The organism is Streptococcus parasanguinis (assembly GCF_009717775.1).
Lineage (GTDB): Bacteria > Bacillota > Bacilli > Lactobacillales > Streptococcaceae > Streptococcus > Streptococcus parasanguinis_AG.
This window is the reverse complement of the sequence record NZ_WMZF01000003.1, coordinates 1-55,963: the sequence shown is the minus strand read 5'-3', so window position 1 is coordinate 55,963 and position 55,963 is coordinate 1. Positions and strand designations below refer to the sequence as shown.

Annotated in this window: 66 protein-coding genes and 1 pseudogene (1 of these 67 cut by a window edge); 55 read left to right on the top strand and 12 right to left on the bottom strand. The window is 40.4% G+C overall.

The features are described 5' to 3' along the window. The 3 genes in view from GMC92_RS06325 to GMC92_RS06315 are tightly spaced (at most 1 nt apart) and all read left to right on the top strand, a layout consistent with a single transcriptional unit that may run on beyond the window. Positions 1-852, top strand: the 3' portion of a protein-coding gene (locus GMC92_RS06325; RefSeq protein ID WP_003010129.1) for an ABC transporter ATP-binding protein. 135 nt of this gene lie to the left of the window's left edge; the window shows 852 of its 987 coding nt (coding positions 136-987); the start codon falls outside the window, past its left edge; the stop codon is at positions 850-852. Continuing rightward, positions 849-1,643 carry an ABC transporter permease gene (locus GMC92_RS06320; protein ID WP_003010132.1) on the top strand — a complete coding sequence of 265 codons (795 nt, stop codon included), beginning with the start codon at positions 849-851 and terminating at the stop codon, positions 1,641-1,643. The genes GMC92_RS06325 and GMC92_RS06320 overlap by 4 nt, the downstream gene beginning before the upstream one ends. Position 1,644: 1 nt before the next feature. Next, the gene (locus GMC92_RS06315; protein WP_003013947.1) at positions 1,645-2,430 is read left to right on the top strand and encodes an ABC transporter permease; all 786 of its coding nucleotides are present in this window, start codon (positions 1,645-1,647) and stop codon (positions 2,428-2,430) included. A gap of 592 nt (positions 2,431-3,022) precedes the next feature. Here GMC92_RS06315 and GMC92_RS06310 read toward each other — a convergent pair. From GMC92_RS06310 to GMC92_RS06280, 7 genes are all read right to left on the bottom strand, one after another. Beyond that, entirely contained in the window at positions 3,023-4,288 is a 1,266-nt protein-coding gene (locus GMC92_RS06310; protein WP_155200011.1) for a tyrosine-type recombinase/integrase, read from the bottom strand. 88 nt (positions 4,289-4,376) lie between these two features. After that, positions 4,377-4,637 carry a MerR family transcriptional regulator gene (locus tag GMC92_RS06305; protein WP_155200010.1) on the bottom strand — a complete coding sequence of 87 codons (261 nt, stop codon included), beginning with the start codon at positions 4,635-4,637 and terminating at the stop codon, positions 4,377-4,379. After that, positions 4,627-5,214 (bottom strand): replication protein, encoded by a 588-nt coding sequence (locus GMC92_RS06300; protein ID WP_155200009.1) that lies wholly within the window; start codon positions 5,212-5,214, stop codon positions 4,627-4,629. The genes GMC92_RS06305 and GMC92_RS06300 overlap by 11 nt, the downstream gene beginning before the upstream one ends. 192 nt (positions 5,215-5,406) lie before the next feature. Then, positions 5,407-6,024 carry a hypothetical protein gene (locus tag GMC92_RS06295; protein WP_155200008.1) on the bottom strand — a complete coding sequence of 206 codons (618 nt, stop codon included), beginning with the start codon at positions 6,022-6,024 and terminating at the stop codon, positions 5,407-5,409. Positions 6,025-6,026: 2 nt separating this feature from the next. Continuing rightward, positions 6,027-7,103, bottom strand: coding sequence for an ATP-binding cassette domain-containing protein (locus GMC92_RS06290; RefSeq protein WP_155200007.1), 1,077 nt, complete (start codon positions 7,101-7,103; stop codon positions 6,027-6,029). Continuing rightward, positions 7,103-7,417 (bottom strand): hypothetical protein, encoded by a 315-nt coding sequence (locus tag GMC92_RS06285; protein ID WP_155200006.1) that lies wholly within the window; start codon positions 7,415-7,417, stop codon positions 7,103-7,105. The genes GMC92_RS06290 and GMC92_RS06285 overlap by 1 nt, the downstream gene beginning before the upstream one ends. A 198-nt stretch (positions 7,418-7,615) precedes the next feature. Then, a complete protein-coding gene (locus GMC92_RS06280) occupies positions 7,616-10,168 on the bottom strand; it encodes an SEC10/PgrA surface exclusion domain-containing protein (protein WP_155200005.1) in 2,553 nt (850 codons plus the stop codon). A 183-nt stretch (positions 10,169-10,351) separates the two neighbouring features. Here GMC92_RS06280 and GMC92_RS06275 point away from each other — a divergent pair, with 183 nt between their 5' ends. Continuing rightward, positions 10,352-10,663, top strand: a complete 312-nt coding sequence (locus GMC92_RS06275; RefSeq protein ID WP_155200004.1) for a helix-turn-helix domain-containing protein — start codon at positions 10,352-10,354, stop codon at positions 10,661-10,663. Between the two features lie 692 nt (positions 10,664-11,355). On the opposite strand, the gene GMC92_RS06270 is transcribed toward GMC92_RS06275, so the two are convergent. Further along, positions 11,356-13,035 carry a helix-turn-helix domain-containing protein gene (locus tag GMC92_RS06270; protein ID WP_155200003.1) on the bottom strand — a complete coding sequence of 560 codons (1,680 nt, stop codon included), beginning with the start codon at positions 13,033-13,035 and terminating at the stop codon, positions 11,356-11,358. 308 nt (positions 13,036-13,343) lie between these two features. On the opposite strand from GMC92_RS06270, the gene GMC92_RS06265 reads away from it, so the two are divergent. Beyond that, positions 13,344-13,778 carry an RNA polymerase sigma factor gene (locus GMC92_RS06265; protein ID WP_155200002.1) on the top strand — a complete coding sequence of 145 codons (435 nt, stop codon included), beginning with the start codon at positions 13,344-13,346 and terminating at the stop codon, positions 13,776-13,778. Between the two features lie 228 nt (positions 13,779-14,006). Here the strand turns inward: GMC92_RS06265 and rpmG are convergent, their stop codons facing one another. Next, positions 14,007-14,156: a 50S ribosomal protein L33 gene (rpmG, locus tag GMC92_RS06260; RefSeq protein WP_001265622.1), complete on the bottom strand. Its 150-nt coding sequence runs from the start codon at positions 14,154-14,156 to the stop codon at positions 14,007-14,009. Between the two features lie 15 nt (positions 14,157-14,171). Continuing rightward, positions 14,172-14,354 carry a 50S ribosomal protein L32 gene (gene rpmF, locus GMC92_RS06255; RefSeq protein WP_003009516.1) on the bottom strand — a complete coding sequence of 61 codons (183 nt, stop codon included), beginning with the start codon at positions 14,352-14,354 and terminating at the stop codon, positions 14,172-14,174. A 214-nt stretch (positions 14,355-14,568) separates the two neighbouring features. Here rpmF and ilvD point away from each other — a divergent pair, with 214 nt between their 5' ends. After that, positions 14,569-16,272 carry a dihydroxy-acid dehydratase gene (gene ilvD, locus GMC92_RS06250; RefSeq protein WP_155200001.1) on the top strand — a complete coding sequence of 568 codons (1,704 nt, stop codon included), beginning with the start codon at positions 14,569-14,571 and terminating at the stop codon, positions 16,270-16,272. Positions 16,273-16,860: 588 nt separating this feature from the next. Beyond that, complete coding sequence (locus GMC92_RS06240; protein WP_338324042.1) at positions 16,861-18,135, top strand: uracil-xanthine permease family protein; 1,275 nt, start codon at positions 16,861-16,863, stop codon at positions 18,133-18,135. A 160-nt stretch (positions 18,136-18,295) separates the two neighbouring features. On the opposite strand, the gene GMC92_RS06235 is transcribed toward GMC92_RS06240, so the two are convergent. Then, a complete protein-coding gene (locus tag GMC92_RS06235) occupies positions 18,296-18,637 on the bottom strand; it encodes a metal-sulfur cluster assembly factor (protein ID WP_049472501.1) in 342 nt (113 codons plus the stop codon). Positions 18,638-18,807: 170 nt separating this feature from the next. Here GMC92_RS06235 and hisS point away from each other — a divergent pair, with 170 nt between their 5' ends. From hisS to GMC92_RS06160, 16 genes and pseudogenes are all read left to right on the top strand, one after another. After that, positions 18,808-20,091, top strand: a complete 1,284-nt coding sequence (gene hisS, locus GMC92_RS06230) for a histidine--tRNA ligase (protein WP_155200000.1) — start codon at positions 18,808-18,810, stop codon at positions 20,089-20,091. Positions 20,092-20,271: 180 nt separating this feature from the next. Next, complete coding sequence (thrC, locus tag GMC92_RS06225) at positions 20,272-21,756, top strand: threonine synthase (RefSeq protein ID WP_155199999.1); 1,485 nt, start codon at positions 20,272-20,274, stop codon at positions 21,754-21,756. 50 nt (positions 21,757-21,806) lie between these two features. After that, complete coding sequence (locus GMC92_RS06220) at positions 21,807-23,087, top strand: MATE family efflux transporter (protein ID WP_155199998.1); 1,281 nt, start codon at positions 21,807-21,809, stop codon at positions 23,085-23,087. Next, the gene (locus GMC92_RS06215) at positions 23,084-23,713 is read left to right on the top strand and encodes an HAD-IA family hydrolase (protein ID WP_155199997.1); all 630 of its coding nucleotides are present in this window, start codon (positions 23,084-23,086) and stop codon (positions 23,711-23,713) included. The genes GMC92_RS06220 and GMC92_RS06215 overlap by 4 nt, the downstream gene beginning before the upstream one ends. 268 nt (positions 23,714-23,981) lie before the next feature. Continuing rightward, positions 23,982-24,410: a MarR family winged helix-turn-helix transcriptional regulator gene (locus tag GMC92_RS06210; RefSeq protein WP_023920160.1), complete on the top strand. Its 429-nt coding sequence runs from the start codon at positions 23,982-23,984 to the stop codon at positions 24,408-24,410. Positions 24,411-24,425: 15 nt separating this feature from the next. Further along, a complete protein-coding gene (locus GMC92_RS06205) occupies positions 24,426-24,788 on the top strand; it encodes a DUF1304 domain-containing protein (protein WP_155199996.1) in 363 nt (120 codons plus the stop codon). Between the two features lie 503 nt (positions 24,789-25,291). Beyond that, the gene (gene trpE / locus GMC92_RS06200) at positions 25,292-26,650 is read left to right on the top strand and encodes an anthranilate synthase component I (protein WP_155199995.1); all 1,359 of its coding nucleotides are present in this window, start codon (positions 25,292-25,294) and stop codon (positions 26,648-26,650) included. Next, a pseudogene (locus tag GMC92_RS10855) lies at positions 26,647-27,207 on the top strand (aminodeoxychorismate/anthranilate synthase component II); the annotation flags it as partial. The gene trpE and the pseudogene GMC92_RS10855, both read left to right, overlap by 4 nt. A gap of 9 nt (positions 27,208-27,216) precedes the next feature. Beyond that, on the top strand, positions 27,217-28,221 hold the full coding sequence (gene trpD / locus GMC92_RS10850; RefSeq protein WP_241672893.1) for an anthranilate phosphoribosyltransferase: 1,005 nt from the start codon (positions 27,217-27,219) through the stop codon (positions 28,219-28,221). After that, entirely contained in the window at positions 28,218-28,985 is a 768-nt protein-coding gene (gene trpC / locus GMC92_RS06190; protein ID WP_155199993.1) for an indole-3-glycerol phosphate synthase TrpC, read from the top strand. The genes trpD and trpC overlap by 4 nt, the downstream gene beginning before the upstream one ends. Beyond that, complete coding sequence (locus GMC92_RS06185) at positions 28,972-29,559, top strand: phosphoribosylanthranilate isomerase (protein WP_070594343.1); 588 nt, start codon at positions 28,972-28,974, stop codon at positions 29,557-29,559. The genes trpC and GMC92_RS06185 overlap by 14 nt, the downstream gene beginning before the upstream one ends. Next, on the top strand, positions 29,549-30,754 hold the full coding sequence (gene trpB / locus GMC92_RS06180) for a tryptophan synthase subunit beta (RefSeq protein ID WP_155199992.1): 1,206 nt from the start codon (positions 29,549-29,551) through the stop codon (positions 30,752-30,754). Before GMC92_RS06185 ends, trpB begins: the two co-directional genes overlap by 11 nt. 1 nt (position 30,755) lies before the next feature. Beyond that, a complete protein-coding gene (trpA, locus tag GMC92_RS06175; protein ID WP_155199991.1) occupies positions 30,756-31,532 on the top strand; it encodes a tryptophan synthase subunit alpha in 777 nt (258 codons plus the stop codon). A 141-nt stretch (positions 31,533-31,673) separates the two neighbouring features. Beyond that, positions 31,674-33,137: an alpha-L-fucosidase gene (locus tag GMC92_RS06170; protein ID WP_155199990.1), complete on the top strand. Its 1,464-nt coding sequence runs from the start codon at positions 31,674-31,676 to the stop codon at positions 33,135-33,137. A gap of 257 nt (positions 33,138-33,394) precedes the next feature. Continuing rightward, positions 33,395-36,040 (top strand): DNA polymerase I, encoded by a 2,646-nt coding sequence (gene polA, locus GMC92_RS06165; protein ID WP_155199989.1) that lies wholly within the window; start codon positions 33,395-33,397, stop codon positions 36,038-36,040. A 135-nt stretch (positions 36,041-36,175) separates the two neighbouring features. After that, positions 36,176-36,628: a CoA-binding protein gene (locus GMC92_RS06160; RefSeq protein WP_021154247.1), complete on the top strand. Its 453-nt coding sequence runs from the start codon at positions 36,176-36,178 to the stop codon at positions 36,626-36,628. Positions 36,629-36,686: 58 nt separating this feature from the next. Here GMC92_RS06160 and GMC92_RS06155 read toward each other — a convergent pair whose 3' ends face one another. Then, positions 36,687-37,556: a DUF975 family protein gene (locus tag GMC92_RS06155; RefSeq protein ID WP_155199988.1), complete on the bottom strand. Its 870-nt coding sequence runs from the start codon at positions 37,554-37,556 to the stop codon at positions 36,687-36,689. Between the two features lie 150 nt (positions 37,557-37,706). On the opposite strand from GMC92_RS06155, the gene tgt reads away from it, so the two are divergent. The 32 genes from tgt (at position 37,707) to GMC92_RS05995 (ending at position 55,793) form a co-directional block, all read left to right on the top strand. Next, positions 37,707-38,849, top strand: a complete 1,143-nt coding sequence (gene tgt / locus GMC92_RS06150) for a tRNA guanosine(34) transglycosylase Tgt (protein ID WP_155199987.1) — start codon at positions 37,707-37,709, stop codon at positions 38,847-38,849. A gap of 1 nt (position 38,850) precedes the next feature. Next, positions 38,851-39,471 (top strand): uridine kinase family protein, encoded by a 621-nt coding sequence (locus GMC92_RS06145; RefSeq protein WP_155199986.1) that lies wholly within the window; start codon positions 38,851-38,853, stop codon positions 39,469-39,471. 277 nt (positions 39,472-39,748) lie between these two features. Next, a complete protein-coding gene (rpsJ, locus tag GMC92_RS06140) occupies positions 39,749-40,057 on the top strand; it encodes a 30S ribosomal protein S10 (protein ID WP_003009585.1) in 309 nt (102 codons plus the stop codon). An 81-nt stretch (positions 40,058-40,138) separates the two neighbouring features. Next, positions 40,139-40,765 carry a 50S ribosomal protein L3 gene (gene rplC / locus GMC92_RS06135; protein WP_003010846.1) on the top strand — a complete coding sequence of 209 codons (627 nt, stop codon included), beginning with the start codon at positions 40,139-40,141 and terminating at the stop codon, positions 40,763-40,765. A gap of 24 nt (positions 40,766-40,789) precedes the next feature. After that, entirely contained in the window at positions 40,790-41,413 is a 624-nt protein-coding gene (rplD, locus tag GMC92_RS06130) for a 50S ribosomal protein L4 (protein ID WP_003009591.1), read from the top strand. Continuing rightward, entirely contained in the window at positions 41,413-41,709 is a 297-nt protein-coding gene (locus GMC92_RS06125; protein ID WP_003009593.1) for a 50S ribosomal protein L23, read from the top strand. Before rplD ends, GMC92_RS06125 begins: the two co-directional genes overlap by 1 nt. Before the next feature lie 17 nt (positions 41,710-41,726). Then, on the top strand, positions 41,727-42,560 hold the full coding sequence (gene rplB / locus GMC92_RS06120) for a 50S ribosomal protein L2 (protein WP_000512900.1): 834 nt from the start codon (positions 41,727-41,729) through the stop codon (positions 42,558-42,560). Between the two features lie 96 nt (positions 42,561-42,656). After that, positions 42,657-42,938: a 30S ribosomal protein S19 gene (rpsS, locus tag GMC92_RS06115; RefSeq protein ID WP_000533766.1), complete on the top strand. Its 282-nt coding sequence runs from the start codon at positions 42,657-42,659 to the stop codon at positions 42,936-42,938. A gap of 11 nt (positions 42,939-42,949) precedes the next feature. After that, positions 42,950-43,294: a 50S ribosomal protein L22 gene (rplV, locus tag GMC92_RS06110; protein WP_000818139.1), complete on the top strand. Its 345-nt coding sequence runs from the start codon at positions 42,950-42,952 to the stop codon at positions 43,292-43,294. A gap of 12 nt (positions 43,295-43,306) precedes the next feature. Then, complete coding sequence (gene rpsC / locus GMC92_RS06105) at positions 43,307-43,960, top strand: 30S ribosomal protein S3 (protein WP_003002336.1); 654 nt, start codon at positions 43,307-43,309, stop codon at positions 43,958-43,960. A 3-nt stretch (positions 43,961-43,963) separates the two neighbouring features. Further along, on the top strand, positions 43,964-44,377 hold the full coding sequence (gene rplP, locus GMC92_RS06100; RefSeq protein WP_000960947.1) for a 50S ribosomal protein L16: 414 nt from the start codon (positions 43,964-43,966) through the stop codon (positions 44,375-44,377). A gap of 9 nt (positions 44,378-44,386) precedes the next feature. Continuing rightward, positions 44,387-44,593: a 50S ribosomal protein L29 gene (rpmC, locus tag GMC92_RS06095; protein ID WP_003002350.1), complete on the top strand. Its 207-nt coding sequence runs from the start codon at positions 44,387-44,389 to the stop codon at positions 44,591-44,593. A 23-nt stretch (positions 44,594-44,616) separates the two neighbouring features. Next, positions 44,617-44,877 (top strand): 30S ribosomal protein S17, encoded by a 261-nt coding sequence (gene rpsQ, locus GMC92_RS06090; protein WP_000440801.1) that lies wholly within the window; start codon positions 44,617-44,619, stop codon positions 44,875-44,877. Between the two features lie 25 nt (positions 44,878-44,902). Then, complete coding sequence (gene rplN, locus GMC92_RS06085) at positions 44,903-45,271, top strand: 50S ribosomal protein L14 (RefSeq protein ID WP_003002384.1); 369 nt, start codon at positions 44,903-44,905, stop codon at positions 45,269-45,271. A 74-nt stretch (positions 45,272-45,345) separates the two neighbouring features. After that, entirely contained in the window at positions 45,346-45,651 is a 306-nt protein-coding gene (rplX, locus tag GMC92_RS06080) for a 50S ribosomal protein L24 (protein WP_003002315.1), read from the top strand. 23 nt (positions 45,652-45,674) lie between these two features. Further along, positions 45,675-46,217 (top strand): 50S ribosomal protein L5, encoded by a 543-nt coding sequence (gene rplE / locus GMC92_RS06075; RefSeq protein WP_003009606.1) that lies wholly within the window; start codon positions 45,675-45,677, stop codon positions 46,215-46,217. 17 nt (positions 46,218-46,234) lie between these two features. Next, positions 46,235-46,420, top strand: a complete 186-nt coding sequence (locus GMC92_RS06070) for a type Z 30S ribosomal protein S14 (RefSeq protein WP_001085699.1) — start codon at positions 46,235-46,237, stop codon at positions 46,418-46,420. Positions 46,421-46,703: 283 nt separating this feature from the next. Then, on the top strand, positions 46,704-47,102 hold the full coding sequence (rpsH, locus tag GMC92_RS06065) for a 30S ribosomal protein S8 (protein ID WP_003010897.1): 399 nt from the start codon (positions 46,704-46,706) through the stop codon (positions 47,100-47,102). Positions 47,103-47,291: 189 nt separating this feature from the next. Next, positions 47,292-47,828 (top strand): 50S ribosomal protein L6, encoded by a 537-nt coding sequence (rplF, locus tag GMC92_RS06060; protein ID WP_003010839.1) that lies wholly within the window; start codon positions 47,292-47,294, stop codon positions 47,826-47,828. Positions 47,829-47,911: 83 nt separating this feature from the next. Then, the gene (gene rplR / locus GMC92_RS06055) at positions 47,912-48,268 is read left to right on the top strand and encodes a 50S ribosomal protein L18 (RefSeq protein WP_003010871.1); all 357 of its coding nucleotides are present in this window, start codon (positions 47,912-47,914) and stop codon (positions 48,266-48,268) included. 17 nt (positions 48,269-48,285) lie between these two features. Further along, the gene (rpsE, locus tag GMC92_RS06050; protein ID WP_003009617.1) at positions 48,286-48,780 is read left to right on the top strand and encodes a 30S ribosomal protein S5; all 495 of its coding nucleotides are present in this window, start codon (positions 48,286-48,288) and stop codon (positions 48,778-48,780) included. 14 nt (positions 48,781-48,794) lie between these two features. After that, entirely contained in the window at positions 48,795-48,977 is a 183-nt protein-coding gene (gene rpmD / locus GMC92_RS06045; RefSeq protein ID WP_002894509.1) for a 50S ribosomal protein L30, read from the top strand. A gap of 146 nt (positions 48,978-49,123) precedes the next feature. Further along, entirely contained in the window at positions 49,124-49,564 is a 441-nt protein-coding gene (gene rplO, locus GMC92_RS06040; protein ID WP_003002405.1) for a 50S ribosomal protein L15, read from the top strand. Between the two features lie 12 nt (positions 49,565-49,576). Then, positions 49,577-50,887, top strand: a complete 1,311-nt coding sequence (gene secY, locus GMC92_RS06035) for a preprotein translocase subunit SecY (protein ID WP_023920186.1) — start codon at positions 49,577-49,579, stop codon at positions 50,885-50,887. Between the two features lie 96 nt (positions 50,888-50,983). After that, positions 50,984-51,622: an adenylate kinase gene (locus GMC92_RS06030; RefSeq protein ID WP_021154254.1), complete on the top strand. Its 639-nt coding sequence runs from the start codon at positions 50,984-50,986 to the stop codon at positions 51,620-51,622. Between the two features lie 116 nt (positions 51,623-51,738). Then, entirely contained in the window at positions 51,739-51,957 is a 219-nt protein-coding gene (gene infA, locus GMC92_RS06025; protein ID WP_001029883.1) for a translation initiation factor IF-1, read from the top strand. A gap of 23 nt (positions 51,958-51,980) precedes the next feature. Continuing rightward, a complete protein-coding gene (rpmJ, locus tag GMC92_RS06020) occupies positions 51,981-52,097 on the top strand; it encodes a 50S ribosomal protein L36 (RefSeq protein WP_001808836.1) in 117 nt (38 codons plus the stop codon). A gap of 17 nt (positions 52,098-52,114) precedes the next feature. Beyond that, positions 52,115-52,480, top strand: a complete 366-nt coding sequence (gene rpsM, locus GMC92_RS06015; protein ID WP_003009631.1) for a 30S ribosomal protein S13 — start codon at positions 52,115-52,117, stop codon at positions 52,478-52,480. Positions 52,481-52,503: 23 nt separating this feature from the next. Next, positions 52,504-52,887: a 30S ribosomal protein S11 gene (gene rpsK / locus GMC92_RS06010; protein ID WP_003002390.1), complete on the top strand. Its 384-nt coding sequence runs from the start codon at positions 52,504-52,506 to the stop codon at positions 52,885-52,887. Positions 52,888-52,932: 45 nt separating this feature from the next. After that, entirely contained in the window at positions 52,933-53,871 is a 939-nt protein-coding gene (locus GMC92_RS06005) for a DNA-directed RNA polymerase subunit alpha (RefSeq protein ID WP_003009635.1), read from the top strand. A gap of 11 nt (positions 53,872-53,882) precedes the next feature. Then, positions 53,883-54,269 (top strand): 50S ribosomal protein L17, encoded by a 387-nt coding sequence (rplQ, locus tag GMC92_RS06000; protein ID WP_003002399.1) that lies wholly within the window; start codon positions 53,883-53,885, stop codon positions 54,267-54,269. A 252-nt stretch (positions 54,270-54,521) separates the two neighbouring features. Continuing rightward, positions 54,522-55,793 (top strand): glutamate-cysteine ligase family protein, encoded by a 1,272-nt coding sequence (locus GMC92_RS05995; protein WP_155199985.1) that lies wholly within the window; start codon positions 54,522-54,524, stop codon positions 55,791-55,793. Positions 55,794-55,963 lie beyond the last annotated feature (170 nt).

Below are 55,963 nucleotides of genomic sequence, written 5' to 3'. Positions count from 1 at the left end.
ATTAAGAGAGGGAGTATAGTTGGCTTTATTGGGAGTAATGGAGCTGGTAAATCCACAACGATTAAAATGTTGACTGGGACTCTTTATCCTAGTTCCGGAAAATTAGAAGTGAATGGAGAAATTCCATTTAAAAGAAGTATAAATTTTAGAAAAAAAATTTCAATAGTAGTAGGAAATAAATTACAGTTATTTCAAGATGTTTCGGCTATGGATTATTTTCAATTGATTGGTACTTTATATGAGGTAGAACCGGCGATTTTACAAGAACGAATTCAGGAATTAAGCAATTTGTTGAATGTAAAAGATCAGCTTTACCAGCAGGTCCGGACCCTCTCTCTTGGACAAAAAATGAAAATGGAGTTTATCGCGGCATCTTTAACAAGTCCGGAAATATTATTTTTAGACGAGCCTACTATAGGGTTAGATATACAGTCTAAAAAAGATATCAGAACATTTTTAAAGAAAATGAATGAAGAATGTCATACTACTATTATTTTAACGAGTCATGATATGGATGATATTTCGTCTGTTTGTGACGAATTAATCGTCATTGACAAAGGAAAAATTATTTTGCAGGAGTCAATGGATGTTATTTTATCTAAATTTTCTGATTTTAAATATTTAAAGATAAAAATGACATTAGATTTGGTACCAGAGTTATGCTCTGTTAAAGGAGTAGTAGTCATTTCTCAAACAAAATCGGAATGTATACTAAAAATACCTAGAGATTTTGTCTTTGAGACATTAGAATCAATCAATAAGCTTGTAGATATAGAAGATTTTGAAATATCAAATCTTTCTTTAGAAGAAATTATTTTACAAAACTATTTTACAAAAAAGGAGCACAATTGAAAAAAGAAATGTCTATTATTCTGATATCATTTCGATCTATTTTGAACTATAAATCAAGTGTACTATTGTTAATGTTACAGGCAAGTATACAAATTATGATATCAGTATTTTTATGGACGTATATATATCAGAGTAACCAGATAAATATAGCAGGATATGATTTTACCTCAATGGTTCAATACTATTTGGGGACTATAATTTTTTCATATTTTGTTTTTTATCCAGTTGATTGGGAAATCAATGACGATGTTCATTCAGGAAATTTTTTTAGCATATTAATAAAACCTGTTACTTTTTATAAGTATTATTTTTGTAAAATGCTTGGAGATAGGCTTGCTCATTTATTATTTATCATCATTCCTGTCATTTTATTCTCCAGTGTTTATTACAAGAATAAGTTATTAACCATTGAAATTCTTATTTTAGGAAGTATTGCAATTATTCTATCTATGGTTCTATGGTTTTTAATATCATGTTGTGTAGGTATGCTTTCTTTTTGGTTAGAAAATATATTTTTTGTCCTTACTGTTAAAGAAATAGTAATTCAGTTTTTATCAGGAATATTATTGCCTTTAAGTTTTTTTTCAAATAATTTTCGTCTGTTTTTAGATGTATTACCTTTTAAATACTTAGTATATGAACCGCTTCAGATGTTTAGTAATGATACATATAAATTAATAGACTATTTGAGAATTATTTGTATTCAATTGATTTGGTGCATCATTTTTTATATTATATCAAGATTCATATTGAGAAAAGGAGTGGAGCACTTCTCAAATGTGGGAGGATAAAATGTTTAGAATAAAAGTAATTTTTAGGCTACTTCATTTTGGTTTTAAATCTGATATGAATTTTCATTTTGACTTCTTTTGTGGTCTATTTTCGTCGATACTGTGGATTGGTTTACCTATTGTATTTTTTAGATTGATTTTCTTAAACATAGACTCTTTTAATGGTTGGGACTATTATCAAATTTTATTTTTGGTAGGTTCCTACACTATTGTAGATGGAGTTATGATGGGATTGTTAATTAGAAGTATGGGAATTTTAGAATCAGATATTTTGAGTGGTAACTTGGATCAAATTTTATTGAGGCCGTTTGATACTCAGTTGTTCTATATTTTTAGATCATTTAATTTAGTTCAATTCGTGAATACTTTTTTTGGTCTTGCGATCATTTTTATAAGTTATGGAAATTTAAATGTACATTTAAATTCATTAAAAATATTATTTTATATCCTTTCTTTAATGTGTGGTTGTATTATATATTATTCAATTTGGTTTCTAATAACGATTAGTTCATTTTGGTTCCCAACTAAATTTTCAAAAGTAGATGTATTTTTGAATTATATTGGAATTTCTAAGTATCCATATAATATTTTTACAGGTATTAACAGATTGATCACTATGTTATTTGTTCCCAATTTATTAATTGCCAATCCTGCAGTATTAATATTTTTAGGGAAAGATACATTGAACCTATTTTTCTATCAAATAGTTTTTACAGTTTTTTTGATTATTATCAGTCGTACAATTTTTAGAAAAGGATTGAAAAAATATGAAAGTGCAGGAAGATAAACAATGTTGTTCAGTTATATGTTTGACTAAAGGAAGTGATTCGCTGTACTTTGTTTTGTGGTCATTGAAACATCAGATAATTATAAACTATAATTTAAAGAATAGTATTATTAACTTATAGGTGCTAAGAAAAAATTTAAAGAAATTCCCTCATTCAATCAAACTTATTCATATTTTTTAAAATAAGAAAATAGTTGGATTTTGATGATGGTTGATATAAAGCTAAACTGAAAGTACCTGAAATCCAACTGTGTCAAACCAGGTCATACGATCTGTGAGAAAAAGAACACATAACAAAAAGAGGAGCTTCACAATAAAGTTCCTCTTCTTTTATATATCCGAATCATTATTCTTATTTCAAAAAAGGTAGTGAAAAAGGTAGTGATTCGGTTGATTTATATTGCAATGTAGTGAAATTTAGAATTTCAAGAATCGCTTAAAATCAAGGTTTCTAACATCTATTGACGTGTAGTGAACCCCTATTTCACCTCTGTAAAGGTTGTTAATGTTATTTTAGCATCCTTTAAACGCTGTCATATCAACGTTTTTAGATTGTTCTATAAAAAATGTAGTCATAAATGTAGTCATTTTGCTATGCTGTCAACTTTGCAATTTCTTTGAGATAGATTGCAACTGCTTCTGCCTTCTTTTTTGGTGCCAATTCAGCATAAGTGTCCATTGTCGTTTTAATCGATTTATGCCCCATCCTTATCTGGAGCTCTTTCCAGTTAGCACCGGCATTCAGCATCAAAGAAGCATGTGTATGACGGAAAAGGTGGAAACCATAATTTGGTAATCCCAACTCAGTCAAACGCTTTTTAAGCGTTGCACGTTCATTTCTGTCACACATATAGTTCCCGTAAATTGTCGGGAAAATTAAGTCCACAGTTGGTAAATTGTGACTCACAAAGTAATCACTCATCTCAGCATGAAAAGCTCTCAAGTTATCTAAGACTTGTCTAGGGACTGCAACTCTTCTGTTGCCAGCATCAGTCTTGGCACTGTTCTTACAAACAATCTTGCCCTTAATCCCCAGTTTCTTATTTCCAACTTTCCACATCAGCGTCTTGTTAACGATGATTTCATTAGAATTAAAATCGAGATCATGGATTGATAAAGCAAGAAGTTCATTGATTCGAAGCGCAGAAGCTAATAGTGTATCACAGATAACTTTGAATCTTCGATTTGCTCGAGTATCAGGAAGAGTATCAAGATAGTTCAGCCAAGTAGCTAAGTCCTCTCCATGTAATACCATAATTCTCTCCTTTACCATCTTTGGTTTTGGAGGGATTTTTACTGTCCGAGCTGGATTATGAGAAAGTTCGAAATTCGTAATCCCATAATCGAAAATATCACTAAGCTTATAGATAACTGCACCGAAATCTTTTGCGTGTCCCTTTTTGGATTTTTTAACACCTGATTCAACAGACTTTTTAGATTGTTGGGCTAACTTATTAACCCAAATCTGAATATCTGCAGATTTTATCTCTTCAGGTCTATATTCTCCAAACTTCGGGATGATATAGGTATCAAGATAACTTCGAACTCGATTGATCGTATTCTGAGAAGTCACCCAAGTTACAAAACTAATAAACCAGGCTTCAGCTAACTCCTCGAAGTTATTAATCAACAAAGTCTCTTTTAAAGTTGAACCCTTCGCTTCAAATCCAAGTCGAGCTTGAATGATTTTCCTATCAAGACTTTTTAGAGTTTTAGCAGTTATAGATGATGTAACTTTTTTACCAGTTTTAACATCTACACCAATATATACACCACGTTGCGTATAGCTAATAGTTCCGTTACTCTTGGTAGTTTTAATGACTTTTCGATTGTTGTGAATGATAGTTTCTTTCTGCATAGTAGCCTTTCACGTTCGGATATAAAAGGCTAAAATAACAACCTCACATTATTCTATGTGATACTACTATTTTAGCACATTTTTAAAATTAAGGAGTTAAATAGTTCAGCACATCCTCCATTTTGTAGTAAACAGTTCTCGTCCCCTCAATCGGTGGTTCTAGACGCTTTAGTCCTGTCTTCTCCCACGATTTTAAGGTGTTAGGAGAAATCTGAAGAATTGACAACAATTCTTTTTGAGTGACGATGTTAGAGTTTTTCTGTTTTTCTTGTTGATGTTGAATGATGGTTAATAAGGTATTTAACAATTGCTCAATTTGGGTTAATTTGGCATATTCATTATTGGTCATTATCGTTGTCCTTTCCATAGCCTGAGTGACGACGTGAGTCAAGATATTTCGCAAAGAAGTAGGTTTTATCAACTATAACACTCAGTAGTAATGGGTTTTCCTCACGAGCATATGTGACAAGATTATTAAACTCTGTAAAATTATGCTCCTCAATAGTATCAATCATAGTCGAAAGAAATTCATCGTTGTTATTGCTAATAAGAAATTTATCAAGTTCAAAGCCACACCCTGATTCAATATCCTCGATATCGTAAGGTGTCTTTTCAGGATTTTCAGCATGGATAAAGTAATCATACATACCTTTAGGGGACATGACGATTTCAACGTGACTAGGTGTGTTTAGTTTCTCTGTCAAAAGTTCTGAGACTTGCGAATAGCTTTTAAGTGAGTCAAAGAACAAAGCGCCATGTTTATGCGACTTCTTAAACTCACCTGTTTGTCTATTGACATCTTTATCATGCCATGGACTGAGCACAAAGGGGACGTGCATTTCTTCAAGGATTTCCAAATAGTTTTCAGGAGCACTCTCTTGATAGAGAAGGAAAGCCCATTTGTTAGAACGTTTTTCTTTTGCCATAGGCAGGTACCTCGTTTCTAGTTCTTATCTGTTAGGAGAATTTTAGGGTGATTTTGGTAGTCTTGTTCAAAACTGTGATTATTGATTATTGGTGTAATGGGGGTCGTAGTGGGCCCCATTAGATATCTTGATTAAAAATAACAAAAGGCAGTGCTCTTGGCTATCATTATATGAGCCAAGCACTGCCTTTTGTTATACTTTTGTTGCTTTAAACCAGAATTTATCCCCTTCCCTAGTAGGAGATGAGAAAATATAACGTGGGTTATAATTAGAAATCTCTTCCTTAATTTGTTCGGTCATTTCTCGTAGAATTTTTTGTGCTTGCTGAGTCTTTGGATATTGCATTACGACACTTACACTTGAATTCCTGACGTCTATCGTACATTTAGATATAGAATTGTTAAAACTTTGTACGACAGGATCAAAGCCTGTTTTGGTTGTTTGATTATCCTTATCACTGATTGCTTCGTTTCTTTCATCTTGTTTCAAAAAATGTCTAAATCTAATTGTTTGAAAAATCGATTTGAAATAATTTAAGACAGAATCATTTCTAAATCTTTGAAGTAGTTCAATCCCAATAAGAAAAATAAGCAAAGTTATTAAGATAATCGATAACAATTTACTAAAGTATTCGATTATTCCTAATTTTTCTTGAATAAGAGAGAATATATTTTTAAGTTGTGGAATTTGAATATTTTTAGATAATTCCCCAAGTTGACGTAAAGCCAGATTTAAAATAATGCTTAGAAATCCAAAATAAATCAGCCAAACATTAACATTATATGTTTTCTGGAAAAAACTCTTTCTCATTGCTATAAGATACCTTTCTTAGTGAAATAAGTTGGGCAAAGTAGAGGAAAAACTTGATAAGGATGTTCATTATCGATAATTTGAATTAGTCCAGTCCCTTTTCCCGTAGGAATAACAATTCCTTCAGGATTCAAATCTGGAAAAAGAAATTGAGTTGTCTTCTGATTAATGTTCCCTATCTGAATCAGAACACTAAGTTGCTCTCTAACTGATACCGGTATTGTATTGTGATCGAATCGCTGGCTCACTAACAGAAGGTGAACCTTAGTTGCTCTCCCAAGCAAAGCGATTTGTGATAACAGAGAAAAAAATGATTCCTTAATACTTTTATTAACTCCTTCAGATAGAGCAAGCACTTCATCTATTACCACAGTTAAATGTTTAAAATGATATTCATGATTATCATATAGCAGTTCTTGACGCTCCTGGATAAGGTTTAAGCAAGAGCTTAAATTTTCATTTACTTCTGAGACAAAATCGGATTTTGAGCGATTTCTCTCAGGATGAATGACAGGAATTCTATTTTCTCTTGCCCATCTTGATGGTGTGTCAAACTTTGGGTCAACAATGATCAGTTCTGAAAAACGCTTGAGCAGACTAAGAAGATATGTTAAAGTATATGATTTTCCTGATCCAGAATTTCCAGCTATAGCTATCGAGGTGACTTTATTATAATCAAGCGACAAATTTTTCATAATTGGTAGGTAACTTTCTTCTTGCTCAATAGCAAATTCTTCTAAATCTGAAATAATCAGTCTCTCAGATACTCCTTCTTGCCAAGGGAAAAATAATCCTCTTTGAACGTGAATATCATCTGTATCAAGAGATATAAAATAAGCTGAATTTTGTTTAAGAAGAGTGTATCTGGGATAGAGAGAGGCATTAGCAATTAAAAAAATTTTTTGGTATAGTTCATCGTCAATTATATAGCTGGCGGGAAGGCGTGGGATAAAAATAAAGCCTTCCGAAGTAATCTCTAGTGTATAACTGCTCGTAAAACTGGTCTCTCCTTGCATCAAGGCTCCTAGCCCCATGTTAAGACTTTGTAACAGATACTGATTCAATTCTTTCTGATCCATTATCTAACCTCTTTAACATTTTTTGCACGGAAATAAACATTATAACCAACTTCACATGCTTCAAGGTTATCGAAATCAACTATTGCTAGATAAGAGGGCAGAGGCACTTCTGATTCAAATTTCACCTGAAAAGGAGGTAGTCCCTGCTGTGAAAACCACGCTTTATAAGCAATGACTTCTCCAGTAGGTTGATTGTCTTCAAATTTAATTTGTGGTTCTAATTCATTACTAAGACAGTAAATTGCTTGCTTAGCATTGATGTATTGTTTTGCGGTGTTAATTGAATATCCCGCTGTGCGATTATGTGTTTTCATAATATTTTCCTTTCTTTGTTAGTGTAGAGTTGATCTGATATGCTCGGTTTAAGTCAGAGCTAGACTTTCTGACACTATATAATTTCACCTCCTATCTTTAAGGAGAAAAAAAGCAGGGAATTGGTAATCCCTGCTAAAAAAGATTGAAAAAATTGTCTAAAATGGACCTTTTCTTCAATCTGATTTTATTAGTTTTAATTAATTTTCTTTTCTTTTAGTTATTAACCCCAAACCAAAAGTGCCGATTAATAATGCACCAATCATACTGAACACACTATCAAATTGTCCAGTTGAAGGCAATTGTCGTTCTGAGTTTTGATTTGTTTTTTCAAAATTATTTTTGGAATTGTATGGAACAATTTGTGGTGAAACAACAGCACCATATTTATACCGATTTTTTGATTGTACAAAGCCGATTACTTTTCCAGTTTGAGAAACGACTGGAACGTTTTGGATACCTTGCTTAGCTAATTCTTCACGTTTACGTTCCAATTCAGCTTGTTTCTTAGCTTCTTCTTGCTTATCGAATTGTGCTTTAATCACTTCGTAAGCTTTTTTAGCCTCATCACGTTTAACAATTAATTCATTCAATTTAATTTGTTCAGCTTCAAGGTTCTTTTGTGCTTCTACAAGTGCATTTTGCGCTTTTGCATGTGCATTTTGTGCTTCTACCAATTTAGCAGGAGCATTTTCTAAGTTTTGGACTTTTTCTTGTGCTTCTACAAGTGTTTTCTCAGAACCTTTCAATTCTGCTTTAGCAGTTTTAAGGTCTGCTTTAGCAGTTTCAAGATCTGCTTTCGTTTGTGCCAATTTAGCTTGTTCAGCTTTCAAAGTTGTTTGTTTAGCGTTCAGAATTTCTTGTTTTGCAGATAATACAGCTTTTGCTTGTGTTAGTTTAGCTTGTTTAGCTTGAATGTCAGCGTTGAGGTCGGCTACAGCTTTTTGTGCTTTTTCATTGTCAGCAGTAGATTTTACCAAGTTTTCTTGTGCTTTGTCAAGAGTTGATTGTGCTTCTGGTGTTTGTACTTTTACAGCTTCTCTTTCAGCCAAGACTTTTTTAGCTACTGAAAGTGCGGTGTCTGCTTGTTTTTTGCTGTTTTGGGCATTAACAAGATCCGTTTGGGCATTGTTGTAAGCTGTTGTAGCATTTTCTAACGCAGTTTTAGCATTGTTATAACGTGTTTCAATAACTTCTTTTGTATTAGGGTTAACGATAGCTGTTGTATCAAATGATGAACCCTCACGAACAAGACGTTCTGCAACGTTAATAAAATGAACGCCTGTCACATCTTTTCGTGAAGATAGCGCAATACCCATAAATTGGTTTTTATCTTCTGTTGAAGTTACGCCTGAAACCGAACCTGCGTGTTCCCACTCTTGACCGTTGTAAAGGAAACTTACAAAGGCTTCAAACACTAGCTCTTTAGCACGGTTCATAGTCATTGTAGAACGACTACCGTATTCTGTATACATATTTTCATAGAATTGCCCTTCAAATAGTCCGTTCTTACCTGCAAGCTCTTCAATACCTGCCTCGTCATGACCTTCTGAAATAACTTTATCCCAATCCCAATTATCAGCTACATATCGGTCAGCTACTTCATCAGCAAACTTCATAGCTCCTTTTGAGACAACTACTTTATTGGTTCCAAAGGCTTCACGAATTTGGTTCAAGAGATCATTTGCAAAGAAAGTCAATTCCATTTTTTGTTCATCTGTCAATGAACCAAGTGTCAATGTAATCCCATTATCGTTAGAATTTGAATTAAACTTATTCAAAGAAGCCATTTCGCTATTCATAGCTTTAAGTTGTTGTTTAGCTTCTGCACGTTTCTTATCACCTGCTTCGGTCAAATCATCAAAATTTTTATAGGCTTTAAGAGCCTCAATATACTTAGCAGGTACAACAATAGTGTTTGTTGCTTTAAAGTCTGCTTCTGCTTTAGAAAAATCTACTTTTTTATCTGCTAAAATGTTTTTTGTTTGTTCAGCAACTTTGGTAGCTTCTGCTAAATTTTTGCCTGTTTGGTTAGCTGTCGCTTCTTTAGTTGCAAGATCTTTATTAGCTTCTGTAATAGCTTTCGATCGTGCTTCGTCAGCTTTTTTAGCTTCATCAAGTTGGGTTTGAGCTGTAGCAACTGCTTTTTTATCAGCTTTTACTTGAGCTTGTGTTTGTTCTGCTTTTGCAATAACTTCTTTAGCACCTGTTCCATCAAGGTTTGATTGTGCTTTTTCTACATCTGTTTTAGCATTATCGACTTCTTTTTGGACGTTGTCGACTTCTTTTTGAGCTGTGACAACTTTATCGTTTTGGTTTGTAACTTTTGTTGTGGCTTCGTTTACATTAGCTTGTTTTTCTACCACTTTAGTCTCATTTGCTTTGATTTCAGCTTTAACAGCCTCAACTTTTTCTTTTGCAGACTGAATATTTTTTGGAGTTGCTTCATTAGCATAGGCAGTCGCTATATCCAGGTTAGCTTTGGCTTCTTTCTCAGCATTTGATGTTTTTTCGACATTTCTAGTAGCTTCATTTACAACCGTTTGTTGGGCATCTACATCCCTTTGTGCTTGATTAGCATATGTTTCGGTAGTTGTGACCTCTGCTTGTGTTACTTCACTTGTTTTTGAAGCAACGGTTGTTGCTTTTGTTTCTGCGGGTGTAACAACTTCATCAGCATTAGCTGTAACAGCAGTAAAACCTGTTAACGCCATTCCAGTTGCAATAGCAATTGTGACATTTTTCTTTTTCATTTATTTTCCTATCTATTAAAAGTAATTTGTGTAAGAAACCTAAAATTAATTGGTTCTAAACAATTCGTAACAGTGATATTATATCACTAACTGCAACTATTGTAAATGTTTATTAAAATAAAGATACAATTGTTTATATAAAAATGGGTCCATAATTTATACAATATATAAAAGGAGTTTTTTATGATAATTGGTAAATTGGTTAGAGAATATAGATTAAAAAAGAAATTGACCCAACAAGAATTGGCGGAATTAAGCGATTTAAGTTTACCTTTTATCAATTTAGTAGAAAATAACAGAAGAAATCTATCAGTAGATACACTGCTTAGGATTTTACAAGCGATGGAAATTGAACCAAGTGATTTTTTTAAACCACTTTCTTATTCTTCAAATCAAGACCTCCAACTTCTTATTGAGAAACTTCAAGTGAAAGAAGATAGTAGTGAATACATAAAAGTATTCTTGAACATTTTAAGGTTGAGTGAAGATAGATAAGCATTTTAGTTTAATCGGAATTTATGATATATAGAAGTTGCGACTGATATTGTTTAATGAATTAATCATTATAATCTACACCGTCAATGATTTCTTGAATGAATCGAATGAATTTAATTACATATTTTCCAATGAAACCATAAGCGATGCCACCTATCCACAGAGCAAATGAACAAAATACACATAACATTGTGAATTGGAACCAAAACCATGTAGTTCGCCATGTAAACAAGAACATGAGAAAACCGATTATTACTCCACTTCCAAAGATACCAACTAACATTTGTGAGGTTACAAAAGCAAAAAACCAATAGATTGGCAAAGTGCTATAGTACCAAGCTTTTGATAATAATTCTCTCAATTTATTTACTCCAATCTTTTTTGATTGGTTTATTAGCTTTAATTGTATTATGAGATCTCTTTATATAATTATCACCGGATTGTTTGACCCTAACTGTAAAAAGACCTGCTATTACACCGTTAATGAATTTGTTTAATGACATCATGTCCCCCAATGTAACAATTTTATATTAGTAGTGTTAGTAAGTGACTTTTTGATGATATTCTATTCAAAAATAATCATGTATGACTTCTAACTATAATCAGCATATTATCACAATTTGTAAATATAATCAACGTATTATATACAATTATTAAATAAAAGTGGGTGTGTTTTAGCAGTTTTATTGAGACTAAATACATTTTTTTATGTCCCACAAACCATTCATAATAAAGGAATTCAAAGCAGGATGATTTTTAAAGAGTTCGTTAATTTTTTGCTCATCTCTACGTACAGATTCTAAAAAAGGAATTTCTTCGCTATTTCTTTTATAAATATTGTTTTTTTTCAAAATGTATTCAAAAACATATTCTGCCTCAATAAAATCATTTAGAGAAAAACCATATTTATTTTTAAATTCAGGGTTAAGTTCATCAATTAAATTATCCAGATCAAGCACATCAACCAAGTGGAATAAGTAGTTGTCTATATCTTTATCTATCTCATAGGAAGTATCCTTAATGGATATGCCCTTTTGCTTATCCAATATTAATTGTCTAAACTGTTCAAAGAATTCTTTCAGTGGCTCTTCTTTAGTTTTATTAAATAGGTCAACTAGATTAATACTTTTAACGGCATAATTTTCAATAACTTCAAATTTATCTGAATTTTCGTGGAACCATTCTATAAACGATTCTCTATCCTTCATAAGGAGATCTTCTATTATAAATTCTCTAGCCAAAACAAGTAGCACACAGTTGTTTAATACTGTTGTGTCTAATGAATCTCCTGAATTTAATTTATTTTGGAAATTCCTAATATCTTTAAAAGAATCATATATTTCCCTTGAAAAATACTCGTAATTTTTACAAGAACTTATAGGAAGTTCCATAGTTCCAACATGTATTATAAGTAGCTTTTCATCTGCTATCTTGTTATAAAGCCATTCTGGAAATTTATCATCTGTTTTTTTAATGATCTTATATGCAGTCCTTAACAACATTATATTTTCATTGTATAGCGTTTCTATTGCTTTTTGGCGACGTTCGAAAATTGTTGGTCGGAGAAATTGCCAATTTGGAAACTCGTTTAGAAAGTTATCTTTCAATCTTTTAGTACTTGAAATAATATCTTCTAATCGCCTGATATAATTGATCTCAAAATTATTAATAAACATTAACTTATTTGAACTCTCATAGTTATTACGAAAGTCTTCTTTTGTCAGTACCCGATAAGTGGGATCCTTTGCCATTAGTTTTTTGATTCTATCTAAGTTTAGTTTCGAAGGGTAATCTTCCCCTTTTTTCCAGCGACTAATTTGAGCACAGCTCACACCTAATCTCTGAGACAAAATTTTTTGAACTCCTGTTTTCCTATCTGAATTAATTAGTCCTTCGGTAATTAACATTTCATGGATTTCGTATTTTAACTGGTCATCAACATTATCATTAGGTAGTTTCTTACATTCTTTTTTATAGCTTAAATTAATTTCATTTAAAAATAGAATATAATTATTAAAACTCTGTTTAAAATTTTCTTTTCTCTCTTTTTGAAGCCATTTTTTTCGCTTCTCTTCATTATTTGTTTCTGGATAAATGTCAACTTCAGTATACAACATGTTTAAAAGTGCTTTGATTAGAGAACTAATATTAGGATCCTTAACAATAATTTCGTTTTGTTCCATATTAAATTTATTTAAATATGTTAAAAGTTTTTTAATTGATTTAATATTTGGAGAGTAAGTTCCTTTTTTCCAATTATTTAGCATGTTTTTTGATATTCCTAGCTCAACAGTAAGAAGTTTAGTAGATATACCAAACTTCTTTTTTATTTCTCTTAAAAATTCATCAAGTAAATAGTTAAATAAAAACAAATTATCTCTCATAATATTAGATTATATCAAAAATCCCAGTTTTTTTATAAATCGCTTAATTTTTCTTGGAGGGAGTTTGTTAACATAATGAAGTAAAGAAATTTCTTTACAAAAAACATGTATAGTCTTTGATGATGCGCATCAAGAAGACGGATTGAAACTAATATAAACAATATAACGATAAAGGTTGTGTTGTGTAAAAATTGTTTCGCCGATTTTTAGTGTGCATTTGACAACAAGGCTTTCAATTTTTGAATATTAGAGTTTCTATTCGTCTTTGCAAAAGAGACTGTTAGAAAAGAGAAAATATGTCAAAAATTGAAGAACGCAGAGAACGTAGAATTAATCGAGCAATACGTGAAAATGATTGGAATGAAGTGAGTAGATTACTAGACCAACAATTTGATAATATTAAGCGACAAGACCGCAAGTATCATCTTTCAAGCTTGAATGCACTAGTAAAAAAAGGAGGAGGTATAACCGAGTTAATTGACTTATATAACGATAATGGTTTGGATCCGCTTGAGCAGGTACTTATCAATGAAGTTCGTGAATATCTTTGTAGAGCTTTAAGTAAACTATCAGAAGATGACAGACATATATTTTTAGGGATAGTAATTTACGGAAAATCATTACTAGAACTAACAAAAGAGACTCGGTACAAGAGTCATAAAACTGTTAAAAGTCATTTTGAAATGTCTAAAAAATTGCTAAGAGAAGAATTAAAAAGCTACTTTGATTAGTAGTGAATATAAGCTGTATTAGAGAGATTTGTAGTATTCTGAAAAAACACCCTAGTTCATTTGAACTAGGGTGTCTCTTATATATCCGAACATCTAATTTATTTCACAAAAAATGTAGTCAAAAATGTAGTCATTCGGTTGATTTTTATTGCAATACATTGAAGTTTAAAAATTCAAGAATCGCATTAAATCAAGGCTTTCACGTCTCTGTTGAAACGTAATGACCTATTATTTAACTTCTGTAAACACAACGTGTTTGCGAAGTTTTGGTGAGTATTTCTTCAATTGAAGACGGTCTGGAGTGTTACGTTTGTTTTTAGAAGTAAGGTACAAGCGTTCACCAGATTCTTTGTGTTCAAGTGTAATATTTACGCGCATGGTATCTCCCTTCTATTATTCAGCTGATGCAGCTTTAGCGATCTTACGTCCTTTGTAGTATCCTTTAAGTGATACACGGTGTGAACGTGAGTAATCTCCAGTTGCTTCGTCAAAGTTTACAGATGGAGCTGTTACTTTGTAGTGCGTACGACGTTTGTTTTTCTTCGCTTTTGATGTGCGACGTGCAGGTACTGCCATTTCGTTTTTCTCCTTTTAAGATATAAATTCAATTAGGTTTGATTTTCATCAACTGTAACAGTATAACAAAACTTTTTTGTAAAGTAAAGTTACTTGACAAAAAAATTGAAATTTTTGAAAGAAACTTTTCTGTTGTCTGTTTCTCCAAAGTCCATGCCTATCTTTGGGCCTTTTTTTATGCTATAATGGTAAAAAATGAAACGAGAGGAATGACATGACAGAATTAGACAAACGCCATCGTAGTAGTGTCTACGATAGCATGGTAAAATCTCCCAACCGTGCCATGCTTCGCGCGACGGGAATGACCGATGAAAGTTTTGAGAAACCGATTGTTGGAGTGATTTCGACATGGGCGGAAAATACTCCATGTAACATCCACCTCCATGATTTTGGGAAATTGGCCAAAGAAGGTGTAAAAGATGCGGGAGCTTGGCCGGTCCAATTCGGAACCATTACGGTTGCCGATGGGATTGCTATGGGGACGCCTGGGATGCGCTTCTCCTTAACTTCTCGTGATATCATTGCAGACTCTATCGAAGCGGCTATGGGCGGTCACAACGTCGATGCCTTTGTAGCCATCGGTGGTTGTGATAAGAACATGCCAGGTTCGATGATTGCCATTGCCAATATGGATATCCCTGCGATCTTTGCCTACGGTGGGACCATTGCCCCAGGAAACCTTGATGGAAAAGATATCGACTTGGTTTCTGTTTTCGAAGGAATCGGGAAATGGAACCATGGTGACATGACGGCTGAAGAAGTGAAGCAACTGGAATGTAATGCTTGCCCTGGCCCTGGTGGCTGTGGTGGGATGTATACGGCCAACACCATGGCGACAGCGATCGAGGTTCTTGGGATGAGTCTTCCTGGTTCCTCTTCTCACCCTGCTGAATCAGCAGATAAAAAAGCGGATATCGAAGAAGCGGGTCGTGCAGTTGTGAAAATGCTTGAAATGGGACTCAAGCCATCTGACATCTTGACCCGTGAAGCCTTTGAAGATGCTATTACCGTGACCCTGGCCCTGGGTGGCTCCACCAATGCGACCCTTCACTTGCTCGCGATCGCTCATGCGGCTAACGTTGACTTGACCCTTGAAGACTTCAATGATTTCCAAGAGCGCGTGCCTCACTTGGCAGACTTAAAACCTTCTGGTCAATACGTCTTCCAAGACCTTTACAATGTCGGTGGTGTGCCTGCCGTCATGAAATATCTTCTTAAGAATGGGTTCCTTCATGGAGATCGCATCACATGTACTGGTAAAACAGTAGCTGAGAACTTGGAAGCCTTCGCTGATTTGACACCGGGTCAAAAAGTCATCATGCCACTTGAAAATCCGAAACGTGCGGATGGTCCATTGATCATCTTGAAAGGGAACTTGGCTCCAGAAGGGGCGGTTGCCAAAGTATCAGGTGTGAAGGTCCGTAACATCACGGGTCCTGCTAAGGTCTTTGACTCTGAAGAAGCTGCCATTGAAGCCGTTCTTTCAGACGAGATCGTGGATGGCGACGTTGTTGTTGTTCGTTTCGTAGGTCCTAAGGGTGGTCCTGGTATGCCGGAAATGCTGTCCTTGTCATCTATGATCGTTGGGAAAGGCCAAGGAGACAAGGTGGCCCTCTTGACAGACGGCCGCTTCTCAGGTGGTACTTATGGTCTCGTTGTCGGTCACATTGCGCCTGAAGCTCAGGTCGGTGGCCCAATCGCCTACCTCCACACAGGGGACATGGTAACGGTTGACCAAGATACCAAAGAAATCACCATGCACGTTTCAGACGAAGAGTTAGCGAAACGGAAGGCTGAAACAACCTTGCCACCACTGTATAGCCGTGGGGTTCTGGGTAAATATGCCCACATCGTTTCTTCAGCATCACGTGGTGCTGTAACCGACTTCTGGAATATGGAACAGTCTGGTAAACAGTAATTACAAGGACGACTTTGTCCAAAGAGAGAGTGGGACAGAAATCGGTAATTCGTTAGAATTCGATTTCGTCGTCCCACCTCCGCACAGTTGAGTAGGGCTGTAAAAGCTGATGAAATCAGTGTAGTAGAGCCCACTCAACCACTGCGTCTTGCTCGACAATCCAAAAACAATTGAGAGGCTAGGACTTTTGTCCCAGCCTCTTTTTTGGCTCAAAGTCGCTATTTTTAACCCTGTCGCTGAAGCGTATGAATATTACTTTTTGGGAGATTTGAGTGTATTATCTGTCATTTTTCTTGTAAATCCGTCTATAATTTGCTATAATTGTGACTAATCGAATCAATCCTTTAATACTGTCCAGAGAGGCAGGCAAGGAGCTATGGAAATGAAAGGCCTGGGAAGACCAGCCTATATTTTGTGTATCTCCTTGTTGTGGGGGATTTTTTTGTATAGTTGAAAAGTGGTTTGATGAAAAAGAGAAATCGTCGATGATGGAGCATGAAGTACTCCTTTACGATTTGGTCATCGAAGGTAGACGTTTTTGTTCAGCCATAGCTTGCTGCATCTTAATTTTAGGAGGTTTTTACGATCGTGAATGACGTTAAATATGATGTGAATGATATGCCAAAACCTGGTTTATTGATTGGTTTATCTTTCCAGCATTTGTTTGCCATGTTTGGGGCGACGGTGCTGGTGCCGATTTTGGTTGGGATTGATCCTGCCATTGCTTTGTTCTCATCTGGTTTGGGGACCTTGGCTCACTTGTCAGTGACCAAGTATAAGATTCCTGCCTACATGGGGTCTAGTTTTGCTTATATTGCTGCTATGCAGATGTTGATGAAGTCAGATGGGATCGCGGCAGTTGCGCAAGGTGCTATGGCGGGTGGCTTGGTCTACTTGTTTGTAGCTCTGATTGTTAAGCATGCGGGTAAAGATTGGATTAATAAGGTCCTTCCACCAATCGTGGTTGGTCCCATTATCATGGTAATTGGTTTGAGTCTTGCAGCGAATGCAGTCACTGATGCGACAACCTTAAATAAAAGCTATAGCGGTTATGCTCTATTGATTTCGATGGTGACCCTCTTTGCGGTTATCCTCTTTAACATGTATGGCAAGAAGATTGTCGGTGTCGTCCCAATTTTACTTGGATTAATTGTGGGCTATATTTTCTCATTGGCTCTTGGTTTGCTGACAGGACATAGTTTTGTCAATTTCTCAGAGGTAAGTGCGGCGCATTGGATTCAAGTTCCAAACTTTGACATTCCATTTGTGGATTATAGCTTTAAGCTCTATCCAAGTGCGATTTTGACCATGGCTCCAATTGCCTTTGTGACCATGACGGAACATTTTGGCCACCTCATGGTTTTAAATAGTTTGACTGAGCGTGATTACTTCAAGGATCCAGGGCTTGACCATACGCTTACTGGTGATGGATTGGCACAGATTATTGCTGGATTCTTTGGAGCTCCTCCGGTAACTTCTTATGGGGAAAACATTGGGGTGATGGCCCTTAGTAAGGTCTACTCAGTTTACGTTATTTCAGGCGCAGCAGTGATTGCGGTTGTCATGAGCTTTATTGGGAAGCTATCAGCACTCTTGCACTCTATTCCAACTCCTGTATTGGGAGGTTTGTCTATTGCCCTCTTTGGGGTTATCGCTGCTAGCGGTTTGAAAATTTTAGTTGAACATAAGATTGATTTTGATAATAAAAAGAATCTCTTGATTGCAAGTGTGATCCTAGTATCAGGGATCGGTGGTTTGATGATTGACCTCGGTGGTCTTCAAATCACGGGTGTGGCAACGTCAACCATTCTTGGAATTGTGTTGTATCAAATCCTTCCAGAACCAAAAGCTGATGAGGCTTAGTCCATTCTGGTAATGAAAAAGTTTGAATGGATTCAAACATTATAAAAAACGAGGAACAAACTCTGATGGCAGAGTTTGTTCCTCGTTTTTTTATTATGGATCGATTTCCAAAGAGGCCTTCCTTTATTAGTTGACTGCGTTTATTAAATGGTAATGATTGTTATCGTGGTGGAAGACCAAGGGCGATGCGCCCGTATCGGCTGATTCGTGTAATTTTCCAAGCGGGTGACCAAGTCACTTCAACCTTGACATCTTCGATCCCATCGATTTCCTTGAGGCGCGAAACGATTTCGATCGGAAGGCTCTCAGCACAGCTACAAGCCGTATCGGTAAAGGTCATAACCACCTTGCAAGTGCCGGCTTCATCTAGATGGATCTCGTAGATCAGTCCTAGGTTATAGACATCTAACTCAACATCGGTATCAAATACAAGCTCCAATTTTTCGATTAACGACTTCTCTAGTGCCAGGGCGCGGTCATTGATTTTGATATCCTCTCTCATCGCAAGATCCTTTCAGTGTAGTATGGCTTCCATTTTCTCATAATTCGGCTGATAAGGCAAGAAGAGAAAGAGTTTTTGAACGTGTCGAACGAAGGAAATTCGGTCCAGTCTCCATTTCTCTTCGAATTTGTGGTAAAATAGAGGCAAAAGTAAGACAAAGGATGAAGGCTATGAAATTACAAAAACCAAAAGGGACCCAGGATATCCTTCCTGGCGATTCAGCGAAATGGCAATATGTAGAAGGCTTTGCACGCAAGGTCTTTGCGCGATACAATTATGATGAAATCCGCACACCGATCTTCGAACATTATGAAGTCATCAGCCGTTCAGTAGGGGATACGACGGATATCGTTACCAAAGAAATGTATGACTTCTATGATAAGGGAGACCGTCATATCACGCTTCGTCCAGAAGGAACAGCTCCTGTTGTCCGCTCGTATGTAGAAAATAAACTCTTTGCGCCTGAGGTACAAAAACCAAGTAAGTTCTATTACATAGGCCCAATGTTCCGCTACGAACGTCCTCAAGCAGGTCGTTTGCGTCAATTCCACCAAATTGGGGTAGAATGCTTTGGATCGAGCAATCCTGCAACGGATGTCGAAACTATTGCCATGGCAGCGCAATTCCTGAAAGAATTAGGAATTGACAATGTGACCTTGCACTTGAACACCTTGGGAAGCCCTGCTAGTCGTCAGGCTTATCGTCAAGCCTTGATTGATTACCTCTTGCCAATGAAGGATCAATTGTCTAAGGACAGCCAACGTCGCTTAGAAGAAAATCCGCTTCGTGTCTTGGATTCAAAAGAAAAAGAAGACAAGGCCGCGGTTGAACAGGCTCCTTCCATCCTAGACTATCTTGATGAAGAAAGCCAGGCGCATTTTGATGCAGTTCGTCGGATGTTAGAAGACTTAGGGGTGGCCTATGTCATCGATACCAATATGGTGCGTGGCTTGGATTACTACAACCACACGATTTTTGAGTTCATTACAGAAATTGAAGGCAATGAATTGACAGTCTGTGCGGGTGGTCGCTATGATGGTTTGGTTGAATACTTCGGTGGCCCTGCGACAGCTGGTTTTGGATTTGGTATCGGTGTGGAACGGATCCTTCTCGTTCTTGAAAAGAAAGGCATTGAATTACCGATCGAAACAGGCCTAGATGCCTATATCGCTGTCCTAGGAGATGAGGTCAATGAAGCAGCGCTTAGCTTGGTTCAAGCCCTTCGAATCCAAGGTTTCAAGGTAGAACGTGATTACCTTGGACGCAAGCTCAAGGCGCAATTTAAGTCAGCAGATGTCTTTGCGGCCAAAGCCTTGATTACCTTAGGAAGTAGTGAAGTTGAGAGCGGTCAAGTTACTGTGAAAAATAACCAAACTCGTCAAGAAGTAACGGTAGCTCTTGAAAAATTGAAGAAAGACTTCCCATCTGTTTTAGCAGAGTTGGGATTAGCTTGATCAAGTCTTGCAGACACCTGAAAAACAGATTCGCATGGGAGTAGGAGCAAAATCGTTGCGCCTGCTCTCTTTTATCTAGCTTCTGTTTGCCGACCTTTGCCAAGATTTGGCGAAAAGCCGTTAAATTTTCTGACATTTATGATATAATGAGAAGACTACTAGTAAAGGAATGAATCAGTCATGACATTAGTTTATCAATCAACACGAGATGAAAAAAATACTGTAACAGCTAGTCAAGCCATCCTTCAAGGATTGGCGACAGATGGCGGTTTGTTTACTCCAGTCTCTTATCCTCAAGTAGAGCTGGATTTTGATACCCTCAAAGACGCTTCTTACCAAGAAGTGGCCAAGCTTGTTTTGTCAGCCTTTTTGGACGACTTTACAGCAGAAGAGTTGGACTACTGTATTTCTCATGCTTATGACAGCAAGTTTGATACCCCAGCTATTGCTCCGCTTGTCAAACTCGATGGTCAATACAACTTGGAGCTCTTCCACGGCTCCACTATTGCCTTTAAAGATATGGCTTTGTCGATCTTGCCTTACTTTATGACAACAGCAGCTAAAAAGTACGGTTTGGAAAATAAAATTGTCATCTTGACGGCGACTTCTGGAGATACAGGAAAAGCTGCTATGGCAGGTTTTGCCGATGTTCCAGGAACAGAGATCATTGTCTTTTATCCAAAAGACGGGGTCAGCAAGGTGCAAGAATTGCAAATGACGACTCAGACTGGAGACAATACCCATGTCATCGCCATCGATGGAAACTTTGACGATGCCCAAACCAATGTCAAACACATGTTCAATGATGTGGCGCTCCGTGAAAAATTAGCAGCCAACAAGATGCAATTCTCATCAGCCAACTCTATGAACATTGGTCGTTTGGTGCCTCAGGTTGTCTATTACGTATACGCCTATGCTCAATTGGTCAAGACAGGCCAAATAACAGCGGGAGAAAAAGTCAATTTCACCGTCCCAACAGGAAACTTTGGAAATATCTTGGCAGCTTTCTATGCCAAACAAATCGGTCTTCCAGTTGGAAAATTGATCTGTGCGTCAAATGAAAACAATGTCTTGACAGACTTCTTCAAAACACATGTCTATGATAAGAAACGTGAGTTCAAGGTGACCACCAGTCCATCGATGGATATTTTGGTCTCTTCAAACTTAGAACGCTTGATTTTCCATTTGGTAGGCAATGATGCCACAAAGACCAAAGAGTTGATGGAAAGCCTCGTTGCAACAGGTCAGTACCAATTGTCCAACTTTGATGCAGACATCTTAGATTTGTTTGCGGCTGCATACGCAGATGAAGCAGAAACTGCTGCAGAGATCAAGCGGGTCTATGAAGCGTCTGATTACATCGAAGACCCTCATACAGCCGTAGCATCAGCCGTTTATCAAAAATACCGGAGCCAAACAGGGGATACTGCTAAAACAGTCATTGCCTCTACAGCAAGTCCTTATAAATTCCCAGTTGTAGCGGTAGAAGCGGTAACAGGCGAGACAGGTCTAGGCGATTTCGAAGCCTTGGCTAAATTACACACACTTTCAGGTGTTCCTGTACCACCGGCTGTAGACGGCCTTGAAACTGCACCGGTTCGCCATCGTACAAGCGTGGCAGCCAAAGACATGCAAGCAGCCGTAGAAGACTACTTGGGACTTTAATTCTCTGTATTAGAAAGATCAAAAGAGCCGTTTGGCTCTTTTATATACTCATGAATTCATACAAAAAAATCTTAAATATCGCCCTTCCTGCCATGGGTGAAAATTTCTTACAAATGCTGATGGGCATGGTGGATTCTTATTTAGTGGCTCACCTGGGCTTGATTGCCATTTCAGGTGTTTCCGTCGCAGGGAATATCATCACGATCTATCAAGCCATCTTTTTGGCACTGGGTGCGGCAGTTGCCAGTGTCATGTCCAAAAGCTTGGGTGAAAAAAATCAAGCCAACATTGCCTACCATGCGACAGAGTCACTGAAGGTGACCTTATTGTTGAGTGCTCTCTTAGGAGGGGCATCGCTGTTATTTGGACGCCAGATGATTTCGCTGTTGGGGACTGAAGCTGCAGTAGCCGAAAGCGGGGGGATTTATCTTTCCTTGGTCGGCGGGACCATTGTTCTCTTAGGGTTGATGACGACCTTGGGCTCCTTGGTTCGGGTGGCCAACAATCCACGTCTTCCTATGTATGTGAGCCTGTTGACCAATCTATTAAACGCTCTATTCTCCTCTGTGGCCATTTTCCTTTTTGGTTGGGGAATTGTCGGAGCGGCTTTGGGGACTGTGCTGGCCCGTCTGGTGGGCGTCATCCTCTTGTGGCAAAAGGTCCAGCTACCCTTTGCCCCCCTTGGTTGGGGATTGGATCGTAAGCTCTTGAACTTAGCACTTCCAGCAGCCGGAGAGCGGCTGATGATGCGGGCTGGAGATGTGGTAATCATTGCGATCGTGGTTGCTTTTGGGACCGAGGCAGTCGCAGGAAATGCCATCGGAGAGACCTTGACCCAGTTCAACTACATGCCTGTATTTGGAGTGGCCACAGCGACGGTTATGCTCGTGGCACGGAGCCTGGGTGAAGGTGATCTTGAGCAGATTGCCCGCCTTCGAAAGCAGTCTTACTGGTTGTCCTTCGTGTTAATGTTACCCATTGCCTTGGGAATCTTTTTTGGGGGCACCCTTCTGACCCATCTCTACACACAAGATACAAAAGCAGTCGAAGCTAGCCTTTCGGTTGTCCTCTTTTCTTTGTTAGGAACGCCGTTTACAGCAGGAACGGTCATCTATACAGCTGTTTGGCAAGGCTTGGGAAATGGGAAACTTCCATTTTATGCAACGACGATTGGCATGTGGGTCATTCGAATTGGAGCCGGTTATCTGCTTGGAGTAACCCTTGGCTTTGGCCTTCCAGGGGTCTGGACGGGGACGCTGCTCGACAATGGCTTTCGTTGGCTATTTTTGAGTCAGCTATATAGACGAAAAGTAGGAGAGAAGAAAAAATGACAAAACAAGCCTTTATTTGGGATTTGGACGGAACTTTGCTGGATTCCTATGATGCTATTCTGGCAGGTCTTGAGGAGACCTATGCAACTTATCAGCTTCCCTTTGACCGAGCTAGCATTAAAGACTACATCTTGAAGCATTCGGTTCAAGATCTTTTAGTAGCCGTGGCGGAGGAGTATCATCTGGATGTGACTGACTTGAATCATCGACGAGCAGAAAGTCTAGCAGAGAAAAATGCCCAGGTCCTTCTGATGGATGGGGCGCGTGATGTCCTGTCCTGGGGACAAGAAGCTGGAATTGAGCAGTTTGTCTATACCCATAAGGGAGAGAATGCCTTTGTCATCCTGCGGGACTTGGGTTTGGAATCTTTTTTTACAGAGATTTTGACCAGTCAAAGTGGTTTTGCCCGCAAGCCTGACCCAGAAGCTGCCATGTATCTGATGGAGAAGTACGGGTTGGAGCCAGAAAATACCTACTATATTGGGGATCGGAGCCTGGATATTGACTTTGCAAGAAATAGCCAGATTCAGAGTATCAATTTCTTGACGTCTGACTATCAAGGCAATCATCAGATGAACACCTTACTAGATATCCCAGCTATTTTAAACGCTGAAAAGAATCTGTAAAGAATTTGTTTTCATTTTGAAATAAAGTCGTAAGCTTTCTTTAAGAAATGTCCGCTATAATAGAAGCATAAACAAAGACCTCCTAACTTTGTTTAGAAAAATCCTAAAACTTTTCTTTTTCATAATAATCTCCCTAAGAGTCGCCAAATCAGGCGGCTTTTTTTGTGTGAAAGAATAGTGCAAGCTCTTTTTCTTGCCAGAGGATATGAAATGTTTTATAATTGATTAGTCAATTATTGATTTATCAAAAATGAATAGAGGAAGGGACATGGCAGAAATAAATGATTTGCTCTACCAACTACGCTTGGCAGATCAATCAACTACACAGTTATTTGAAAAGCGCCTAGGGATTAGCTTAACACGTTACCAAATCTTGCAGGATTTGTTAGAACAAGCGCCTTGCAATCAGATCGCGGTTCAGGAGCGCTTGCAGATTGATCCAGCGGCTTTAACCCGACATTTCAAAATATTAGAAAAGGAAGGATTTGTCCATCGGAGTCGAAATCCAAAGAATCAGCGGGAAATCTTAATTCATTTGACGGATACGGCCTATAATCGTTTGGTCAAACATCCCCCTCGCTATCATGTAGCGGTGAAAGAACAGATGAGTCGGATTTTGACTGCTCAAGAACAAGAGCAATTTTCTTACCTGCTGGACAAATTAGTATCTGGCATTGAACAAATAACAGTTGAATAAAAAGGAGAATCTACGATGTCATTACTGACGATTATTTTAGCAAGTCTTGCTGCACTGGAGCATTTGTATATTTTTTATTTGGAGAGCATCAGAACCACATCTGATACCACAAGTCGGGTTTTCAACATGGATAAAGAAGAACTCGCTCGCCCATCTGTGACCTCTTTATTTAAGAATCAAGGAATCTACAATGCCTTGATTGGTGCCTTCCTCTTGTATGGATTGTTTGTCTCTAAAAATAGTGAAGTTGTTACGATTTTTGTGCTTTTTATTATTGGAGCTGCGACCTACGGTGCGATGACAGCCAATAAAAAAATTATCTTGACCCAAGGTGGTCCTGCAATTTTGGCTTTGTTGAGTATCCTATTGTTGGGATAAAAAAGACGTTCCGCTAGGGCTCTTTGAGCTGATTTTATTAAATTAGTGTAGAAAAAAGTATAAAAAAAGACTAAAATTTTTATTGACTTTCTAAGAAAAAGGGTTATAATGGTAGCAACAGAAAAGTAATGAGTCAGCTATTTCCAGGGAGCTTGTGGGAATTGTGAACAAGCAATAGCGACTGATGAAAATTGGACTGTTATGATCAATGAATTCTAACCCATGTGAATTCGGTTGGCACCCCTTACCGTGCAACTCCTTGATAGAGGAGATAGAGATGTAGGGAAAGACCGGCTATTTTTCCCTATAAAAGAGGTGGCACCGCGGACACTACGCCCTCACACAGTTTTTGTGTGAGGGCTTTTCTATGTGCCTTAGCAAGCGAAGCGAGCTTAGGCACATTGATCCCAAAGCGAAAATAGAGCGATGGGATACCCTTGCTCGCCTTAGCAAGCGACGTTACGATTCATTAGAAAAAGAGTTCTAGAAGAGAGGTTTCTGATATGAAAAAAGTTTTATCTGCTGATGTGTTGAGTCCAATTTTGGCTTATATGCGTTTGGATGCGCCCCATAAAATGATCTTGGAGTCGATCCCTCGTGAAAAAGAGAATGCGCGTTTTTCAATTGTAGCCTATCGGCCAGTCAGTGAAGTCAAGTTTGAAAATGGCGTCCTCTATTACAATGATCAAATTGTTGAAGAGGATCCTTTGGACTTTTTGAATCGCATCACGGTCAAAACGAAAACTTCTGAAGAGCTTCCTTTTAACGGTGGGGCGATTGGATTTGTCGGCTATGACTTGATTGGCCTCTATGAGAACATTGGTTCCATTCCTGAAGATACGATTGGCACACCAGATCTTCACTTTTTCTTATATGAAAGCTATGTAATTTTTGATCACAAAAAGGAAAAGGTCTATGTGGTGGAAGAGAACCTCTATAGTGGACGGAGTGAAGCAGAGCAAACGTCGAGCTTGGAGCATGTATTAGCACAATTGGCAAGACCTGCAAAAGAAGAGTTTCAGGACAAGGACCTGCATGTGATTCATTTCCACAATCATTTGGAGCAAAAAGAGTTTGAGGAAATGGTGACCCTAGCGCGGGACTATATTCGAAAAGGAGATATGTTCCAATGCGTGCTCAGTCAACGTTTTTCAGCTGATTTTTCAGGAAAACCGCTAGATTATTACCGCAATTTGCGCGTGACCAACCCTTCGAATTATCTCTACTTTTATGATTTTGGGGAGTACCAAATTATCGGTGCTAGTCCAGAAAGTCTGGTGTCGGTCAAGGACCGAGTGGTGACAACTAATCCCATTGCGGGCACGCGTCCCAGAGGGCTCGATGAAGAGACTGATCGGAAATTGGCAGCTGATTTGGCAGGGGATCCAAAAGAAGTCGCAGAGCACCGGATGTTGGTGGATCTAGGGCGAAACGATATTGGTCGTATTGCTCAAAATGGGTCAGTTGAAGTGACCAAATATATGGAAGTGGAATTCTTCCGTTATGTCATGCACCTGACGAGTGTGGTCAAGGGGCAATTACTTCCTGGACTAGCCTCCATTGAGGCTCTGAAGGCAACTCTTCCAGCTGGGACCGTTTCGGGTGCTCCCAAGATTCGAGCCATGAAGCGAATCTATGAAGCAGAAAAAGAAAAACGAGGCGTCTATGCAGGTGCTATTGGCTATCTCTCTGTGACGGGGGATCTCGATTTTGCTATTGCGATTCGAACCATGATCCTCAAAAATAAGAAGGCTTATGTGCAGGCTGGAGCAGGAATCGTTTATGATTCGATCGCTGAAAATGAATACCAAGAAACCGTCAATAAGGCAAAATCGATGACAAGGATTGGAGAAGAAGGATGATTTTATTAGTCGATAATTACGATTCATTTACCTACAATTTAGCGCAGTATATCGGGAAATTTGATGAGGTCCAGGTGCTTCGAAATGATGATCCGGATTTGTACCAGGTTGCCCAAGAAGCAGATGCCTTGGTCTTTTCTCCAGGTCCAGGTTGGCCAAAGGATGCGGGTGAGATGGAGGAGATGATCCGAGATTTCGCGGGAGTCAAACCAATCTTGGGGATTTGCTTGGGGCATCAAGCGATTGCAGAAGTTTTTGGAGGGCGCTTGGGATTGGCACCACAGGTCATGCATGGCAAACAAAGCCAGATCCAGCTAGAAGCTCCCTCTCCTCTATACGCGGGTGTCGCAAAAGAAGTCCCAGTCATGCGCTACCATTCGCTGACGATTGAAGCCATGCCAGAGGATTTTATCATTACCTCTCGGACGACGGATGATCAAGCCATTATGGGAATTCAACACCGCAGCTTACCGATTTATGGTTTTCAATACCATCCAGAAAGTATCGGAACGCCAGATGGGCTCAAGACCATCGAAAATTTTGTCAAACTAGTCAAGGAGCGGAAGATGAAACAAGTGCTTGCAAAAGTAGCGGAAGGAATGGATCTAACCAGTGCAGAGTTAGAAGCTGCTATGGAGGAAGTCGTTGCTGGTCGTGCTTCAGAAGCACAGGTGACGGCCCTTCTTCTAGGTCTCAAAATGAAGGGAGAAACGGTTGAAGAGCGGACGGCTATTGCAAAAGTGATGCAGGCTTATGCAGTCGCTATTCCTACAGAAGTTCAAGGAGCGATGGACAATTGTGGAACTGGGGGGGATCGTTCTTATAGTTTCAATATTTCAACTACAGCTGCCTTCGTCCTTGCTGGTGGTGGCATCAAGATGGCGAAACACGGAAATCGTTCGATCTCTTCTAAATCTGGTTCTGCGGATGTACTAGAAGCTCTAGGGATTAACCTTGATTTGGGTCCAGAAGACTTGGGACGAGTGTTTGAAAAGGCGGGAATTGTCTTCCTATTTGCCAAAAATTTGCACCCTGGCATGCGCTATATTATGCCCGCTCGCTTGGCACTAGGGGTTCCAACGGTGATGAACTTAACCGGTCCTCTTATCAATCCGATTCCTCTAGAAAGCCAGCTATTGGGAACCAGTCGTCCAGATATGCTGGAAAGTACGGCGGAGATTCTAAAGAATTTGGGTCGGAAACGCGCAGTGGTGGTGAGTGGTCCACAAGGTTTGGACGAGGCAGGCCTTGATGGCGCAACCCAGCTCGCTATTCTGGAAAATGGACAGGTTGCCTTATCCAGCTTTCAACCAGAAGATATAGGAATGGAGCGCATTGAAATTGATCAAGTACGAGGTGGAGACGCCAAACGCAATGCGGAAATTTTGATCAGCGTCTTGAAGAATGAAGCGAGTCCCTTCTTAGAGGTGACGGTCTTGAATGCTGGCCTTGGTTTTTATGCCAACGGCAAGGTAGATTCTATCAAGGAGGGGATTGCCTTGGCACGTGAAGTGATTGCCAGTGGGGCTGCCCTTGAGAAATTGAGATTATTACAGGAGTATCAAAAATGAGTCAAGAATTCTTGCCAAAGATTCTAAAGGAAAAGGCGCGTGAAGTGGCTGCGATGAAAGAAGAGGAACTCCAACCGTTGCGTGAGACCTACCGCTTTTATGATTACCTAAAGAGTCATCCAGAAAAGCTTCAGGTCATTGCGGAAGTGAAAAAGGCCAGCCCGAGTCTGGGAGATATTCATGTCGATATGGATATCGTCGCTCAGGCTAAGACTTACGAAGAAAATGGGGCCGTGATGATTTCTGTCTTGACTGATGAAGTGTTTTTCAAGGGCAGTATCGAGTATCTCCGGGAAATATCTAGTCAGGTGCGCATTCCCACCCTCAATAAAGATTTTATTGTGGATGAAAAGCAAGTGATTCGGGCGCGAAACGCAGGGGCGACCGTGATCTTGTTGATTGTTGCAGCCTTGCCAGAGGCTCGTCTGAAAGAACTCTATGAGTTTGCGACCCATCTGGGCCTGGAGGTCTTGGTGGAGACCCATAATCTGACAGAACTAGAGGTCGCTCACCGGATTGGGGCTCAGATCATAGGGGTCAATAATCGCAACTTGGTGACCTTTGAGACAGATCTTCATACTAGCCTTGAATTGGCGACAAGCTTTGAACAAGAACCGGTTTACATCTCGGAGTCTGCTATTTTTACAGCAGCAGACGCGCGCATGCTGGCTCCTTATTTCAATGACATTCTCGTTGGGACAGCCCTCATGAAGGCAGACAATGTGGCTGAAAAAGTAAAGGAGTTGCAGATTGACAAAGGTTAAAATTTGCGGATTATCCACCCCAGAAGCTGTCCAGACGGCTGTTGAGGCAGGTGCGGATTACATTGGTTTTGTCTTTGCACCAAGCAAACGGCAAGTCACGCTGGAGCAAGCCCAGCAGTTAGCTACAGGGATTCCAAAGGGGGTTCAAAAAGTCGGTGTTTTTGTATCACCACAAAGAGAAGAAGTGGCGAAAGCTTGCCAAGTTGTGGGCTTGGACCTGATACAAGTGCATGGACCGATGGATGATACCATCTTGCAAGAGTTTCCCCAACAAACGATTCGCGCTGTTCAAGTGGGGAAAGATGCAGCACTTCCTGATACCAGTGCCGACTATCTGCTCTTTGATGCTCCTGTAGCAGGAAGTGGAGAGACTTTTAACTGGAAAAAGCTCGAAAGTCAAAACGTTACAAAGCCTTTCTTTATTGCAGGAGGCTTGACGGTAGACAATGTAGCAGATGCCATTCGCTTCTTTCATCCTTATGCGGTGGATGTATCCAGTGGGGTCGAGACAAATGGAAAAAAAGATCAAGAAAAGATAAAACGATTTATAGAAAGGGTCAAGCATGGCATATAAACAACCAGATAAAAACGGATTTTACGGGCGGTTCGGGGGACGATTTGTCCCTGAAACCTTGATGACAGCAGTTTTAGAATTAGAAAAAGCCTACAGAGAAAGTCAAGCAGATCCTTCTTTTCAAGCAGAATTGGATCAGCTTCTGAAACAATATGTCGGTCGGGAAACACCGCTCTATTATGCTAAAAATCTTACCAAGTATGTCGGTGGAGCCAAGATCTTTCTTAAAAGAGAAGACCTCAACCACACAGGGGCTCATAAAATTAATAATGCCCTAGGACAAGTTTTATTGGCACATCGGATGGGCAAAAAGAAGATCATCGCAGAAACAGGGGCCGGACAGCACGGTGTTGCAACGGCAACGGCTGCTGCTTTATTTGATATGGAATGCACCATCTACATGGGGGAAGAAGATGTCAAACGCCAAGCCCTCAATGTCTTTCGGATGGAGTTATTGGGCGCCAAGGTTCAATCAGTAACAGATGGGTCACGTGTCCTCAAGGATGCGGTCAATGCTGCCCTTAGAGCCTGGGTAGCAAATGTGGAGGATACCCACTATATCATGGGTTCTGCTCTAGGACCTCACCCATTCCCAGAAATTGTCCGTGATTTTCAAAGTGTCATTGGCCGAGAAGCCAAACGCCAATTTGCAGAGCAAAATGATGGTGCATTACCAAATGCAGTTTTAGCCTGTGTAGGAGGCGGATCGAACGCCATTGGCCTCTTTTATCCTTTTGTTGAAGATACATCTGTTGCCATGTATGGGGCAGAAGCTGCTGGGCTTGGAGTGGATACAGACCAGCATGCAGCAACCTTGACCAAAGGACGTCCGGGAGTCCTTCACGGTGCCTTGATGGATGTGTTACAGGATGCCCATGGACAGATTTTAGAAGCCTTCTCGATTTCAGCAGGTCTCGATTATCCAGGAATTGGGCCGGAGCATTCTTATTTCCATGACATCAAGCGGGCGACCTATGTGCCTGTGACAGACCAAGAAGCCCTAGAAGCCTTTCAATTGCTTTCAAAAGTAGAAGGAATCATTCCAGCTCTGGAATCGAGCCATGCTATCGCCTATGCGGTGAAATTGGCTAAGGAGATGGGGCCTGAAAAATCCATGATCGTTTGCTTATCAGGTCGTGGGGATAAAGATGTGGTACAAGTCAAAGACCGCCTAGAACAAGAGAGAGGAGAGTAAGATGGGAAAGACCTTAACAGAGCATTTACAAAAGCTGAAAGACCAGCAGCAAGGAATCTTTGTTCCTTATATTATGGCAGGAGATCATGAAAAAGGCTTAGCAGGTTTGCAGGAAACCATCCAATTTTTGGAGGAGCTTGGTGTCTCAGCCATTGAAGTTGGCATTCCTTTTTCAGATCCGGTGGCAGATGGCCCTGTGATTGAAGAGGCAGGATTACGCAGTTTAGCCCATGGGACGACGACAGAGGGTCTGGTGCAAACGATCCAGCGTCTGGAGACAAGTGTTCCTTTGGTCATCATGACCTATTTCAACCCCTTGTTCCAATATGGGCTCGAAAACTTCTTTAGAGATGTAGAAGGAACAGCGGTCAAGGGAGTGATTATTCCGGATCTTCCTCATGAGCATGCAGATCTGGTAGAGCCTCTCTTAGTGGATAAAGACATCGCTTTGGTGCCGCTAGTGAGCTTAACCACAGGAATCGAGCGCCAGAAGAAATTAATCCATGATGCAGAAGGATTTATCTATGCCGTTGCTGTCAATGGGGTGACGGGGAAAGCTGGTAGCTATCGAGATGATTTGGATCACCACTTGGCCCAATTACACGAAATAGCGTCCATTCCTGTTTTAACAGGTTTTGGAGTTTCCAGCATGGAGGATGTTCACCGTTTCAACAGGGTCTCAGATGGAGTTATTGTGGGGTCCAAAATCGTTAAGGCTCTCCACCAAGGGGAGACAGATGCCATCGCTCGTTTCATTTCTCAAGCAGTGAAGGCCTAGAAGGTTCATTCCATTCATCATCAGCTTGATTCTCCTAGATCAAGCTCTTTGTCTACTATTTTAAACATTCCCCTTGTTTGTCTTTACAAACGAGGCTTTCTCGTTACAATAGAGGTAGTAACAAGAAAAGAGGAGAAGAGAATGATAAGCCTTGAAGAGATTGATCAAGTCATCCAATCGGGTCCTTTTGAACCAACCTGGGACTCTCTTAGCCATCAAGTCTGTCCAGATTGGTATCGGGATGCCAAATTTGGAATGTTTATCCACTGGGGCGTCTACAGTGTACCTGCCTTTGGTTCAGAATGGTATTCGCGAAATATGTATATCCAAGGGAATCCTTGTTGTGACTATCATCGAGAGCATTTTGGAGACCAGGCCGGCTTTGGCTACAAGGATCTCATTCCTCTTTTTACAGCCGATCAATTTGATCCGGCATCTTGGCTAGATCTCTTTCAAAAAGCGGGAGCTCAGTATCTTTTCCCAGTTGCGGAGCACCACGATGGTTTTCAGATGTATGCCTCTACTCTCTCGCCTTATAATAGCTTAGAAATGGGGCCGAAACGAGATGTCTTAGGGGAGTTGAGGGAGGAAGCAGAAAAACGTGGCCTGCACTTCTGTACGTCTTCTCACCGGGCAGAGCACCAGTTTTTCTTTTCACATGGCAAGGAATTCGTCAGTGACATTTCGCAGGAAGTCCCAAGAGACAGTCTTTATTGGCCAGCGGAGCCAGAGCCCAAGGATCATTTTGATCTGACTTCCAAGCCTTATCCAAGCAAAGAATTCTTGGAAGATTGGCTGTTGCGAACCTGTGAACTGGTGCGGGACTACCAACCAGAGCTCCTATATTTTGACTGGTGGATCCAGCATGAGAGTTTCCGTCCCTACTTGATGCGCTTTTTGGCTTATTATTACAATCTAGCAGCACAAGAGGATCGCAAGGTGGCTGTTTGTTACAAACAGGATGCCCTCCCTTTCGGTTCAGGAATCGTTGAGATGGAGCGGGGAGGATACGGAGAGACGCAAGCCTTTCCGTGGCAAATGGATACCGCGATCGCCCGTAATTCTTGGTGCTATACCCAGGATCTAGCCTACAAGACCAGTAAGGAATTGCTACAAAATTTAGTTGATGTTGTGGCAAAAAATGGCAATCTTCTGCTCAATATTGGACCCAAGGCAGATGGCACTATTCCTGAGCAAGACCAAGACATCCTCACAGAGATCGGGAACTGGCTGGCGGTAAATGGAGAAGCCATTTATCAGAGTCGGCCTTGGCGGGTGTCATCAGACGGACCGACCGAGGCCCAAGAAGGTTCCTTCTCAGATGGAGAAGCGCCACTCTATACCAGCCAAGATTTCCGCTATACCATGCGTGATGGCTTTCTTTATGCCATCCAGCTGGAACCAAGTGGAAGGACAGAAGAGCTGACCTTGCCGTCTCTCGCCTATGATCTCAAGCAACCGAGAATTCTTCATGCGCGCATTCAAAAGGTAGAGCTCCTTGGAGAAAGTCAGCTTCTTTCTTGGAGCCAAGATGAGACAGGGCTTCATCTTCAGTTACCAGCTTGCAGCAAAAAACAACCGCGTGTTTTGCGCCTCAGCTTTTAGTTTTCTTGAAGCTTTCTATAAGGAATCGTTTAGGTTTCTCTAGTATACTGTACTCATCCAATAAGAAATGAGGTACAGAAAATGAAAATCTCAGTTAATTATCCAAAACGCTTTAAGAAATTGCCACAACAAGGTTCTTGTTACGGCGAATAAACACTTCTCTTCATTTTTCATAAGGAACTCCTAAAGAAGTCTCTACCCGAAAGGGTAGAGTTTTTATGTACCAGAGACCTTGTGATTCGTGGTATAATAGGCCTATGGAAAAAAAGAATAAATTACTACTCATCGACGGGTCTTCCGTCGCTTTTCGTGCCTTTTTCGCACTCTATAATCAAATTGATCGCTTCAAAAATGCCAATGGTTTGCATACCAATGCGGTTTATGGCTTTAACCTCATGTTGAGCCATCTATTGGAGCGCATCCAACCGACCCATGTCCTCGTTGCTTTTGATGCAGGAAAGACGACTTTTCGGACGGAGATGTATGCCGACTACAAAGGGGGCCGTGCAAAAACTCCAGATGAGTTCCGCGAGCAGTTTCCTTTCATTCGTGAGCAACTGGATCATTTGGGAATCCGCCATTATGAGCTGGCCCAGTATGAAGCGGATGATATTATTGGAACGCTGGATAAGATGGCAGAAACTACCTCGGTGCCATTTGATGTGACCATTGTCTCTGGGGACAAGGATTTGATCCAACTGACGGATGACAATACGGTGGTTGAAATCTCCAAAAAAGGGGTAGCAGAGTTTGAAGAATTCACTCCAGCCTATCTCAAAGAAAAGATGGGACTGACACCCGAGCAGTTTATCGACCTCAAGGCCTTGATGGGAGATAAATCGGATAATATCCCAGGTGTTACTAAGATCGGAGAAAAGACCGGGATCAAACTACTCCTAGAGTACGGTTCTCTCGATGGCATTTACGAGCATATCGACGAGATGAAGGCTTCTAAGATGAAGGAAAACCTCATCAACGACAAGGAGCAGGCCTATCTGTCTAAGACTCTCGCAACCATCGATACCAATGCGCCTATTGAAATTGGGCTGGACGATATCACTTATTCGGGTCCTCATCTAGAAAATCTTGCCAAGTTTTATGAGGAGATGGGCTTCAAGCAACTCCGTCAGGCCTTGGATCTTAGTGGAGAAGAAGCGGCTCCTGTAGCCATTGACTATACAGAAGTCGAGCAAGTCGCTTCAGATATGCTCACGGAAGATAGTTTCTTCCATTTTGAGATTTTTGGGGACAATTACCATACGGAATCCATCATCGGTTTCGCATGGGGGACCAAAGGTCAGCTCTACGCGAGTACAGATACTGGTCTTTTACAAACACCGATTTTCAAAGAATTTCTCGAAAAAACGCCCCTCAAGGTCTATGACTTCAAGCGGGCCAAGGTCTTGCTCAGCCACTTGGGCATTACCCTTCAAAATCCCGCGTTTGACAGTCGATTGGCCAAGTATCTCTTGTCGACCGTAGAGGACAATGAGATTTCAACCATTGCGAGTCTCTATAGTCAGATTGCGCTGCCGCTGGATGAAGTCGTTTATGGCAAGGGAGCCAAAAAAGCTATCCCAGAAAAGGCGGTCCTATTAGAGCATTTGGCACGGAAAGTCGCTGTTTTACTAGACACGGAAGAGCCTATGATGGAGCAGTTGCAAGCCCATGACCAACTAGATTTGCTCTATGATATGGAGCAACCGCTAGCAGCTGTTTTGGCCAAGATGGAAATCGCGGGGATCAAGGTAGAGCGTCAGACCCTAGAAGACATGCAGGTGGAAAACGAAGTGGTCTTGGAGCGCTTGACCCAAGAAATCTACGAGCTTGCAGGAGAAGAGTTCAACATCAATTCTCCAAAACAATTGGGCGTCATCCTCTTTGAAAAATTGGAACTCCCTCTTGAATACACCAAGAAGACCAAAACAGGCTATTCAACAGCTGTTGATGTCTTGGAACGCCTGGCTCCAATTGCACCGATCGTGTCTAAGATTCTTGAATACCGCCAAATTGCTAAGATCCAGTCGACCTATGTCATCGGTCTTCAAGATTGGATTTTGGAAGATGGGAAGATCCATACCCGCTATGTACAGGATTTGACGCAGACAGGCCGCTTGTCCAGCGTGGATCCCAACCTGCAAAACATTCCTGTCCGTTTGGAGCAAGGTCGTCTTATTCGTAAAGCCTTTGTCCCAGAAGAGGAAAATAGTGTCTTGTTGAGTTCGGACTATTCACAGATCGAACTGCGCGTCTTGGCCCATATTTCGGGAGATGAGCATTTGATTGATGCCTTTAAGCATGGGGCAGATATCCATACATCGACTGCTATGCGCGTCTTCAACATTGAAAAACCAGAAGATGTGACGCCGAATGACCGGCGCAATGCAAAAGCGGTAAACTTCGGTGTGGTTTATGGAATTTCCGACTTTGGACTGTCTAACAACCTAGGGATCAGTCGAAAAGAAGCCAAGGCCTACATTGAGACCTACTTCGAACGCTACCCTGGCATCAAGGACTATATGGAGAGTGTGGTACGGGAAGCGCGTGACAAAGGCTATGTAGAAACCCTCTTCAAGCGCCGTCGGGAGATTCCAGATATCAATTCTCGCAACTTCAATGTTCGAGGCTTTGCGGAGCGGACGGCTATCAACTCACCCATCCAAGGATCTGCAGCAGATATCTTGAAAATTGCCATGATCCACTTGGACCAAGCGCTAGAAAGAGGAGCATACAAGACCAAGATGCTTCTTCAGGTGCACGATGAAATCGTTCTGCAAGTACCAAGTGATGAACTGGCAGCGATCAAAGAACTCGTCAAAGAGACTATGGAATCCGCTATCGAACTTGCAGTTCCACTGGAAGCTGATGAGAATGAAGGCAAAACATGGTATGAAGCCAAATAAGATTGAGTTTGTTTAAAACAGAAAGCGGTAGGAGACTTTTCAGTTTCCTACCGTTTTTAACGACAAACACTTGCAATGCCTTCCGTATTGTTATACTATTTAAAGAAAGGAAACGCATACAAAAAGGAGATTCATATGGCCTATTCATTTCGCAATCCTAGTGATGGTATTATCAAACATTACCTAGAAACCAGCAAGATCATCGCTGTAGTTGGATTATCTGATCGTGAAGATACGACCAGTCATCGTGTCAGTAAGGAGATGCAAGAGCGGGGCTATCGGATTATTCCTGTCAACCCCCGCGCAGCTGGTGGCCAGATCCTTGGAGAAACGGTGTACGCTAGCTTGCAGGAGATCCCTTTCCCAGTAGATATCGTCGATGTATATCGTCGCAGTGAGTTTTTACCAGATGTGGCACGTGATTTTATTGAGACGGATGCGAAAATTTTCTGGGCACAATTGGAGCTGGAAAATCAAGAAGCAGAAGAAATCCTTCGTGGAGCTGGACGAGAAGATATCGTCATGAACCGCTGTATCAAACGGGAACACACCCGACTGATCTTAGGAGACTCCCTATACGGTTTATAAATGATAAACAATTGATCATAGAAGAAAACCCCAGCTTGCTGGGGTTTTCTCCTTACTCTTATTCAGTTTCATGGCTTGGATGGCCTGTAAAATGGCGAGGCCCTTGTTTAATCTGCTTGATTTGATCATAAAAGGCAATTTGGCAGTTGATAAAGTAAGGCATGGTATAAAAGCCGATGACATCGCGCGTGAAGTAATTCAAGAAGTACCAACCAATCAAGGTTAGGTCGAGCACTAGGCGATTGCTGCGGAACCCTTTCATGGTTTCACGACTTTGGCGAAGGACTCCAAAGGCTCCCTTGTAGTCGCCGTCTCGTAATTGCTCGTAGAGGATCAATTCGACCAGACTGAGACTGTAGTATTGTGGCAGGTAAAAGATGAGGCCAATCAGGCCAAGTATGACACCAGCAGTCATCAGAGGCATTTGTTGCATGAGAGATTGGAATTCAGGACTGGAAGCACTCAAAGTGCTCGGGTTGCTCACCTTATCGTAGATCGCCAAAAATCGAATGCTGGCGTAGGTGCTGATGAGACTCCCCACATAGAGGATGAGTCCCCATAAAAAGAGGACGGCTTGCTTCAAGATCAAGGTGGCAAATACAGAGGTAAAGCGATCTTGTTTAAAGATATCTAAGACACGTGTTCGGTGTTCGATCTTGGGATTGATCGTATCTAAATAGCTAAAAGTTGCACCGATCACTAAAATAGAGATGACAAAGGAGACGACAGAAGGAAAGAGCTGCCGCTGGATCATGTAGATACTTGCTTGCTGCAAGGTCATATCCGGTAGTAGATCGACCAGATCTTGCCCACTTAAGAGAAAGTTAGCAAGAATGGTCAACAGGACCGGAAGAGCAAAAAGGATAGCTAAGCCCGGTTGCTGGACTTGCATGGTGCGTGCCCGGAGGCGAATCAGTTTAAGGTTCATAGATGACACTCTCTTCATAGTAGTACTTTTTATTATAACATAAGTCCGTGACAGAGCCGGTAAAATTTGGTACAATCGTACAGGTGCTCACAGGAAAACTGTGACAGGAATAAGAAGGCTGGGACTGTTTTTCCCAGTACGGAGGTAACCATGACAGATTCACCGATTCAATATCGATTAATCAAAAAAGAAAAGCATACAGGTGCTCGTCTGGGAGAAATTATCACCCCTCACGGGACCTTCCCGACCCCAATGTTTATGCCTGTAGGGACTCAGGCAACCGTTAAGACCCAATCGCCAGAAGAACTCAAGGAAATGGGCTCCGGAATTATCTTGGCCAACACCTACCATCTCTGGCTTCGTCCCGGGGATGATCTAGTCGCAAAAGCAGGAGGACTGCACCAGTTCATGAACTGGGATCAGCCAATTTTGACAGATAGTGGAGGCTTCCAGGTCTATTCACTAGCGGATACCCGAAATATCACCGAAGAAGGGGTAACCTTTAAAAACCACCTCAACGGCTCGAAGATGTTCCTCTCTCCAGAAAAGGCCATCTCCATCCAAAACAATCTAGGAAGCGACATCATGATGTCCTTTGATGAATGCCCTCAGTTCTATCAGCCCTATGATTATGTGAAGAAATCAATCGAACGGACCAGTCGTTGGGCAGAACGTGGCCTAAAGGCTCACCGTCGCCCTCATGATCAAGGTCTTTTCGGGATTGTCCAAGGGGCTGGATTTGAAGACTTACGCCGTCAGTCTGCTCAAGATTTGGTCGGCATGGACTTTCCAGGCTATTCCATCGGTGGCTTAGCTGTTGGGGAAAGCCATGAAGAGATGAATGCGGTGCTGGATTTCACAACTCCGCTCTTACCAGAGAACAAGCCGCGCTATCTCATGGGAGTAGGAGCTCCAGACAGTCTGATTGATGGCGTTATTCGTGGAGTGGACATGTTTGACTGTGTCTTGCCGACGCGGATTGCGCGAAATGGTACCTGTATGACTAGCCAAGGAAGCCTGGTAGTGAAAAATGCGCAATTTGCAGAAGACTTTACACCGCTGGATCCCGAATGTGATTGCTACACTTGTAAAAATTACACCCGAGCTTATCTTCGCCACCTCCTCAAGGCAGATGAGACCTTCGGCATTCGCTTGACCAGCTACCACAACTTGTATTTCTTGATCAACCTCATGAAGCAGGTCCGTCAAGCCATCATGGATGACAATCTCTTAGAATTCCGTGAGCATTTCGTCGAGAAATATGGCTATAACAAATCAGGACGGAATTTCTAGGATGGATCGCGAAAGACTATTAGACTCCTTGGTAAAAAAGATCCAGGCAAAAGAATTACAGACCCTTGGGATCTATGGTCATGGTGGTTCAGGAAAAACAACCTTTACAAAAGTGCTCTGTGAGCGATTGGACCCCACAAAAGTTAACCTTTTAGAGACAGATCCCTATGTTATTGGAAGTCCAAGAGGATTGGTTGTGCCAAAAGACTTACCGGACCAAAAGGTAACCGCGTGTCTGTCGAGTGCCCATGAATTGGCAAGTTTAGAAAGAGATATCCGAGCCCTTCAAGCAGGGATGGATATACGGACGATTGATCAGCCATGGTCTCCAAGCCATATATTATCTGGAAGCAAGCCCATTCTCATCGTAGAAGGGATGTCAGTAGCTTTTTTACCCAAGTATTTGTTTGATCAAACCATTTGTTTTTACACAGATGATCATACGGAGCTAGAAAGACGATTAAGCAGAGACGTTGCCCAACGAAATCGAGAAATTGACTTCATCTATCGAACTCACCAAATCAGACGAGAACAATACCATCAGTATTATCAACCGATGGAAGGTGAAGCAAATATCCTGGTCAATACATCACAAGATCAATTTTGTATTGAAAAAGAATAGAAAGTTCTACTGAAAAGTAGAACTTTTTTCTATATAATAGCAACTTTTTTAGCACTCAATTTCTTTCGAAAACACTTTCATCAAAAAAACGAAAAAAATCTTCTCAAATCCCTTGCATTGGGCCTTTGTTTGTGTTAAACTACTATGGTGCTGTGAAAAACAGCTATTAGCTTTGATGCAAGAGGTTGCGACACGCTCGGTTGCATTGCCACGCAACGCGCGTCGGTTTTCTTGTGGAGCTAGCCTATTATCTTAAATAGACGAAAAGGAGAAAAAGATGGCAAACAAAAAAATCCGCATCCGTTTGAAAGCGTACGAACACCGTACACTCGACACAGCGGCTGCAAAAATCGTAGAATCAGCTACTCGTACAGGTGCACAAGTTGCGGGTCCAATCCCACTTCCAACTGAGCGTAGCCTCTACACAATCATTCGTGCGACTCACAAATACAAAGATTCTCGCGAACAATTCGAAATGCGTACACACAAACGTTTGATCGACATCATCAACCCAACTCAAAAAACAGTTGACGCTTTGATGAAATTGGATCTTCCAAGTGGTGTAAACGTAGAAATCAAACTTTAATCTAAAGCTTGATCAAGAGCATAAAAAACGCTCGTTAAAAACTTTTTGAATAAAAAACTATAGAAAAGGAACTATTTTCTCATGACAAAAGGAATCTTAGGGAAAAAAGTGGGAATGACTCAAATCTTCACTGAAGCTGGCGAATTGATCCCTGTAACAGTTATCGAAGCAACTCCAAACGTTGTTCTTCAAGTTAAAACTGTTGAAACAGATGGTTACAACGCTATCCAAGTTGGTTTCGATGACAAACGCGAAGTATTGAGCAACAAACCTGCTAAAGGACATGTAGCAAAAGCTAACACGGCTCCTAAGCGCTTCATTCGTGAATTCAAAAACGTTGAAGGCTTGGAAGTTGGTGCTGAAATCACAGTTGACACTTTCGAAGCTGGAGACATTGTTGATGTAACTGGTACTTCTAAAGGTAAAGGTTTCCAAGGTGTTATCAAACGCCACGGACAATCACGTGGACCTATGGCTCACGGTTCTCGTTACCACCGTCGTCCAGGTTCTATGGGACCTGTTGCACCTAACCGCGTATTCAAAGGTAAAAACCTTGCAGGACGTATGGGTGGCGATCGTGTAACGATTCAAAACCTTGAAGTTGTACAAGTTGTTCCAGAAAAGAACGTTATCCTTATCAAAGGTAACGTACCAGGTGCTAAGAAATCTCTTATCACTATCAAGTCAGCAGTTAAAGCTGGTAAATAATAAGGAAAGGGGAATACAGTCAAAATGGCAAATGTAACATTATTCGACCAAACTGGTAAACAAGCGGGCGAAGTTGTTCTTAACGATGCGATCTTTGGTATCGAACCAAACCAAGCAGTTGTATTTGATGTGATCATCAGCCAACGTGCTAGCCTTCGTCAAGGAACTCACGCAGTTAAAAACCGTTCAGCCGTTTCAGGTGGCGGACGCAAACCATGGCGTCAAAAAGGAACTGGACGTGCGCGTCAAGGTTCTATCCGCTCTCCACAATGGCGTGGTGGTGGAATCGTCTTCGGACCAACTCCACGTAGCTATGCGTACAAACTTCCTCAAAAAGTTCGTCGCCTTGCACTTAAATCTGTTTACTCAGAAAAAGTTGCTGAAAACAAATTTGTAGCCGTTGATTCTCTTGAATTTACAGCTCCAAAAACTGCTGAATTTGCAAAAGTTCTTGCAGCTTTGAGCATCGATTCTAAAGTCCTTGTTATTCTTGAAGAAGGAAATGAATTCGCAGCTCTTTCAGCTCGTAACCTTCCAAACGTGAAAGTTGCGACTGCTACAACTGCAAGTGTTCTTGACATCGCAAATAGTGACAAACTTCTTGTTACTCAAGCAGCTATCTCTAAAATCGAGGAGGTTCTTGCATAATGAATTTGTATGATGTTATCAAAAAACCTGTTATCACTGAAAAGTCAATGGCTCAACTTGAAGCAGGCAAATATGTATTCGAAGTTGACACTCGCGCTCACAAACTTTTGATCAAACAAGCTGTTGAAGCTGCCTTTGAAGGTGTAAAAGTTGCGAATGTGAACACTGTAAACGTAAAACCTAAAGCAAAACGCGTTGGACGTTACACTGGTTTTACTTCAAAAACTAAAAAAGCTATCATCACGCTTGCAGCTGATTCTAAAGCAATCGAGTTGTTTGCTACTGAAGCTGAATAATCTAAGGAGGAAATATCGTGGGAATTCGTGTTTATAAACCAACAACAAACGGTCGCCGTAATATGACTTCTTTGGATTTCGCTGAAATCACAACAAACACACCTGAGAAAACTTTGCTTGTTTCTCTTAAAAACAAAGCAGGTCGTAACAACAACGGTCGTATCACTGTTCGTCACCAAGGTGGTGGACACAAACGTCATTACCGTTTGATCGATTTCAAACGTAACAAAGATGGAGTTGAAGCAGTCGTTAAAACGATCGAATACGATCCAAACCGCTCAGCTAACATCGCGCTTGTACACTACACTGACGGTGTAAAAGCTTACATCATCGCCCCTAAAGGTCTTGAAGTAGGTCAACGCATCGTATCAGGACCAGAAGCAGATATCAAAGTCGGAAACGCTCTTCCACTTGCTAACATCCCAGTTGGTACTTTGATCCACAACATCGAATTGAAACCTGGTAAAGGTGGAGAATTGGTACGTGCTGCTGGAGCTTCTGCTCAAGTATTGGGTTCTGAAGGTAAATATGTACTTGTTCGTCTTCAATCAGGCGAAGTTCGTATGATTCTTGGAACTTGCCGTGCTACAGTTGGTGTTGTCGGAAACGAACAACATGGACTTGTAAACCTTGGTAAAGCGGGACGTAACCGCTGGAAAGGTGTTCGCCCTACAGTTCGTGGTTCTGTAATGAACCCGAATGATCACCCACACGGTGGTGGTGAAGGTAAAGCACCAGTTGGACGTAAAGCGCCATCTACTCCTTGGGGTAAACCTGCGCTTGGTCTTAAAACTCGTAACAAGAAAGCGAAATCTGACAAACTTATCGTTCGTCGTCGCAACCAAAAATAATCATAAGCAACTAGCTTACACTTTCCGCCAGCTCGGTAGCGCTGCATAGCAGCGCAAGCCGCTGTGGTACTAAATTTTAAAGGAGAAAATTACAAAATGGGACGTAGTCTTAAAAAAGGACCTTTCGTCGATGAGCATTTGATGAAAAAAGTTGAAGCTCAAGCAAACGACGAAAAGAAAAAAGTAATTAAAACTTGGTCACGTCGTTCAACGATCTTCCCAAGTTTCATCGGATACACTATCGCAGTTTATGATGGACGTAAACATGTACCTGTTTACATCCAAGAAGACATGGTAGGTCACAAGCTTGGTGAATTTGCACCAACTCGTACTTACAAAGGTCACGCGGCAGACGACAAGAAGACACGTAGAAAATAAGGAGAACATAAATGGCAGAAATTACTTCAGCTAAAGCAATGGCTCGTACAGTGCGTGTTTCACCTCGTAAATCACGTCTTGTTCTTGACAACATCCGTGGTAAAAGCGTAGCCGATGCCATCGCTATTTTGACATTCACACCAAACAAAGCTGCAGGGATCATCCTTAAAGTGTTGAACTCAGCAGTAGCAAACGCTGAAAACAACTTTGGTTTGGAAAAAGCTAACTTGGTAGTATCTGAAGCATTCGCAAACGAAGGACCAACAATGAAACGTTTCCGTCCACGTGCGAAAGGTTCAGCTTCACCAATCAACAAACGTACAGCTCACATCACAGTAGCTGTTGCAGAAAAATAAGGAGGTAAACTCGTGGGTCAAAAAGTACATCCAATTGGTATGCGTGTTGGTATCATCCGTGATTGGGATGCCAAATGGTATGCTGAAAAAGAATACGCGGATTACCTTCATGAAGATCTTGCAATCCGTAAATTCATTCAAAAAGAATTGGCTGACGCAGCCGTTTCAACTATTGAAATCGAACGCGCAGTAAACAAAGTTAACGTTTCTCTTCACACTGCTAAACCAGGTATGGTTATCGGTAAAGGTGGAGCAAACGTTGATGCACTTCGTGCAGCTCTTAACAAATTGACTGGTAAACAAGTACACATCAACATCATTGAGATCAAACGTCCTGACTTGGATGCTCACCTTGTTGGTGAAGGAATCGCTCGTCAATTGGAACAACGTGTTGCTTTCCGTCGTGCACAAAAACAAGCGATCCAACGTGCTATGCGTGCTGGAGCTAAAGGAATCAAAACTCAAGTATCAGGTCGTTTGAACGGTGCAGATATTGCCCGTGCAGAAGGATACTCTGAAGGAACTGTTCCACTTCACACACTTCGCGCTGATATCGATTACGCTTGGGAAGAAGCAGACACTACTTACGGTAAACTTGGTGTTAAAGTATGGATCTACCGTGGTGAAGTTCTTCCAGCTCGTAAAGACGCTAAAGGAGGTAAATAACCAATGTTAGTACCTAAACGTGTAAAACACCGTCGCGAATTCCGTGGTAAAATGCGCGGTGAAGCAAAAGGTGGAAAAGAAGTAGCATTCGGTGAATACGGTCTTCAAGCTACAACTAGCCACTGGATCACAAACCGTCAAATCGAAGCTGCTCGTATCGCCATGACTCGTTACATGAAACGTGGTGGTAAAGTTTGGATTAAGATTTTCCCACACAAATCATACACCGCTAAAGCTATCGGGGTACGTATGGGATCTGGTAAAGGGGCTCCTGAAGGTTGGGTAGCACCAGTTAAACGTGGTAAAGTAATGTTCGAAATCGCTGGTGTATCTGAAGAGATCGCACGCGAAGCACTTCGTCTTGCTAGCCACAAATTGCCAGTTAAAACTAAATTTGTGAAACGTGAAGCAGAATAAGGAGAGGTCATGAAACTTACAGAAGTAAAAGAATTTGTTAAAGAACTTCGTGGTCTTTCTCAAGAAGAACTCGCGAAGCGTGAAAATGAATTGAAGAAAGAATTGTTTGAACTTCGTTTCCAAGCAGCTGCTGGTCAATTGGAACAAACTGGACGTTTGAAAGAAGTGAAAAAACAAATCGCTCGTATCAAAACTGTTCAATCAGAAGCTAAATAATAGACTAGGGAAGGAGAATTTCAATGGAACGCAATAATCGTAAAGTTCTTGTTGGACGCGTTGTGTCTGACAAAATGGACAAAACAATCACAGTTGTAGTTGAAACTAAACGTAACCACCCAGTCTATGGTAAACGTATCAACTATTCTAAAAAATACAAAGCTCATGATGAAAACAATGTTGCTAAAGAAGGCGATATCGTTCGTATCATGGAAACTCGTCCGCTTTCAGCTACAAAACGCTTCCGTCTTGTAGAAGTCGTTGAAGAAGCGGTCATCATCTAATCATACCTGAAAGGAGAAAACGTAAATGATTCAAACAGAAACTCGTTTGAAAGTCGCTGACAACAGTGGCGCACGCGAAATCTTGACAATCAAAGTTCTTGGTGGTTCAAAACGTAAATTCGCGAGCATCGGTGATGTAATCGTTGCATCTGTAAAACAAGCTACTCCTGGTGGTGCGGTTAAGAAAGGTGACGTTGTAAAAGCTGTTATCGTTCGTACTAAATCAGGTGCTCGTCGTAAAGATGGTTCATACATCAAGTTCGACGAAAATGCAGCAGTGATCATCCGTGACGACAAAACTCCTCGCGGAACTCGTATCTTTGGCCCAGTTGCACGTGAATTGCGTGACGGTGGATTTATGAAGATCGTATCACTTGCTCCAGAAGTACTTTAATCAATAAAAAAACAAACACAGTCCCCTGGCTTAGCCAGGGTGCCCATCGGGCGTAAGAATAAAAGGAGAATAAAATGTTTGTAAAAAAAGGCGACAAAGTTCGCGTTATCGCTGGTAAAGACAAAGGCGTAGAAGCTGTTGTTCTTACTGCTCTTCCAAAAGTAAATAAAGTTGTTGTAGAAGGTGTAAATATCATCAAGAAACACCAACGTCCAAATAACGAAAACCCTCAAGGTGCAATCGTTGAAAAAGAAGCTCCAATCCATGCTTCTAACGTTCAAGTTTTGGACAAAAACGGTGTTGCTGGACGTGTTGGCTACAAATTTGTAGACGGCAAAAAAGTTCGCTACAACAAAAAATCAGGCGAAGTGCTTGACTAATCACGAAGGAAAGGAGAAGTATAATGGCTAATCGTTTAAAAGAAAAATACCTTAATGAAGTAGTACCATCATTGACTGAACAGTTCAACTATTCATCAGTTATGGCTGTGCCAAAAGTTGATAAAATCGTTTTGAACATGGGTGTTGGTGATGCAGTATCAAATGCTAAAAACCTTGAAAAAGCTGCTGAAGAGCTTGCTTTGATCTCAGGTCAAAAACCATTGATCACTAAGGCTAAAAAATCAATCGCCGGCTTCCGTCTTCGTGAAGGTGTTGCGATCGGTGCAAAAGTTACCCTTCGTGGTGAACGCATGTACGAATTCTTGGATAAATTGGTAACAGTTTCACTTCCACGTGTACGTGACTTCCATGGTGTTCCAACAAAATCATTTGATGGACGCGGAAACTACACACTTGGTGTGAAAGAACAATTGATCTTCCCAGAAATCAACTTTGATGATGTTGATAAAACTCGTGGTTTGGATATCGTAATCGTAACTACAGCGAATACAGACGAAGAATCGCGTGCATTGCTTACTGGCCTCGGTATGCCGTTTGCAAAATAATATAGGAGGTAAAACTAATGGCTAAAAAATCAATGATTGCTAAGAACAAACGCCCAGCGAAGTTCTCTACTCAAGCATACACTCGCTGTGAACGTTGTGGACGTCCACACTCAGTTTACCGCAAGTTTAAACTTTGCCGTGTTTGCTTCCGTGAATTGGCATACAAAGGTCAAATCCCAGGTGTCACAAAAGCATCTTGGTAATTTAAGATATCAAGGGCGTTAAAACTCCAAGTGAAAATAGGAAACTTGGCGAAGAAACTTTAGTTTCTAGGAAAGTTTATCTTTTTCACACAGAGTTTAGCCCGGGTTCAGTTGGGCTTGCCAATTTGAACACGAGCTACAGCTTTGGCAAAAAAGACCAATTTTCTTTGGAGCATCGCTCCTGCATCAAATTGCCTATTTTTGCTCTCGCTGTTACGCTCTCTGTATCATGTATTAACTAGCAAGTGCAACTTGCAAACTACTAGTAAGAGGAGAAATTATAATGGTTATGACTGACCCAATCGCAGACTTCCTTACACGTATTCGTAACGCTAACCAAGCAAAACACGAAGTACTTGAAGTACCTGCATCAAACATCAAAAAAGGGATTGCTGAAATCCTTAAACGCGAAGGTTTTGTAAAAAACGTTGAATTCATCGAAGATGACAAACAAGGCATCATCCGTGTATTCTTGAAATACGGACAAAACGGTGAAAAAGTTATCACAAACTTGAAACGTGTATCTAAACCAGGTTTGCGTGTTTACAAAAAACGTGAAGATCTTCCAAAAGTTCTTAACGGACTTGGAATTGCTATCCTTTCAACTTCTGAAGGTTTGCTTACTGATAAAGAAGCACGCCAAAAGAACGTTGGTGGGGAAGTTATTGCTTACGTTTGGTAATATTTAGTTCCCGATTTCGTTGTGACTCTTCGTTATTGTCTCTTGCCTAACCCAAAGTTATGTCTGCGAGACAATGCCTTGATTCACTTAGAAAATGAGACCTAAACATTAACTTTTAAATCAAAAAGATTTAAACCCCGTGAAAACTGGCCCGCAAAGGCCTGACAATTTAACAGGAGAATAAAAAACATGTCACGTATTGGTAATAAAGTTATCGTGTTGCCTGCTGGTGTTGAAATCACTAACAATGACAACGTTGTAACTGTAAAAGGACCTAAAGGAGAACTTACTCGTACGTTCTCAAAAGATATTGAAATCCGTGTGGAAGGTACTGAAGTAACACTTCACCGTCCAAACGATTCAAAAGAAATGAAAACAATCCACGGAACAACTCGTGCCCTTTTGAACAACATGGTTACTGGTGTATCAGAAGGATTCAAGAAAGAACTTGAAATGCGCGGGGTTGGATACCGTGCACAACTTCAAGGATCAAAACTTGTTTTGGCTGTTGGTAAATCACACCCAGACGAAGTTGAAGCTCCAGAAGGAATTACTTTTGAACTTCCAAACCCAACAACAATCGTTGTTAGCGGAATTTCAAAAGAAGTAGTTGGTCAAACAGCTGCTTATGTACGTAGCCTTCGTTCACCTGAACCATACAAAGGTAAAGGGATCCGTTATGTTGGTGAATACGTTCGCCGCAAAGAAGGTAAAACAGGTAAATAATGTAGTTTGGTTGTTTTTCAACCAACCTTCATCTTACCAACTCAGTGCTTAGCACATGATTTTAAAATTAAGAGGTGAAAATTGTGATTTCGAAACCAGATAAAAACAAAATCCGTCAAAAACGCCACCGTCGCGTTCGCGGAAAACTCTCTGGAACTGCTGATCGCCCACGTTTGAACGTATTCCGTTCTAATACAGGCATCTACGCTCAAGTAATTGATGACGTAGCGGGTGTAACGCTCGCAAGCGCTTCAACTCTTGACAAAGAAGTTTCAAAAGGAACTAAAACTGAACAAGCCGTTGTTGTCGGCAAACTTGTTGCTGAACGTGCAGTTGCTAAAGGTATTTCTGAAGTGGTGTTCGACCGCGGTGGATATCTATATCACGGACGTGTTAAAGCTTTGGCTGATGCAGCTCGTGAAAACGGATTGAAATTCTAATAGGAGGACACTAGAAAATGGCATTTAAAGATAATGCAGTTGAACTTGAAGAACGCGTAGTTGCCATCAACCGTGTAACAAAAGTTGTTAAAGGTGGACGTCGTCTTCGTTTTGCCGCTCTTGTAGTTGTTGGTGACCGTAATGGCCGTGTTGGATTTGGTACTGGTAAAGCTCAAGAAGTTCCAGAAGCAATCCGTAAGGCTGTTGAAGATGCTAAGAAAAACTTGATCGAAGTTCCTATGGTTGGAACAACAATTCCACACGAAGTAACATCAGTATTTGGTGGAGCTCGTGTATTGTTGAAACCAGCTATCGAAGGGGCTGGGGTTGCTGCAGGTGGAGCAGTTCGTGCCGTTGTCGAATTGGCAGGTATTGCAGATGTTACATCTAAATCACTTGGATCAAACACTCCAATCAACATCGTTCGTGCAACTGTTAACGGTTTAGCACAATTGAAACGCGCTGATGAAGTTGCTGCCCTTCGTGGTATTTCAGTTTCTGACTTGGCTTAAGAAAGGAGATTCAAATGGCTCAAATTAAAATTACTTTGACTAAGTCTCCAATCGGACGCATCCCGTCACAACGTAAAACTGTTGTAGCACTTGGACTTGGCAAATTGAACAGCTCTGTTATTAAAGAAGATAACCCAGCAGTACGTGGTATGATCACTGCTGTATCTCACTTGGTAACAGTTGAAGAAGTAAAATAATCTATTTAAAAATAGAAACAAAGTTTTCAGGGGTATGAGAGGTTCTCATCCCCTAAAACTAAATATAAGTATAGGCGAGTTTGTAGTTAGGACACCTTTTCCTGATTACATGCGTTAGCAATTTACAAAAGAGGAGAAAATTAATAATGAAACTTCATGAATTACAACCTGCTACAGGTTCACGTAAAGTCCGCAACCGTGTTGGTCGTGGTACTTCATCTGGTAATGGTAAAACTTCTGGCCGTGGTCAAAAAGGTCAAAAAGCTCGTAGCGGTGGCGGTGTACGTCTTGGTTTTGAAGGTGGACAAACTCCATTGTTCCGTCGTCTTCCAAAACGTGGATTTACAAACATCAACGCTAAAGAATATGCTATTGTGAACCTTGATCAATTGAACGCCTTTGAAGATGGTGCTGAAGTAACTCCAGTAGTACTTGTAGAATCAGGAATTGTAAAAGCTGAAAAATCAGGTATCAAAATTCTTGGTAACGGAGAATTGACTAAGAAGTTGACTGTTAAAGCAGCTAAATTCTCTAAATCAGCTGAAGAAGCTATCACTGCTAAAGGTGGTTCAGTTGAAGTCATCTAAGTGAGGTGACCTATGTTTTTTAAATTATTAAAAGATGCATTTAAGGTGAAACAAGTACGGTCGAAGATTTTATTTACGATCTTCATCATTCTTGTTTTCCGCATTGGGACCACGATTACAGTGCCTGGTGTAAATGCGAAAATTCTGAACAACCTTCAAGATGTGTCCTTCTTGAACATGCTCAGTTTGGTTTCTGGGAATGCCATGAGGAACTTCTCAGTTTTCGCATTAGGGGTTAGCCCATACATCACAGCTTCGATCGTCGTGCAACTTTTGCAAATGGATCTGTTACCTAAGTTTGTTGAATGGGGCAAACAAGGGGAAGTTGGTCGAAGAAAGCTCAACCAAGCAACACGCTATATTTCTTTGGTTCTAGCCTTTGTTCAATCCATCGGGATTACAGCCACCTTCCACACTTTGTCTCAGGCGAAATTAGTCGCAACTCCAAATACCAAGACCTATCTATTAATCGGTGCGATTCTGACGACCGGTTCCATGATTGTGACTTGGCTTGGAGAACAAATCACAGATAAAGGGTACGGTAATGGTGTTTCAATGATTATCTTTGCAGGGATTGTGTCATCAATTCCTGAGATGATTAAAGAAATCTATGAAAATGCATTTGTGAATGTTCGTTCTGGTCAAATGACCAATTCCCTCATTTTTGTTGGGGTATTAATCCTTGCTGTCTTGGTTATTGTTTACTTTACAACCTTTGTGGAGCAAGCACAATACAAGATTCCAATCCAATATACAAAGATTGCACAAGGAGCTCCATCAAGTTCTTACCTACCTTTGAAAGTAAACCCAGCAGGAGTTATTCCTGTCATCTTCGCTAGTTCGATTACAGCAGCGCCTGCTGCAATTTTCCAAGTGATTAGCGCTATGGGTTACAATGCAGGATGGGTGAAAACAGCTCAAGCCATGTTGGCTACAAACACACCAACTGGTGTGGCAATGTATGCCTTATTGATCATTCTCTTCACCTTCTTCTACACGTTTGTTCAGATCAATCCTGAAAAAACGGCAGAAAACCTTCAAAAGAGTGGTGCCTATATCCCAGGCGTCCGCCCTGGTAAGGGGACAGAAGAGTTTATGTCTCGTTTGCTACGTCGTTTAGCAAGCGTCGGATCAGTATTCCTTGGCTTTATTACCATCATTCCAATCCTGGCTCGAGATTTATTTGGTTTGACAGATGCAGTGGCTCTTGGAGGAACTAGTTTGTTAATCATTATTTCAACAGGTATTGAGGGAATGAAACAATTAGAAGGCTACTTATTAAAACGTAAGTATGTCGGATTTATGGACACAACAACAGAATAGAATAAGGTTGACTTTGTCAGCCTTCTATTTTGTTTTTAAATGGAAATAGGAATTCGCTCCTGCTTCCATTTAAAAACAAAATAAGGAGAATTCATCATGAATCTTTTAATTATGGGGTTGCCTGGAGCAGGTAAAGGAACTCAAGCAGCTAAAATCGTTGAAGAGTTTCACGTAGCGCATATCTCCACTGGAGATATGTTCCGCGCAGCGATGGCTAACCAAACTGAAATGGGTGTGCTTGCAAAATCATACATTGATAAAGGTGAGTTGGTACCAGATGAAGTAACCAATGGAATTGTAAAAGAACGCCTTGCTCAAGATGATATTAAAGAAACAGGTTTCTTGTTAGACGGATATCCACGTACCATTGAGCAAGCTCATGCTTTAGATAAAACATTGGCTGAACTTGGTATTGAGCTTGAAGGTGTTATCAACATCGAAGTAAATCCAGACAGTCTTTTAGAGCGTTTGAGCGGACGTATCATTCATCGTCAAACTGGAGAAACTTTCCATAAAGTATTCAATCCACCAGTTGATTACAAAGAGGAAGATTACTACCAACGTGAAGATGATAAACCTGAGACAGTAAAACGTCGTTTGGATGTTAATATTGCCCAAGGTGAACCAATCATTGAATTTTATCGTTCAAAAGGACTCGTACATGACATCCAAGGGAACCAAGATATCAATGATGTATTTTCAGACATTGAAAAAGTCTTGTCAAATTTGAAATAAAAGCGTTTTTCATGCTTGCAATATTGGACAACTAGTGTTACAATTAGTTAGTCTGACTTATAATTGTTACCTCTGTGCTCAGAGGAATGAATCGAAATTTATGGAGGTACTTTTGCGTGGCAAAAGACGATGTGATTGAAGTAGAAGGCAAAGTAGTCGATACAATGCCGAATGCTATGTTTACGGTTGAACTTGAAAATGGACATCAGATTTTAGCAACAGTTTCTGGTAAAATTCGTAAAAACTATATTCGTATTTTAGCGGGAGATCGTGTTACAGTGGAGATGAGTCCGTACGATTTGACACGTGGACGTATCACATACCGCTTTAAATAATCGAAAAACTTGGAGGGATAAAAATGAAAGTAAGACCATCGGTCAAACCAATTTGCGAATACTGTAAAGTAATTCGTCGTAATGGTCGTGTTATGGTAATTTGCCCAGCAAATCCAAAACACAAACAACGTCAAGGATAAGATAGAAAGGAGAAAACATGGCTCGTATTGCTGGAGTTGACATTCCAAATGACAAACGTGTAGTAATTTCATTGACTTATGTGTACGGTATCGGACTTCCAACATCTAAGAAAATCCTTGCTGCTGCAGGCGTTTCTGAAGATATTCGTGTTCGCGATCTTACACCAGATCAAGAAGATGCTATCCGTCGTGAAGTTGACGCAATCAAAGTTGAAGGTGACCTTCGTCGTGAAGTAAACTTGAACATCAAACGCTTGATGGAAATCGGTTCATACCGTGGTATCCGTCACCGTCGTGGACTTCCAGTTCGTGGACAAAACACTAAAAACAATGCTCGCACTCGTAAAGGTAAAGCTGTTGCGATTGCAGGTAAGAAAAAATAAAATAAAATAAGGAGGTAAAAATCTTGGCTAAACCAACACGTAAACGTCGTGTGAAAAAGAATATCGAATCTGGTATTGCTCATATTCACGCTACATTTAACAACACAATTGTTATGATTACTGATGTGCATGGTAACGCAATCGCTTGGTCATCTGCAGGTGCACTTGGATTTAAAGGTTCTCGTAAATCTACACCATTTGCTGCTCAAATGGCATCAGAAGCTGCTGCAAAAGCTGCTCAAGAACACGGACTTAAATCTGTTGAAGTAACTGTTAAAGGTCCTGGTTCAGGTCGTGAGTCTGCTATTCGTGCACTTGCTGCTGCTGGTCTTGAAGTAACTGCAATCCGCGATGTAACTCCTGTACCACACAATGGTGCTCGTCCTCCAAAACGTCGCCGTGTATAATCATCAACAATTACACAGCTTTTCGTTTAAGAGGGAGTATAGCAAATGATTGAGTTTGAAAAACCAAATATAACAAAAATTGATGAAAACAAAGATTATGGCGTGTTTGTCGTAGAACCACTTGAACGTGGCTATGGTACAACACTTGGAAACTCACTTCGTCGTGTACTTCTGGCTTCACTTCCAGGTGCAGCTGTCACTTCAATCAACATTGAAGGTGTACTCCACGAATTTGATACCGTTCCAGGAGTCCGTGAAGACGTTATGCAAATTATTCTTAACGTTAAAGGAATCGCCGTTAAATCTTACGTCCAAGACGAAAAGATTATTGAACTTGATGTAGAAGGACCTGCAGAAGTAACTGCTGGAGATATTCTTACTGATAGTGACATCGAAATTGTAAACCCTGATCATTATCTATTTACAATCGGAGAGGGAGCATCTTTGAAAGCGACGCTTACTGTAAACAGTGGACGTGGCTATGTTCCAGCTGATCAAAACAAAAAAGATGATGCACCAGTGGGAACACTTGCTGTAGATTCAATCTATACGCCAGTGACTAAAGTCAATTACCAAGTTGAACCAGCACGCGTTGGTAGCAACGATGGCTTTGACAAGCTAACCCTTGAAATTTTGACAAATGGGACAATCATTCCAGAAGATGCCTTAGGTTTGTCTGCTCGTATTTTGACAGAACACCTAAATCTATTCACAAACTTAACTGAAATTGCTATTGCAACAGATGTTATGAAGGAAGTAGATACAACTTCTGATGATCGCATTTTAGAACGTACGATCGAAGAATTAGATCTTTCAGTTCGTTCATATAACTGTTTGAAACGTGCTGGCATTAATACTGTTTACGATTTGACTGAAAAATCAGAAGCAGAAATGATGAAAGTTCGTAACTTGGGACGTAAGAGTCTTGAAGAAGTTAAAATCAAACTTGCCGACTTAGGCCTTGGGTTAAAAAACGATAAATAGAGGAGGAATACATGGCTTACCGTAAACTAGGACGCACTAGCTCACAACGTAAAGCGATGCTTCGCGATTTGACTACAGATCTTATCATCAATGAAGCAATTGTAACAACTGAAGCACGTGCGAAAGAAATCCGTAAATCAGTTGAAAAAATGATTACTTTGGGTAAACGTGGTGATTTGCATGCACGTCGTCAAGCTGCTGCATTCGTACGTAACGAAGTTGCATCACAAAACTTTGATGAAGAAACAGGTAAATACTCAGAAACAACTGCACTTCAAAAATTGTTCTCTGAATTAGCACCTCGTTATGCTGAGCGCAATGGTGGATATACTCGTATCCTTAAAACTGAACCACGTCGTGGTGATGCTGCGCCAATGGCTATCATCGAATTGGTATAATATCATCAATTTTGTTGAGTGTTATGATGATGGAATACACTGTTATTCTTAGTCTAGCTCTGGTCTACCGCTGGGGATTTTCCCCAGCGGGAACACTCATCATATTGAATGAATGGTAGACGCTTGTTTACGAAATTGCTTTAATTTAAAACAATTTCGTAAGCAGGCGTTTTGTCTTGCTTTGTGAGTAGTCGAGAATAGCAAAAAATGATATAATGGAACCCATATCTCCAATAGAAGAAAAAGGATTCAATGACAAAACAACAAGCAATTAAATTACTAAAAGAGAAGTACCTTAGTAATATGAAAGAGGATTCGGAACTCTTTGTCGGAGTTGAATTAGAGTTTCCGATTGTAGAAACAAATGGAAACAAAACAAATATAGAGGTGACGAAAAATCTTTTTCGAACCTTAGCCAACTTATCAGATTTTGAAGTTGAAAAAATAGATGACGAACAAAATCCTATTCAATTGATTCACTGCTCTTCTAAAGATCGTATTCTATTCGAGTTGAGTTACAATACAATTGAATTTGCATTTGAGAGAGCTCGTTCTATAAATGAGGTGGCCAAACGTTTTGAGGACTATTTGAAGATCATTCAACCGATTTTGCAAGAAAATAATCACGAAATCCAAGGGCACGGAATCCATCCTCTGTGGCAAGAAAATGATAATAGCCCAGTGAAAATCGAACGATACAAGATGTTAATGGCTTTCCTTGCAATGAATGGTACAGGGATGAAAACACACTCTTATCCTTCGTACGGAGCATTTATATGCGGAAACCAGGTTCAATTGGATGTAAGGCGCGATAACTATCTTCGCATCATTAATGCCTTTAATAAAATTGAAGCAGCAAAAGCATATTTGTTTTCTAACTCAGAATTTTCAGCAGAGGCTTGGGATACAAAAATTGCCAGAGATATTTTCTGGGAAGAATCCTTACATGGTTATTATAAGGAAAATGTAGGGATTTATCCTAAGGACTACCAAAGCGAAGAAGAGTTTTTTAATAATCTCGCTAGAACGGCTATTTTTACGGCAACTAGAGAGGGGAAATCTTATTATTTTAAACCAATTCGAGTGGAAGACTATCTAGATCAAAAAGAAATTACAGCCTATACGGCTGATGGAAATGAGAAGATCATTAAGCCTGTAAAAGAAGATCTAAAACAACATCGAAGTTACCAATTTCAAGATTTAACTGCTCGTGGGACTGTGGAATTTAGAAGTGTTTGTACGCAACCGTTAGAAACCACTTTTGCCCCGATTGCCTTTGAGTTGGGCTTGTTTGTAGAATTAGAAAAACTGGAAAACTTTTTAGAAGATTCTTCATTTTTTAAAAATGAAGAACAGGACTATCGAAAACTTAGAAAGAAATATTCAAAGAAAATTCTAAGTAAAGAAGAAAAAGAAGCGATCCAATCCTTTTCAAAAGATCTTCTAGACATAGCTGAAGCAGGTTTAATGAAAAGAGGTTACGGAGAAGAAAAATTTCTCATCATTAACAAAGAACTAGAATAATAGAAAAGCCTGTAATACAGGCTTTTCTTTATTACTTTTAAAAAAACTTTAAAAAAATAAATTTTTTTAAGAAAAAGTGTTGACAGTAAGAGTAGGTCATGATATACTAATATAGTTGTCGCGCGAGAGCGACAAAGACCTTTGAAAACTGAACAAGACGAACCAATGTG

Bases quoted from the DNA above. Each gene is read 5' to 3' on its own strand.
- GMC92_RS06315 (WP_003013947.1), top strand. From the start codon at position 1,645: ATGTTTAGAATAAAAGTAATTTTTAGGCTACTTCATTTTGGTTTTAAA.
- GMC92_RS06310 (WP_155200011.1), bottom strand. From the start codon at position 4,288: ATGCAGAAAGAAACTATCATTCACAACAATCGAAAAGTCATTAAAACT.
- GMC92_RS06305 (WP_155200010.1), bottom strand. From the start codon at position 4,637: ATGACCAATAATGAATATGCCAAATTAACCCAAATTGAGCAATTGTTA.
- GMC92_RS06300 (WP_155200009.1), bottom strand. From the start codon at position 5,214: ATGGCAAAAGAAAAACGTTCTAACAAATGGGCTTTCCTTCTCTATCAA.
- GMC92_RS06295 (WP_155200008.1), bottom strand. From the start codon at position 6,024: ATGAGAAAGAGTTTTTTCCAGAAAACATATAATGTTAATGTTTGGCTG.
- GMC92_RS06290 (WP_155200007.1), bottom strand. From the start codon at position 7,103: ATGGATCAGAAAGAATTGAATCAGTATCTGTTACAAAGTCTTAACATG.
- GMC92_RS06285 (WP_155200006.1), bottom strand. From the start codon at position 7,417: ATGAAAACACATAATCGCACAGCGGGATATTCAATTAACACCGCAAAA.
- GMC92_RS06280 (WP_155200005.1), bottom strand. From the start codon at position 10,168: ATGAAAAAGAAAAATGTCACAATTGCTATTGCAACTGGAATGGCGTTA.
- GMC92_RS06275 (WP_155200004.1), top strand. From the start codon at position 10,352: ATGATAATTGGTAAATTGGTTAGAGAATATAGATTAAAAAAGAAATTG.
- GMC92_RS06265 (WP_155200002.1), top strand. From the start codon at position 13,344: ATGTCAAAAATTGAAGAACGCAGAGAACGTAGAATTAATCGAGCAATA.
- rpmG (WP_001265622.1), bottom strand. From the start codon at position 14,156: ATGCGCGTAAATATTACACTTGAACACAAAGAATCTGGTGAACGCTTG.
- rpmF (WP_003009516.1), bottom strand. From the start codon at position 14,354: ATGGCAGTACCTGCACGTCGCACATCAAAAGCGAAGAAAAACAAACGT.
- ilvD (WP_155200001.1), top strand. From the start codon at position 14,569: ATGACAGAATTAGACAAACGCCATCGTAGTAGTGTCTACGATAGCATG.
- GMC92_RS06235 (WP_049472501.1), bottom strand. From the start codon at position 18,637: ATGAGAGAGGATATCAAAATCAATGACCGCGCCCTGGCACTAGAGAAG.
- hisS (WP_155200000.1), top strand. From the start codon at position 18,808: ATGAAATTACAAAAACCAAAAGGGACCCAGGATATCCTTCCTGGCGAT.
- thrC (WP_155199999.1), top strand. From the start codon at position 20,272: ATGACATTAGTTTATCAATCAACACGAGATGAAAAAAATACTGTAACA.
- GMC92_RS06220 (WP_155199998.1), top strand. From the start codon at position 21,807: ATGAATTCATACAAAAAAATCTTAAATATCGCCCTTCCTGCCATGGGT.
- GMC92_RS06215 (WP_155199997.1), top strand. From the start codon at position 23,084: ATGACAAAACAAGCCTTTATTTGGGATTTGGACGGAACTTTGCTGGAT.
- GMC92_RS06210 (WP_023920160.1), top strand. From the start codon at position 23,982: ATGGCAGAAATAAATGATTTGCTCTACCAACTACGCTTGGCAGATCAA.
- GMC92_RS06205 (WP_155199996.1), top strand. From the start codon at position 24,426: ATGTCATTACTGACGATTATTTTAGCAAGTCTTGCTGCACTGGAGCAT.
- trpE (WP_155199995.1), top strand. From the start codon at position 25,292: ATGAAAAAAGTTTTATCTGCTGATGTGTTGAGTCCAATTTTGGCTTAT.
- trpD (WP_241672893.1), top strand. From the start codon at position 27,217: ATGAAACAAGTGCTTGCAAAAGTAGCGGAAGGAATGGATCTAACCAGT.
- trpC (WP_155199993.1), top strand. From the start codon at position 28,218: ATGAGTCAAGAATTCTTGCCAAAGATTCTAAAGGAAAAGGCGCGTGAA.
- trpB (WP_155199992.1), top strand. From the start codon at position 29,549: ATGGCATATAAACAACCAGATAAAAACGGATTTTACGGGCGGTTCGGG.
- trpA (WP_155199991.1), top strand. From the start codon at position 30,756: ATGGGAAAGACCTTAACAGAGCATTTACAAAAGCTGAAAGACCAGCAG.
- GMC92_RS06170 (WP_155199990.1), top strand. From the start codon at position 31,674: ATGATAAGCCTTGAAGAGATTGATCAAGTCATCCAATCGGGTCCTTTT.
- polA (WP_155199989.1), top strand. From the start codon at position 33,395: ATGGAAAAAAAGAATAAATTACTACTCATCGACGGGTCTTCCGTCGCT.
- GMC92_RS06160 (WP_021154247.1), top strand. From the start codon at position 36,176: ATGGCCTATTCATTTCGCAATCCTAGTGATGGTATTATCAAACATTAC.
- GMC92_RS06155 (WP_155199988.1), bottom strand. From the start codon at position 37,556: ATGAACCTTAAACTGATTCGCCTCCGGGCACGCACCATGCAAGTCCAG.
- tgt (WP_155199987.1), top strand. From the start codon at position 37,707: ATGACAGATTCACCGATTCAATATCGATTAATCAAAAAAGAAAAGCAT.
- GMC92_RS06145 (WP_155199986.1), top strand. From the start codon at position 38,851: ATGGATCGCGAAAGACTATTAGACTCCTTGGTAAAAAAGATCCAGGCA.
- rpsJ (WP_003009585.1), top strand. From the start codon at position 39,749: ATGGCAAACAAAAAAATCCGCATCCGTTTGAAAGCGTACGAACACCGT.
- rplC (WP_003010846.1), top strand. From the start codon at position 40,139: ATGACAAAAGGAATCTTAGGGAAAAAAGTGGGAATGACTCAAATCTTC.
- rplD (WP_003009591.1), top strand. From the start codon at position 40,790: ATGGCAAATGTAACATTATTCGACCAAACTGGTAAACAAGCGGGCGAA.
- GMC92_RS06125 (WP_003009593.1), top strand. From the start codon at position 41,413: ATGAATTTGTATGATGTTATCAAAAAACCTGTTATCACTGAAAAGTCA.
- rpsS (WP_000533766.1), top strand. From the start codon at position 42,657: ATGGGACGTAGTCTTAAAAAAGGACCTTTCGTCGATGAGCATTTGATG.
- rplV (WP_000818139.1), top strand. From the start codon at position 42,950: ATGGCAGAAATTACTTCAGCTAAAGCAATGGCTCGTACAGTGCGTGTT.
- rplP (WP_000960947.1), top strand. From the start codon at position 43,964: ATGTTAGTACCTAAACGTGTAAAACACCGTCGCGAATTCCGTGGTAAA.
- rpmC (WP_003002350.1), top strand. From the start codon at position 44,387: ATGAAACTTACAGAAGTAAAAGAATTTGTTAAAGAACTTCGTGGTCTT.
- rpsQ (WP_000440801.1), top strand. From the start codon at position 44,617: ATGGAACGCAATAATCGTAAAGTTCTTGTTGGACGCGTTGTGTCTGAC.
- rplN (WP_003002384.1), top strand. From the start codon at position 44,903: ATGATTCAAACAGAAACTCGTTTGAAAGTCGCTGACAACAGTGGCGCA.
- rplX (WP_003002315.1), top strand. From the start codon at position 45,346: ATGTTTGTAAAAAAAGGCGACAAAGTTCGCGTTATCGCTGGTAAAGAC.
- rplE (WP_003009606.1), top strand. From the start codon at position 45,675: ATGGCTAATCGTTTAAAAGAAAAATACCTTAATGAAGTAGTACCATCA.
- GMC92_RS06070 (WP_001085699.1), top strand. From the start codon at position 46,235: ATGGCTAAAAAATCAATGATTGCTAAGAACAAACGCCCAGCGAAGTTC.
- rpsH (WP_003010897.1), top strand. From the start codon at position 46,704: ATGGTTATGACTGACCCAATCGCAGACTTCCTTACACGTATTCGTAAC.
- rplF (WP_003010839.1), top strand. From the start codon at position 47,292: ATGTCACGTATTGGTAATAAAGTTATCGTGTTGCCTGCTGGTGTTGAA.
- rpsE (WP_003009617.1), top strand. From the start codon at position 48,286: ATGGCATTTAAAGATAATGCAGTTGAACTTGAAGAACGCGTAGTTGCC.
- rpmD (WP_002894509.1), top strand. From the start codon at position 48,795: ATGGCTCAAATTAAAATTACTTTGACTAAGTCTCCAATCGGACGCATC.
- rplO (WP_003002405.1), top strand. From the start codon at position 49,124: ATGAAACTTCATGAATTACAACCTGCTACAGGTTCACGTAAAGTCCGC.
- secY (WP_023920186.1), top strand. From the start codon at position 49,577: ATGTTTTTTAAATTATTAAAAGATGCATTTAAGGTGAAACAAGTACGG.
- GMC92_RS06030 (WP_021154254.1), top strand. From the start codon at position 50,984: ATGAATCTTTTAATTATGGGGTTGCCTGGAGCAGGTAAAGGAACTCAA.
- rpmJ (WP_001808836.1), top strand. From the start codon at position 51,981: ATGAAAGTAAGACCATCGGTCAAACCAATTTGCGAATACTGTAAAGTA.
- rpsM (WP_003009631.1), top strand. From the start codon at position 52,115: ATGGCTCGTATTGCTGGAGTTGACATTCCAAATGACAAACGTGTAGTA.
- GMC92_RS06005 (WP_003009635.1), top strand. From the start codon at position 52,933: ATGATTGAGTTTGAAAAACCAAATATAACAAAAATTGATGAAAACAAA.
- rplQ (WP_003002399.1), top strand. From the start codon at position 53,883: ATGGCTTACCGTAAACTAGGACGCACTAGCTCACAACGTAAAGCGATG.
- GMC92_RS05995 (WP_155199985.1), top strand. From the start codon at position 54,522: ATGACAAAACAACAAGCAATTAAATTACTAAAAGAGAAGTACCTTAGT.